Origin of the sequence: Streptomyces sp. NPDC018000 (assembly GCF_044328025.1) — a bacterium.
Classification (GTDB): Bacteria; Actinomycetota; Actinomycetes; order Streptomycetales; family Streptomycetaceae; genus Streptomyces.
On record NZ_JBIRGM010000005.1, the window covers coordinates 1 to 56137 of the forward strand.

Annotated in this window: 53 protein-coding genes and 1 riboswitch; of the genes, 28 read left to right on the forward strand and 25 right to left on the reverse strand. The window is 69.4% G+C overall.

Features of this window, described 5'->3' with window-relative positions; all coding sequences use genetic code 11:
• The 12 genes from ACH4EW_RS14440 to ACH4EW_RS14495 form a co-directional block, all read left to right on the forward strand.
• A partial coding sequence (locus ACH4EW_RS14440) for a substrate-binding domain-containing protein (RefSeq protein ID WP_398256100.1) occupies nucleotides 1-206 on the forward strand: 206 nt, incomplete at its 5' end.
• Between the two features lie 15 nt (nucleotides 207-221).
• Entirely contained in the window at nucleotides 222-1181 is a 960-nt protein-coding gene (locus ACH4EW_RS14445; RefSeq protein WP_398256103.1) for a carbohydrate ABC transporter permease, read from the forward strand.
• Nucleotides 1178-2041 carry a carbohydrate ABC transporter permease gene (locus tag ACH4EW_RS14450; protein WP_398256106.1) on the forward strand — a complete coding sequence of 288 codons (864 nt, stop codon included), beginning with the start codon at nucleotides 1178-1180 and terminating at the stop codon, nucleotides 2039-2041. The genes ACH4EW_RS14445 and ACH4EW_RS14450 overlap by 4 nt, the downstream gene beginning before the upstream one ends.
• Entirely contained in the window at nucleotides 2041-3360 is a 1320-nt protein-coding gene (locus tag ACH4EW_RS14455) for an ABC transporter substrate-binding protein (protein ID WP_398256108.1), read from the forward strand. The genes ACH4EW_RS14450 and ACH4EW_RS14455 overlap by 1 nt, the downstream gene beginning before the upstream one ends.
• Nucleotides 3361-3398: 38 nt before the next feature.
• On the forward strand, nucleotides 3399-4505 hold the full coding sequence (locus ACH4EW_RS14460) for an ADP-ribosylglycohydrolase family protein (RefSeq protein ID WP_398256111.1): 1107 nt from the start codon (nucleotides 3399-3401) through the stop codon (nucleotides 4503-4505).
• Complete coding sequence (locus ACH4EW_RS14465; protein ID WP_398256846.1) at nucleotides 4415-5743, forward strand: ADP-ribosylglycohydrolase family protein; 1329 nt, start codon at nucleotides 4415-4417, stop codon at nucleotides 5741-5743. The genes ACH4EW_RS14460 and ACH4EW_RS14465 overlap by 91 nt, the downstream gene beginning before the upstream one ends.
• Nucleotides 5740-6912, forward strand: a complete 1173-nt coding sequence (locus ACH4EW_RS14470; RefSeq protein ID WP_398256114.1) for an ADP-ribosylglycohydrolase family protein — start codon at nucleotides 5740-5742, stop codon at nucleotides 6910-6912. Before ACH4EW_RS14465 ends, ACH4EW_RS14470 begins: the two co-directional genes overlap by 4 nt.
• Nucleotides 6912-8309 carry an ADP-ribosylglycohydrolase family protein gene (locus ACH4EW_RS14475; RefSeq protein WP_398256117.1) on the forward strand — a complete coding sequence of 466 codons (1398 nt, stop codon included), beginning with the start codon at nucleotides 6912-6914 and terminating at the stop codon, nucleotides 8307-8309. Before ACH4EW_RS14470 ends, ACH4EW_RS14475 begins: the two co-directional genes overlap by 1 nt.
• Nucleotides 8306-8446, forward strand: a complete 141-nt coding sequence (locus ACH4EW_RS14480) for a hypothetical protein (protein WP_398256120.1) — start codon at nucleotides 8306-8308, stop codon at nucleotides 8444-8446. Before ACH4EW_RS14475 ends, ACH4EW_RS14480 begins: the two co-directional genes overlap by 4 nt.
• On the forward strand, nucleotides 8443-9654 hold the full coding sequence (locus tag ACH4EW_RS14485; protein ID WP_398256123.1) for a CaiB/BaiF CoA transferase family protein: 1212 nt from the start codon (nucleotides 8443-8445) through the stop codon (nucleotides 9652-9654). Before ACH4EW_RS14480 ends, ACH4EW_RS14485 begins: the two co-directional genes overlap by 4 nt.
• Nucleotides 9651-10475: an HpcH/HpaI aldolase/citrate lyase family protein gene (locus tag ACH4EW_RS14490; RefSeq protein WP_398256126.1), complete on the forward strand. Its 825-nt coding sequence runs from the start codon at nucleotides 9651-9653 to the stop codon at nucleotides 10473-10475. Before ACH4EW_RS14485 ends, ACH4EW_RS14490 begins: the two co-directional genes overlap by 4 nt.
• Nucleotides 10476-10829: 354 nt before the next feature.
• Nucleotides 10830-11750 (forward strand): peptidase, encoded by a 921-nt coding sequence (locus ACH4EW_RS14495; RefSeq protein WP_398256129.1) that lies wholly within the window; start codon nucleotides 10830-10832, stop codon nucleotides 11748-11750.
• A 303-nt stretch (nucleotides 11751-12053) separates the two neighbouring features.
• Here the strand turns inward: ACH4EW_RS14495 and ACH4EW_RS14500 are convergent, their stop codons facing one another.
• From ACH4EW_RS14500 to ACH4EW_RS14530, 7 genes are all read right to left on the reverse strand, one after another.
• Nucleotides 12054-12821, reverse strand: a complete 768-nt coding sequence (locus tag ACH4EW_RS14500) for a (2Fe-2S)-binding protein (RefSeq protein ID WP_398256131.1) — start codon at nucleotides 12819-12821, stop codon at nucleotides 12054-12056.
• The gene (locus ACH4EW_RS14505) at nucleotides 12818-13606 is read right to left on the reverse strand and encodes an ABC transporter ATP-binding protein (RefSeq protein ID WP_398256133.1); all 789 of its coding nucleotides are present in this window, start codon (nucleotides 13604-13606) and stop codon (nucleotides 12818-12820) included. Before ACH4EW_RS14505 ends, ACH4EW_RS14500 begins: the two co-directional genes overlap by 4 nt.
• Nucleotides 13603-14658, reverse strand: coding sequence for a FecCD family ABC transporter permease (locus ACH4EW_RS14510; protein WP_398256136.1), 1056 nt, complete (start codon nucleotides 14656-14658; stop codon nucleotides 13603-13605). The genes ACH4EW_RS14505 and ACH4EW_RS14510 overlap by 4 nt, the downstream gene beginning before the upstream one ends.
• On the reverse strand, nucleotides 14655-15641 hold the full coding sequence (locus ACH4EW_RS14515; RefSeq protein ID WP_398256138.1) for an ABC transporter substrate-binding protein: 987 nt from the start codon (nucleotides 15639-15641) through the stop codon (nucleotides 14655-14657). Before ACH4EW_RS14515 ends, ACH4EW_RS14510 begins: the two co-directional genes overlap by 4 nt.
• 38 nt (nucleotides 15642-15679) lie before the next feature.
• A riboswitch (cobalamin riboswitch) is annotated at nucleotides 15680-15803 on the reverse strand.
• 392 nt (nucleotides 15804-16195) lie between these two features.
• Entirely contained in the window at nucleotides 16196-16630 is a 435-nt protein-coding gene (locus ACH4EW_RS14520) for a hypothetical protein (protein ID WP_398256141.1), read from the reverse strand.
• 180 nt (nucleotides 16631-16810) lie between these two features.
• The gene (locus ACH4EW_RS14525; protein ID WP_398256144.1) at nucleotides 16811-17086 is read right to left on the reverse strand and encodes a hypothetical protein; all 276 of its coding nucleotides are present in this window, start codon (nucleotides 17084-17086) and stop codon (nucleotides 16811-16813) included.
• 692 nt (nucleotides 17087-17778) lie between these two features.
• Nucleotides 17779-18744, reverse strand: a complete 966-nt coding sequence (locus tag ACH4EW_RS14530; RefSeq protein WP_398256146.1) for a pirin family protein — start codon at nucleotides 18742-18744, stop codon at nucleotides 17779-17781.
• A gap of 173 nt (nucleotides 18745-18917) precedes the next feature.
• On the opposite strand from ACH4EW_RS14530, the gene ACH4EW_RS14535 reads away from it, so the two are divergent.
• Nucleotides 18918-19289: a tetratricopeptide repeat protein gene (locus ACH4EW_RS14535; protein ID WP_398256149.1), complete on the forward strand. Its 372-nt coding sequence runs from the start codon at nucleotides 18918-18920 to the stop codon at nucleotides 19287-19289.
• Between the two features lie 73 nt (nucleotides 19290-19362).
• Here ACH4EW_RS14535 and ACH4EW_RS14540 read toward each other — a convergent pair whose 3' ends face one another.
• Nucleotides 19363-20805 (reverse strand): dihydrolipoyl dehydrogenase family protein, encoded by a 1443-nt coding sequence (locus tag ACH4EW_RS14540; protein ID WP_398256152.1) that lies wholly within the window; start codon nucleotides 20803-20805, stop codon nucleotides 19363-19365.
• A gap of 115 nt (nucleotides 20806-20920) precedes the next feature.
• Here ACH4EW_RS14540 and trxA point away from each other — a divergent pair, with 115 nt between their 5' ends.
• Complete coding sequence (trxA, locus tag ACH4EW_RS14545) at nucleotides 20921-21292, forward strand: thioredoxin (protein ID WP_398256155.1); 372 nt, start codon at nucleotides 20921-20923, stop codon at nucleotides 21290-21292.
• 109 nt (nucleotides 21293-21401) lie between these two features.
• On the opposite strand, the gene ACH4EW_RS14550 is transcribed toward trxA, so the two are convergent.
• From ACH4EW_RS14550 to ACH4EW_RS14560, 3 genes are all read right to left on the reverse strand, one after another.
• Nucleotides 21402-21695, reverse strand: coding sequence for a hypothetical protein (locus tag ACH4EW_RS14550; protein ID WP_398256157.1), 294 nt, complete (start codon nucleotides 21693-21695; stop codon nucleotides 21402-21404).
• Nucleotides 21696-21838: 143 nt separating this feature from the next.
• On the reverse strand, nucleotides 21839-22858 hold the full coding sequence (locus ACH4EW_RS14555; protein WP_398256160.1) for a LacI family DNA-binding transcriptional regulator: 1020 nt from the start codon (nucleotides 22856-22858) through the stop codon (nucleotides 21839-21841).
• A 383-nt stretch (nucleotides 22859-23241) separates the two neighbouring features.
• Nucleotides 23242-24078, reverse strand: coding sequence for a TIGR02452 family protein (locus ACH4EW_RS14560; protein WP_398256163.1), 837 nt, complete (start codon nucleotides 24076-24078; stop codon nucleotides 23242-23244).
• Between the two features lie 150 nt (nucleotides 24079-24228).
• On the opposite strand from ACH4EW_RS14560, the gene egtA reads away from it, so the two are divergent.
• From egtA to ACH4EW_RS14595, 7 genes are all read left to right on the forward strand, one after another.
• The gene (gene egtA, locus ACH4EW_RS14565) at nucleotides 24229-25548 is read left to right on the forward strand and encodes an ergothioneine biosynthesis glutamate--cysteine ligase EgtA (RefSeq protein ID WP_398256165.1); all 1320 of its coding nucleotides are present in this window, start codon (nucleotides 24229-24231) and stop codon (nucleotides 25546-25548) included.
• A complete protein-coding gene (egtB, locus tag ACH4EW_RS14570) occupies nucleotides 25545-26906 on the forward strand; it encodes an ergothioneine biosynthesis protein EgtB (RefSeq protein ID WP_398256168.1) in 1362 nt (453 codons plus the stop codon). Before egtA ends, egtB begins: the two co-directional genes overlap by 4 nt.
• Nucleotides 26906-27661: an ergothioneine biosynthesis protein EgtC gene (egtC, locus tag ACH4EW_RS14575; RefSeq protein ID WP_398256171.1), complete on the forward strand. Its 756-nt coding sequence runs from the start codon at nucleotides 26906-26908 to the stop codon at nucleotides 27659-27661. The genes egtB and egtC overlap by 1 nt, the downstream gene beginning before the upstream one ends.
• Complete coding sequence (egtD, locus tag ACH4EW_RS14580) at nucleotides 27658-28620, forward strand: L-histidine N(alpha)-methyltransferase (protein WP_398256174.1); 963 nt, start codon at nucleotides 27658-27660, stop codon at nucleotides 28618-28620. The genes egtC and egtD overlap by 4 nt, the downstream gene beginning before the upstream one ends.
• Before the next feature lie 321 nt (nucleotides 28621-28941).
• Nucleotides 28942-29157 (forward strand): dodecin, encoded by a 216-nt coding sequence (locus ACH4EW_RS14585; RefSeq protein WP_398256177.1) that lies wholly within the window; start codon nucleotides 28942-28944, stop codon nucleotides 29155-29157.
• A gap of 125 nt (nucleotides 29158-29282) precedes the next feature.
• Nucleotides 29283-30674 (forward strand): polysaccharide pyruvyl transferase family protein, encoded by a 1392-nt coding sequence (locus ACH4EW_RS14590; RefSeq protein WP_398256180.1) that lies wholly within the window; start codon nucleotides 29283-29285, stop codon nucleotides 30672-30674.
• A 154-nt stretch (nucleotides 30675-30828) separates the two neighbouring features.
• On the forward strand, nucleotides 30829-33252 hold the full coding sequence (locus tag ACH4EW_RS14595) for an ABC transporter (RefSeq protein WP_398256182.1): 2424 nt from the start codon (nucleotides 30829-30831) through the stop codon (nucleotides 33250-33252).
• Between the two features lie 17 nt (nucleotides 33253-33269).
• Here ACH4EW_RS14595 and ACH4EW_RS14600 read toward each other — a convergent pair whose 3' ends face one another.
• The 3 genes from ACH4EW_RS14600 to ACH4EW_RS14610 are packed head-to-tail and all read right to left on the reverse strand — an operon-like array spanning nucleotide 33270 to nucleotide 36671.
• A complete protein-coding gene (locus ACH4EW_RS14600) occupies nucleotides 33270-34016 on the reverse strand; it encodes a succinate dehydrogenase/fumarate reductase iron-sulfur subunit (RefSeq protein WP_398256185.1) in 747 nt (248 codons plus the stop codon).
• Entirely contained in the window at nucleotides 34013-35962 is a 1950-nt protein-coding gene (locus ACH4EW_RS14605; RefSeq protein WP_398256187.1) for a fumarate reductase/succinate dehydrogenase flavoprotein subunit, read from the reverse strand. Before ACH4EW_RS14605 ends, ACH4EW_RS14600 begins: the two co-directional genes overlap by 4 nt.
• A gap of 1 nt (nucleotide 35963) precedes the next feature.
• The gene (locus tag ACH4EW_RS14610) at nucleotides 35964-36671 is read right to left on the reverse strand and encodes a succinate dehydrogenase (RefSeq protein WP_398256190.1); all 708 of its coding nucleotides are present in this window, start codon (nucleotides 36669-36671) and stop codon (nucleotides 35964-35966) included.
• 95 nt (nucleotides 36672-36766) lie between these two features.
• Here ACH4EW_RS14610 and ACH4EW_RS14615 point away from each other — a divergent pair, with 95 nt between their 5' ends.
• Complete coding sequence (locus ACH4EW_RS14615; RefSeq protein ID WP_398256192.1) at nucleotides 36767-37696, forward strand: LysR family transcriptional regulator; 930 nt, start codon at nucleotides 36767-36769, stop codon at nucleotides 37694-37696.
• Nucleotides 37697-37754: 58 nt separating this feature from the next.
• Here the strand turns inward: ACH4EW_RS14615 and ACH4EW_RS14620 are convergent, their stop codons facing one another.
• From ACH4EW_RS14620 to ACH4EW_RS14635, 4 genes are all read right to left on the reverse strand, one after another.
• Nucleotides 37755-39929, reverse strand: a complete 2175-nt coding sequence (locus tag ACH4EW_RS14620) for a putative bifunctional diguanylate cyclase/phosphodiesterase (protein WP_398256195.1) — start codon at nucleotides 39927-39929, stop codon at nucleotides 37755-37757.
• Nucleotides 39926-40744, reverse strand: coding sequence for an SAM-dependent methyltransferase (locus ACH4EW_RS14625; protein ID WP_398256198.1), 819 nt, complete (start codon nucleotides 40742-40744; stop codon nucleotides 39926-39928). The genes ACH4EW_RS14620 and ACH4EW_RS14625 overlap by 4 nt, the downstream gene beginning before the upstream one ends.
• 219 nt (nucleotides 40745-40963) lie before the next feature.
• Nucleotides 40964-41086 (reverse strand): hypothetical protein, encoded by a 123-nt coding sequence (locus ACH4EW_RS14630; RefSeq protein WP_398256848.1) that lies wholly within the window; start codon nucleotides 41084-41086, stop codon nucleotides 40964-40966.
• Nucleotides 41037-41261, reverse strand: a complete 225-nt coding sequence (locus ACH4EW_RS14635; protein WP_398256201.1) for a hypothetical protein — start codon at nucleotides 41259-41261, stop codon at nucleotides 41037-41039. The genes ACH4EW_RS14630 and ACH4EW_RS14635 overlap by 50 nt, the downstream gene beginning before the upstream one ends.
• A gap of 742 nt (nucleotides 41262-42003) precedes the next feature.
• Here ACH4EW_RS14635 and ACH4EW_RS14640 point away from each other — a divergent pair.
• From ACH4EW_RS14640 to ACH4EW_RS14660, 5 genes are all read left to right on the forward strand, one after another.
• Nucleotides 42004-42165, forward strand: coding sequence for a hypothetical protein (locus ACH4EW_RS14640; protein WP_398256203.1), 162 nt, complete (start codon nucleotides 42004-42006; stop codon nucleotides 42163-42165).
• Nucleotides 42166-42180: 15 nt separating this feature from the next.
• A complete protein-coding gene (locus tag ACH4EW_RS14645; RefSeq protein WP_398256206.1) occupies nucleotides 42181-42948 on the forward strand; it encodes a hypothetical protein in 768 nt (255 codons plus the stop codon).
• A 646-nt stretch (nucleotides 42949-43594) separates the two neighbouring features.
• Nucleotides 43595-43867: a hypothetical protein gene (locus ACH4EW_RS14650; protein ID WP_398256208.1), complete on the forward strand. Its 273-nt coding sequence runs from the start codon at nucleotides 43595-43597 to the stop codon at nucleotides 43865-43867.
• An 85-nt stretch (nucleotides 43868-43952) separates the two neighbouring features.
• On the forward strand, nucleotides 43953-45401 hold the full coding sequence (locus ACH4EW_RS14655; protein WP_398256211.1) for an amino acid permease: 1449 nt from the start codon (nucleotides 43953-43955) through the stop codon (nucleotides 45399-45401).
• Nucleotides 45402-45645: 244 nt separating this feature from the next.
• Nucleotides 45646-46215, forward strand: coding sequence for a sigma-70 family RNA polymerase sigma factor (locus tag ACH4EW_RS14660; protein WP_398256213.1), 570 nt, complete (start codon nucleotides 45646-45648; stop codon nucleotides 46213-46215).
• Here the strand turns inward: ACH4EW_RS14660 and ACH4EW_RS14665 are convergent.
• The 7 genes from ACH4EW_RS14665 to ACH4EW_RS14695 form a co-directional block, all read right to left on the reverse strand.
• A complete protein-coding gene (locus tag ACH4EW_RS14665; RefSeq protein WP_398256216.1) occupies nucleotides 46149-46346 on the reverse strand; it encodes a zf-HC2 domain-containing protein in 198 nt (65 codons plus the stop codon). The genes ACH4EW_RS14660 and ACH4EW_RS14665 overlap by 67 nt on opposite strands.
• Nucleotides 46347-46484: 138 nt before the next feature.
• Nucleotides 46485-47714, reverse strand: coding sequence for a sensor histidine kinase (locus tag ACH4EW_RS14670; protein ID WP_398256218.1), 1230 nt, complete (start codon nucleotides 47712-47714; stop codon nucleotides 46485-46487).
• On the reverse strand, nucleotides 47711-49186 hold the full coding sequence (locus tag ACH4EW_RS14675; protein ID WP_398256221.1) for a cation acetate symporter: 1476 nt from the start codon (nucleotides 49184-49186) through the stop codon (nucleotides 47711-47713). The genes ACH4EW_RS14670 and ACH4EW_RS14675 overlap by 4 nt, the downstream gene beginning before the upstream one ends.
• Nucleotides 49183-49545, reverse strand: coding sequence for a hypothetical protein (locus tag ACH4EW_RS14680; protein WP_398256224.1), 363 nt, complete (start codon nucleotides 49543-49545; stop codon nucleotides 49183-49185). Before ACH4EW_RS14680 ends, ACH4EW_RS14675 begins: the two co-directional genes overlap by 4 nt.
• A 63-nt stretch (nucleotides 49546-49608) precedes the next feature.
• Entirely contained in the window at nucleotides 49609-50361 is a 753-nt protein-coding gene (locus ACH4EW_RS14685; RefSeq protein WP_398256226.1) for a LytR/AlgR family response regulator transcription factor, read from the reverse strand.
• Nucleotides 50362-50659: 298 nt separating this feature from the next.
• On the reverse strand, nucleotides 50660-52051 hold the full coding sequence (locus tag ACH4EW_RS14690) for a wax ester/triacylglycerol synthase family O-acyltransferase (protein ID WP_398256229.1): 1392 nt from the start codon (nucleotides 52049-52051) through the stop codon (nucleotides 50660-50662).
• Between the two features lie 121 nt (nucleotides 52052-52172).
• Nucleotides 52173-54239 carry a SpoIIE family protein phosphatase gene (locus ACH4EW_RS14695; protein WP_398256232.1) on the reverse strand — a complete coding sequence of 689 codons (2067 nt, stop codon included), beginning with the start codon at nucleotides 54237-54239 and terminating at the stop codon, nucleotides 52173-52175.
• Between the two features lie 370 nt (nucleotides 54240-54609).
• Between ACH4EW_RS14695 and ACH4EW_RS14700 the strand changes: the two genes are divergently transcribed.
• Nucleotides 54610-55977, forward strand: coding sequence for an FAD-dependent oxidoreductase (locus ACH4EW_RS14700; RefSeq protein ID WP_398256235.1), 1368 nt, complete (start codon nucleotides 54610-54612; stop codon nucleotides 55975-55977).
• Nucleotides 55978-56137: the final 160 nt, after the last annotated feature.

Here is a 56137-nt window from a genome sequence, read left to right on the forward strand (position 1 = left end):
ACAGCGTCCTCGCACAGGCCGGCTGGCCCCCACTGACCAGCGTCGACCTGGGCTCCACCGAACGCGGCCGACACGCCGCCGAACTCCTCCTGGAACGGCTCGGCCAGGCGACAGACCACCCCGAGATCTCGCCTCCCCGCACAACTACCGCCCCTCCCCGCCTCGTCGTGCGCGCCTCCACCGCGCAAACGGCGACCGACAGCTAAGAGCACGAGGTTCGCATGAGTCTCACCGCCTCCCGGGCCGGAGCCGTCCCGGGCAGCCGCGGCACCCCACCGCCCCGCACGCCCGCCAAGCGCAAGCAGGCGCTCGGCCTGGACCGGGGCGCCTGGTTCCTGCTGCTTCCCGCGCTGATCCCGATCCTGGTCCTCAGCGTGGGCCCGCTCCTGTACGGTGTCGCGCTCGCGTTCACCGACGCGCAGGCGGGACGCACGGCAGCCACCCAGTTCGTCGGGCTGGACAACCTTCTCGACCTGCGTCACGACTCGCTGTTCTGGGAGTCCTTCCGCATCGGCCTGATCTGGGCGGTGTGCGTGACAGCGCTGCAGTTCGCGATGGCCATGGGCCTCGCTCTGCTGCTCAACCAGAACCTGCGCTTCCGCTGGCTGGCCCGCACCCTCGCCCTTGTGCCGTGGGCAATGCCGGAGGTCGTCATCGGCATCATGTGGCGCCTCGTGTACCACTCCGACGCCGGCATCCTGAACAAGACGCTCACCCAACTCGGTCTCATCCACGAGAACGTCGACTGGCTCGCCGACCTCTCCTACGCCCTGCCCGCGGTCATCCTGGTCGGCATATGGGCAGGCATGCCGCAGACCACGGTCGTACTCCTGGCCGGTCTGCAGAACGTTCCGCACGAGCTGCGCGAAGCCGCCCAGCTCGATGGCGCCGGCGTCTGGCGCCGCTTCACAACGGTGACCTGGCCCGCGCTCAAGCCCGTCGTCCTCGCCATCACGGCCCTGAATTTCATCTGGAACTTCAATTCGTTCGGCCTGGTGTATGTCCTCACCCAGGGCGGCCCGGGCGGTCAGACGCGGCTTCCGATGCTGTTCGCGTACGAAGAGGCCTTCAAGTACGGGCAGTTCGGCTACGCCGCTGCGATGGGCTTGGTCATGGTCGCCGTGATCGCGGTCCTGCTCACCCTGTTCCTGCGCAAGAAGCTGAAGGAGGACGCGGCGTGAGCGCGACTTCTGTTCTCCCCAAGGTCCGCGCCCTGCGGGTCGCAGGCCGCACCTGCCAGTATCTGGCCCTGCTGTGCTATCTGGTCTTCCTGGCCTTCCCGCTCCTGTGGCTGGTGTCCACGTCCTTCAAGTCGCCGCAGGAACTGGGCGCCATAGACCCGACGTGGCTGCCCCAGCACCCCAGCCTCGACAACTACCGCGCCGCGTTCGACGCACAGCCGCTGCTCCACTCCGCGCTCAACAGCCTTCTCGTGGCGTTCAGCGCCTCGTTGATCTCGGTGTCGATCGCTGTCCCCGCCGCGTATGTGATGGTCCGCTACAAGTCACGGGTCAGCCAGGCCGGAACCGTCTGGATCCTGGTCAGCCAGATGTTCCCGTTCGTCCTGGTGATCATCCCGCTGTTCCTGGTCCTGAAGAACCTGCACATGATCGACAGCCTCCTCGGCCTGATCATCGTGTACGTCGTCTGGAACCTGCCCTTCTCGCTGTGGATGCTCCAGGGCTACGTCAAGTCCGTGCCGAGTTCTCTGGAGGAGGCCGCGGCGATGGACGGCGCGGGCCGCCTGCGCACCCTCGTCAGCGTCGTCCTGCCGCTGCTCGCGCCCGGCCTGGTGGCGACGCTGATGTTCTCCTTCGTCACCGCCTGGAACGAATTCTTCTTCGCCCTCGTGCTCCTCAAGTCCCCGGAGAACCAGACGATGTCAGTGATCCTCACCCACTTCCTCGGCGCCGAGGGCGTAGCGGACCTGGGCCCGCTGGCGGCGGCCTCGGTCCTTGCGACCATCCCCAGCCTGGTCTTCTTCGCGCTGCTGCAGCGCCGGCTCGTGGGCGGCATGCTCAGCGGGGCGGTGAAGGGCTGATGCGTATCCGTATGAAGAGACTGAACGTCTGCGCGGCCGCCGCCCTCTGTCTGACCCTGGTCGCCGGCTGCGGCGGCTCCGGGACGGACTCCGCCGACGGCAGGATCACCCTCGAATTCCTCAGCCTGGCCTGGCAGAAGGATTCCGTCGACGCCAACAAGGCGCTCGTGAGGCAGTGGAACGCGACCCACCCCGATGTCCAGGTCAAGTACGTCCAGGGCAGCTGGGACAACATCCACGACCAGCTCCTCACCTCCTTCGAGGGCGGCGAGGCACCCGACATCATCCACGACGACGCCGCCGACCTCACCGACTTCGCGAACGGCGGCTACCTCGCCGACCTGACGAAGTACCTGCCGAAGACACTGCGCGAGGACATCCCGCAGGCTTCCTGGGACACGACCGCCCATGGCGAGGGAACGTACGGCGTCCCGTTCCTCCAGGAGCCACGCGTCCTCATCGCCAACACCGAACTCCTCGAGCAGGCGCAGGTCCGCATCCCCACGGCCGAGCACCCCTGGACCTGGGACGAATTCGAGAGCGTCACCAAGAAACTGACACACGACGAGAACAATGACGGCAAGAACGACCGGTACGGCGTGGCCTGGTCCATGAAGGAGCCGGTCACACAGTCCGTCAACCTGTCCCTTTCCACCGGCGGAAAGATCTTCCGCAAGGACGCCGAAGGAAAGAACGAGATCCGCTACGACAACGCCGAATCGGCCGTCGCACAGCTGATCAACCGGCAGGTCAACAAGGACCGGACCGCGCCCAGGAACGGCCTCGGCATGTCTGGTTCGGACACACTGCCCGGCTTCTACGCGGGCCGCTACGCGATGCTCCCGCTGAACTTCTCCTACCGCCAGCAGGTGCAGCAGCAGGCCCCGGAGGGCTTCGACTGGACGGTCCTGCCGATGCCCACCGGCAAGGGCGGCCTGACACAGGGCACCGCCCCGCAGACCCTCTCGGTCTCCCAGGACAGCAAGCACAAGCAGGCGGCGGTCGACTTCATCGCCTTCCTCAACCAGGCCGAACACCAGGTGCAACTGGCACGCGGTGACTGGCTGTTGCCCACCAGCACGACAGCGCTGAAGGATCCGTCCCTCAACACCGACAAGTACGGCTGGAAGACCGGCGTCAGCATCGCCGCCCATCTGAGTCCGTCCCCGGTGCTCGGCGTGCGCGGCTACGCGGAGTGGAAGGACAAAATCGCCACGCCCGCCTACCAGGAGTACTACAACGGCGCGTTCGGCATCGCGGAACTGCGCAAACGCCTCGCAGGCGACGGCACCCGCATCCTCGACCGCTACCAACGCTGAAACCCGAGCACGCCCCCGGAAGAGAGCACATACCCACCATGAGCGTCAGGCTCGACCCCGACCCCGCGCCGCCGGCGGACGGCGCACCGGACCTCCGCAGGCGCCGTACCGTCCCCTTCTCCCACCCCGCCGCCGCGGTTCCGCTCCGGGATCGCGCCCGCGGCGCCATGCTCGGCCTCGCGGTCGGCGATGCGCTCGGCGCCCCCGCCGAGAACATGAAGCCCTCTCAGATCCGCGAACGCTGGGGCCGCATCGACGGGTTCGTCTCCGACGACCCGGCCGGTACGGACGACACCGAGTACGCGATCTTCTCGGGTCTGCTGCTTGCCGACCACGGCACCGCTCTCACCGTGGACCATGTAGAGGCGGCCTGGCACGAGTGGATCGCCGACCGCGACGAAGGGCCTTTCAAGGGAGCCGGGTTCAGCGAGCGCGGCACCCTGGAGAACCTGCGCCGTGGCCTCGCCGCCCCCATCTCCGCCCAGCACCGGCACGCCTGGAGCGACGGCCTCGCGATGCGCGCCGCGCCCTTCGGGGTCTACGCGGCCGGACGCCCGGCCGAGGCGGCCCGCCTGGTCGCCATCGACGGCACGGTGTCGCACGACGGCGAGGGGATCCTCGGCGGCCGGGCAGTGGCGGCGGGCGTCGCTGCGGCCATGGTCAGCCACACCCCGGACGCAGTCGTCCAGGCCGCACTCTCCGTCGTACCGGACGACTCGTGGACGGCCCGCTCGCTGCACCGCGCGGTGTCGGCGGCGCGCCGCGCCCGCCGCGACCCCGACGGCACCCAGCTGTCGATGGAGCGAGCGGTGCGCAAGGCCGTCGTCATCGGGGGTTATCCGTGGACGGACCTGGCGCCCGAGGCGGTCGGCCTGGCGTTCGGCGCGTTCGCGGTGGCCCGCGGCGACTTCCGCGATTCGGTCCTGACCGCCGTCAACATGGGCCGCGACGCCGACACCACAGCCGCGGTGGCGGGCGCCCTCGCAGGCGCTCTGCGTGGCGAGGCCGCGATCCCCGCCGACTGGGCGGGTGCGATCGGCCCGGTACGCGGCAGCTGCCTCCCTTCCATGGCCGGACGCCACATCCTCGACATCGCGGACCGATTGATCCCCACCGCGCCGGACCGGGCGGGGGCGACGGCGTGACGAAACGCCGGGACATCGCCGCCGCACCACCCGGTACCACCGAAAGGCCCCTCACTCCCATGCCTCCCGACCCAGCGGACGCCGCTCACCGCGTCGAGGGCCTGCTTCTCGGCATCGCAGCGGGTGACGCCGCCGGGTGGCCCTCCGGCCGTCACCGCGCCGCCCGACTGCCCGACTGGACGCGCCGCCTCACCCGCGAACTGGACACATTCGCCGAGCAGAACGCGACGACGACGCTGCCTGTCCCGATCGCGCTGAACCAGCCCTCGGAGCCACTGCGCCTCGGCCCGTCCGACGACGCGGAATGGGCGGCCTTCACCGCGCACTCCGTCCTCGACGCCTACGCCGACGGCCTCGGGGACCTCCCCGCCGACCAGCGCGTACGCTCCGCGCTCTCACTCGCCTGGAACACCCTCGCGGACGAAATCGCGGCGGCTGCGGACCGCGCGGACGAGATCGAGTCGGCCAAGATGCCGCTGCGCGCCCGCATCTCCGTACGGGCCGGCCTCGGCAACCTCGCCGCCGGACTGCGGCCTCCCGCGACAGGCCACGACAACCCGCACTACTTCGACGACGCCGCGTGCGTACGCGCTGCGGTACTCGCGGTAGTGCACCCGGGGGAGCCCGAACTTGCCGCCCGCCTGGCCGAGTTCGACGCGCGCTACACCCAGGACGGAGACGGCGTGCACGGCGCCCGCGCCATGGCGGCGGCCGTCTCCGCGGCACTGGGCGGTGCGCCCGTCGACGCCTGCGTGGACGCGGCCCTCGCCCAACTGCCCGAGGGCACCGAGATCCATCGCAACGCGTTGCGCGCCGTCGACCTGGCCCGCACCGCGGTGACCGCGCGACCCGGCCTGCCCGGAAACGCGTTCGCCCTCGTGCCCGTTCTGGAACACGAGATCGTCGACCATGTCTACAGCTACGGCATCGCTGCCGCCGAAACGGTCCCCGTCGCCCTCGCGGTCACCACCGCAGCGGCCGGATCCGTCAGTGAAGCGGTCCCTGCCGCAGCCTGTCTTTCCCGCGTCGCCGACTCGGCACCCGCCCTGGCCGGCGCCCTCACCGGTGCGCTCGACGGCGCCGATGCGTTCCCTCAGAGCTGGCGTGAGGCCTGCCGCACGCTCGCGGGCTGCGCGCTGCCGCGCCTGGCCGGCACGGACCTGATAGGCCTGGCAGAGCGCCTGGCCGCCACGAGCAGCCCGACCAACCCCCTCTCTTCGGAAGGAACCCCGGCATGACTACCCCCACCAACCCGACGAGCCCCATCCCGTCCCTGGAGGACCGCACCACCGGCGCCCTCGTCGGAGCCGCCGTGGGCGACGCGCTCGGCGGCCCGGTCGAGGGCTGGACCCCGCAGGCCATCGCCGAACGGCACGGCGGCCGGGTGCGCGGCATCGTGGAACCGTTCTACAAGGACGACTGGAAGACCGCGCGCCCCATCGCGCCATACCACAAGGGCGACGGCCACGTCACCGACGACACCTTGATGACGCACGCCCTGATCCGCGTCTACGAGAAGGTCCGCGACCACCTCGACGCGTACGCGGTCGCCGACCACCTGGTCCCCGACCTGATCACCAACACACGCTGGATTCCGGAGCTGGAGGCGGAGGCGCTCCCGCTCCAGCGCATCTTCCTCGCGGAGAAGTGGATCGTCGCCCGTATCCACTACGGACACGTCGACCCGCGCGAGGCGGGCGTCGGCAACATCGTCAATTGCGGTGCGGCGATGTACATGGCACCCGTAGGCGCGGTCAACGCGGGCAACCCTCTCAAGGCGTACGAGGAGGCGCTGGATGTCGCGGGCGCGCACCAGTCCTCGTACGGCCGCGAGGCGGCGGGCGTCTTCGCGGCGGCAGTGGCTTCCGCGTTCAAGCCCGACGCGACCCCCGAATCCGTCGTCGAGGACGCCCTGGGGCTCGCGAAGGACGGCACCAAGTCGGCGATCAAGGCGGTGTGCGAAGTGGCGGCCCGCTACGACGACTTCGAGAACGCACTGGCCCCGCTGCGCGAGGCCGTGGCTCCCTTCGACACGGTCGGCCCCGAGTACCGCCAGCCGTCCCTCGGTGCCCGCCGCCCCTCACGCCTGCACGCCATCGAAGAACTCCCCGTCGCTCTGGGCATGTTGCTGGTGGGCCGCGGCGACTTCCGGCACACCGTGCTCGGTTCGGTCAACTACGGCCGCGACTGTGACTCCATCGCCACGATGAGCGGCGCGATCGTCGGTGCCCTGTACGGCGAGGGCGCGGTGCCCCCGGAGTGGAGCACGGAGATCGCCCGGGCCAGCAAGCTGGATCTGCATGCTCCCGCGGCGTCCCTCGCCCAGGTCACACGCGAGGTGCACGCCCGCGACCTGGAGCGACGTCGCGCCCACGAGGCCGCCTTCACGACGATCGCGGGGCTCTGATGCTGCGCCTGACCTGGGTCCAGCCCGAGGACCTGATCGGGCACGAGCTGCGCCAGGCGGCACAGGACGGCCGCGACGCGACGCGGATCGAACGCCGCTGGGTCGCGGCGGGCGGCCACCTGGCCCCGGATCGAGCCGGGGCGTCACCGGAACCGGCCTCGCTCGAACTGAGGCAACTCGCCCAACAGTTGCTGGACGAACTCGCGCAGCTCCCGTCCCCCCTCGCGGCTGCGGAGCCGCCAATGTTCCAAGCACGCCCGGTTCTTGATGACAAGCCGTTCGGACGGCTCCCGGAGCCGGACCTGCGATCGGAGACGGACCGGCAATCGGAGACGGACCGTCTGCACGCGGCCTGGCTGGGCCGGGCGATCGGCTGCGTCCTGGGCAAGCCCGTCGAGAAGCTCCCCCTCGACGGTATCCGCGCCATCGCCCGGTCCACCGGAAACTGGCCCCTGAACACCTGGTTCACGGAACGGAACCTGAACCAGCGGATCGCGGCGGCGTACCCCTGGAACCGCCGCTCCCGCCCCACCTCCCTCGCCGAGAACATCGACGGAATGCCCGAGGACGACGACCTCAACTACCCGCTCCTGGGCCTGATGCTGCTCCAGCGCCACGGCCACGACTTCACCACGGGCGACGTGGCGAAGCTGTGGCTGGACGAGCTCCCGGCGGGCCGCACGTTCACCGCGGAGCGCATCGCCTACCGCAACCTCCTGGACGGCCTGGAGCCACCGCACACGGCTACGCATCGCAACCCGTTCCGCGAGTGGATCGGTGCACAGATCCGGGCGGACATCTTCGGCTGGACGAACCCGGGCGACCCGGCGAAGGCTGCCGAACTGGCCCACCGGGACGGTGTGTTGACGCACACGGCGAACGGCGTGTACGGCGAGATGTTCGTAGCGGCGGCCATCGCGCATGCGGCCGGCCCCGCCCCCACCACGATCCACGAAACCCTCGCCACCGCTCTGGCCCACATCCCGCCGGGCTCCCGCTACGCACAGGCGATCCGCTTCGGCGTCGAAACGGCGCAGGCAGAACCAACCGGCACTCCGGCCGGCTTCGAGCAGGTCGTCGACGCCCTGCACGCCCGCTACGCCCACGACCACCACTGGGTGCACGTCCTGCCGAACGCCGCGCTGCTCGCTGCCGCCCTCACTCACTCCGACGGAGAATTCACGGGCACCATCTGCCGTGCGGTTTCCGGTGGTTGGGACACGGACTCCAACGGCGCGACCGCCGGTTCGATCGCGGGCCTGCTCGCGGGCAGCCCGGAGGCGCTCGGTGAGCGCTGGACGGCCCCGTTGAAGAACCGCCTCGCCACCACGGTCGGCGGATTCGACGGCATCGGCTTCGACGAACTGGCCCGCCTCACCTTGGAGGCGCGCGCATGAAACGCATGACACATCTGACCGTACTCGGCTCGGCCAACATGGACCTGGTCGCCTACGTGCCGAAGCCCCCGCGGCGCGGCGAAGCGTTCTGCAAGACAGTGCGAACCGATGAAGCACGGCCTCAGGAGGCACGATGAACGAGACCCCGCTCCCCCGGCCCGACGGCCCGCTCAAGGGCCTGCGCGTCCTCGACCTGGCAACGCTCTTCGCCGGCCCCCTGTGCGCCACGATGCTCGGTGACTTCGGCGCCGAGGTGATCAAGGTGGAGCACCCCCGCAAGCCGGACCCGTCCCGCGGCCACGGCCCGTCGAAGGACGGCGTCGGCCTGTGGTGGAAGCTGCTGGGACGCAACAAGAAGAACATCACGCTCGATCTCTCCACGCCCGGCGGCCGAGAGGTGCTCCTCAAGCTGGTCGCCGAGTCCGACGTCCTGATCGAGAACTTCCGTCCCGGCACCCTGGAGAAGTGGAACCTCGGCTGGGACGAGCTGTCGGCCGCCAACCCCCGCCTCGTCCTGGCCCGCGTCACCGGCTTCGGGCAGTTCGGCCCGTACTCCAGGCGCCCGGGATTCGGCACCCTCGCCGAGGCAATGAGCGGATTCGCGGCGATCACCGGGCAGCCGGACGGTCCGCCGACGCTGCCGCCGTTCGGCCTCGCCGACTCGATCGCCGCGCTCTCCACCTCGTACGCGGTGATGGCCGCCCTGCGCGGCCGCGACGTGACGGGCCGCGGCCAGGTCGTCGACATGGCGATCATCGAGCCGATGCTGACGATCCTCGGCCCGCAGCCCATCTGGTACGATCAACTCGGCTACGTACAGCCCCGCACCGGCAACCGCTCCACGAACAACGCGCCGCGCAACACCTACCGCACCAGCGACGACAAGTGGGTCGCGGTCTCTACCTCCGCGCAGTCGATCGCGGAGCGCGTCATGCGCCTCGTCGGCAGGCCCGAGTTCATCGAAAAGGACTGGTTCACCACAGGCTCGGGGCGTGCCGCGCACGCCGACGAGCTCGACGAGGCGGTCGGCTCGTGGATCGCGGCGCACACCCGCAACGAGGTCGTGAAGGCCTTCGAGGAGGCGGAGGCGGCCGTTGCCCCGATCTACGACATCTGCGACGTGATGGCCGATGAGCAGTACCGGTCGCTCGACTCGATCACCGAGCTCCCCGACCCGGACTTCGGCACGGTGAAGATGCAGAACGTCCTCTTCCGCCTCTCCGAGACACCCGGCTCCATCAAGTGGACGGGGCGCCCGCACGGCGCGGACACGGACGAGATCCTCACCGGGCTCGGCCTGCCGGACACGGAGATCACGAAGCTGCGCGAGGCAGGTGCGGTGTGACGGACCCTGCATATCTGACCTGGCTGTACGTTCCCGGGGACCGGCCCGATGTCGTCGCCAAGGCCCTCGGCTCGGGGGCCGACGTGGTGCTGGTCGACCTGGAGGACGCAGTCGCCCCCGATCGCAAGGCATACGCGCTCGACGCGACCGCCGAACTCCTCGCCGACAAGCACGGGGTGCCGGTCCACGTCCGCGTCAACTCGCTCGACGGTCCCCTCGCCGAGCAGGAGATACGCCGTCTCACCCCGCTGCCGGGCCTGAACGCACTGCGCCTGCCCAAGGTGGGCGGCCCGGACGACATAGCCCGCGTCCTGGACTGGGCGGTCGAAGTGCCGCCCCTGTACGCCCTGTTGGAGTCGGCCCTCGGTATCGAGCACGCCTACGCGATCGCGCGCCACCCGTGTGTGCACGGCATCGCGCTCGGCGAGGCAGACCTGCGGGCCGAGCTCGGCGTCACGGACGCGGCGGGCCTCGCCTGGCCGCGCGGCCGCGCGGTGATCGCGGCGCGGGCTGCCCGGCTTCCGCCTCCGCCGCAGTCGGTGTACCCGGACGTCCGCGACGCCGAGGGCCTGGCCCGCTCGTGTGCCGAGGGCCGCGCGCTGGGCTTCCTGGGCCGCACCGCGATCCATCCGAGACAACTCCCGGTGATCGAAGAGGCGTTCCTGCCGACAGAGCGGGAGGTGGCAGCGGCCCGCGAGATCGTCCGGGCGGCGACGGCGGACGCGGGCGCCCTGGCCCTCCCTGATGGCCGCTTCGTGGACGCGGCCGTCGTCGCCGACGCACGACGGGTGCTGGCACTGACGGAACGTCGACCGAGCTGACCCTTCATACACCGCGGCAACGAAGCATTCGGGCTGCCGCCTCCCGACTCCCCAGGGGTTGGCGCTCCCCTGTAGACGTGGCCGTCGGCCCGCTCGAGGATGTCGCGGTCTCGGTCAGATCGAAGTCCTGCGGTTGCGCGAAGGCCGTCTGTATGCGCGGTGAACTGCGACCGCCTCGAGTGCAACCTCCGTTCGAGGCCCGTAGACAGAGAACAAGCGCGCGGGACTTTCAGCGCCCCGAGGCAGCACCCAATTCACCAACAGACTGGGCGTTAATCGAATGTTGACCCCCTGTAGAGCTACGACTGCGACAGTGAACGCGCTTCATCAACTTACCGAACCAGAAAGGTTCCCATGCGCTTACGTCGGTTCACCCTCACCACCCTCGCCACGGCGGCGAGTCTGTGCGCGGCACTGACGCCGGTCACGGCGGTCGCGCAGGAGCGGCCGACCGGTTCCCAAAACGGGACCGCCACAGTCGTCAACACCAAGTCACGCGCTCAACTCGACGCCTACTGGACCCCGGAGCGGATCCGTACGGCCAAGCCGATGCCCGCGCCCGAGGTCTCCGCGGTGCAGCCTTCCTCCGACACAGCCGCCGAGGTCACCGACAAGCCGGTGCACGTCCCCGCGACAAAACCCGTGGCGAGCTCGGGGGTTCAGACCCGGTCCAGCGTATGGGGCACAGTGGGACGCCTCTACTTCACGATCCCGGGCAAGGGAGACTACATCTGCTCTGGCAACGTTGTCACGAGCAACAATCGCTCGGTGGTGGCCACCGCACGGCACTGTGGCTTCGGTGAAGGCGGCACCAACTACCGCTTTGCCCCCAACTACAACAAGGGCAACGCGCCGTACGGCTGGTGGGGCTGGCGCAGTGCGGGCTGGGTCACGGGCGGCGGCCAGGAGAACGACAGCGCCTTCCTCGTCCTGGACACCCCAGGCGGCCGACGCGTGCAGGACATCGTCGGCTCCACAGGGATCGGCTTCAACTGGTCCAGCAACTACGCGCACATCATCGGTCTGCCGGCCGACCAGGACTTCGCCGTGTGGTGCGAGGGACAGGGCTACGCCGGACCCGGCGGGCAGCGCCTGATGAACAACTGCAACGGACTGTCCGGCGGCGCCAGCGGCGGTGCCTGGATCGAGAACTACCAGCCTGACGGCTCCGCGACGCAGACCGGCGCCTACTCCGGCAGCTACGGATCGGCGGCCGCCGCGTCGGCGTACGGCAACTCCACGTACGACGTCTGGAACGGGGCCCAGAACAGCTGACGAGGCAGCCCTCGCACCACAACTACTGCTCCGGGGCCGGACCTGGGACTGAGGCCCCGGGGCAGTCGCCCACCTCGATCCGGGAGCAGCTCGCCGACCTGCTCGGGCGCCGACCGAACGGGGAGCGTGCCGCAGGCCTCGGCAACACGACATACGCGTGCGGGAATTACTGCTGCGGCACAGCAAGAGCCCCAGGTCATCCCGGAAATGACCTGGGGCTTCTCGGAGCCGCCTGCCGGAACCGGACAGCGCGCCCGTGCACCTCCCACCCAGGGCGGCTCAATCCGGGACTACGGGCGCCCGCTATCTCTGCTTCGGCCTCGCGTACGCCCGCAGTCGCTCCTCGCGGCCTGTCAGACAACAGCTCGCACAGCGCACCGCCTCCGCGCTCGTGTAGTACAGACAGCAGGTGTTGCGCAGATAGACCAGCCGCTCCGGGCCGTCCGGCGCTCGCCGGACCCGTGCCACCTCGCCCAGCGCCGCGAGTCCGCCGGGTGCGGTGTCCGCGAACTGCCGCCAGCGGGCGGCCAGCAGATCCACCTGAGCGCCGTACGCGCACAGCGCCGTGGCGCAGCCATGGGCGATCCCGCCGCGCAACTGCCGCACCCCGGCGCGGGTAAGCCGGTGCAGCGCATCGGCGACCGGCAGCAGATGCCCGTCGAGCACGGTGCGGTGCAGCAGCCGTACAGGGTCCTCCCCGGCCCGGGGCACCAGCAGCCGGGCCCTGCGCACCCGGACTCCGCCGATCCCGTGCGCGGCGGGGCGCACCAGCACATTGCCGGACCGCATGTCCGGGACCTCGTCGTACAGCGCCCAGTGGAGTACGGCGGCAGCGGTGACCCGGCCCGCGTACACCGCCATCAGGGTCAGCGCGGTCGCATGGCCGGTGCGGTGGCCGCTGCCGGTGCGCTCACTCTCCAGCAGCGTGGACAGCACCTCGCCCTCCGGGTCGGCCAGTCGGTCGGCTGCCAGCCACGGCTCTGCTTCGCCCGCGGACGGTTCGCCTTCGGTGACCTGCCAGCGTGGCCCGTGCGGCAGAGGCGTCCAGACGGGGGACGTGTTGTCGCTCATGGCAGCGGGAGGTAGACGACGTTGGGGGCGCCGGTGACCGGGTGGGCGCCGATCCGGGACCGCACCCCGTAGACCTCGGCCAGCAGCTCTTCCGTCAGCACCGCGTGTGGGGAGCCGGACGCCACCACCCGTCCGGCGCTGAGGACGACCAGCCGGTCGCAGTAGGAAGCGGCGAGGTTGAGGTCGTGCAGCACCAGCAGATTGGTGGTGCCCAGCGTCCTGACCAGGCTGAGGATCTCCAGCTGGTAGCGGATGTCCAGATGGTTGGTCGGCTCGTCGAGCGCCAGCAGTCCCGGGTCCTGGACCAGGGCGCGGGCGATCAGGGCCCGTTGCCGTTCCCCGCCGGACAGTTCCTCGAACCGCCGGCCGGCCAGGGCCGCTGCGCCGACGCGCCGCAGCGCCCGGTCGATGCGGTGGGCGTCGTCGGCGTCGTCCTGCTCCCAGAACCGTTTGTGCGGGCTGCGGCCCATCGCCACCACTTCACGCACGGTCAGGCCGAAGGTGCCGGGGCTGTCCTGGGGTACGACGGCGACGCGCCGGGCCCGTTCCTTCACGCCGAGGGCCGCGGCGTCCGCCCCGTCCAGCAGGACCCGCCCCGCTGCGGGACGCAGCGCACCGTACACACAGCGCAGAAAGGTGGTCTTGCCACTGCCGTTCGGCCCGACCAGGCCGACCGTCTCGCCGGGGGCGGCGTCCAGCGCGACCCCGTCGAGCAGGGTACGGCCGGCCACCTCGTAGCTGATTCCGTCGGCGGCGAGCGCCGTCGGGGACGGTGCCGGGCTCATCCGGTGATCCCTTCGGTACGGCTGGAGCGGCGCAGCAGCCAGAGAAAGAACGGGCCGCCCACCAGCGCGGTGACCACCCCGGCGGGGATTTCCTCGGGGGCCGCCACGGTCCGCGCCAGCAGATCGGCCAGCAGGAGGAAGACCGCCCCGCCGAGCGCGGTCACCGGCAGCAGTCTGCGGTGGGACGCGCCGACGATCAGCCGGGCGGCGTGCGGGATCATCAGGCCGACGAAGCCGATCGCCCCGCTGTAGGCGACCAGCACGCCGATGATCAGTGACACCAGCACGAACACCCCGGCCCGGAAGCGTCCGGGGTCCAGACCGAGGCTGCGGGCCCCTTCCTCCCCGGTCAGCAGCAGATCCAGCGGACGGGCCAGACTGATCAGGAGTACGGCCCCGACGCCCAGTACCACGGCAGGCAGCGCCAGTTGGTCCCAGCGGGCGCCGCCCAGGCCGCCCAGGGTCCAGAACATGATCGCCCGCACATGCTCGGCCCGGGAGGACAGCACCAGGATCAGGCTGGTGAACGCGGAGAGCACGTACTGGATCGCCACCCCGGCCAGAATCAGCCGGCCCGTCGTCATGGTGCCGCCGCGCCGGGCCATCGCGTAGACGGCGACCAGCGCCGTCATGGACCCGGCGAACGCGGCAACGGGCAGCGCCACATCGGTGGCCGCCCCGGCGCCGACCCCCAGCACGACGACCACGGCGGCGCCCGCCGACGCCCCGGACGAGGCGCCCAGCAGAAACGGGTCGGCCAGCGGGTTGCGCACCAGCGCCTGGAGCACCGCGCCCGACAGGGCCAGCCCGGCGCCGACGACCGCGCCGAGCAGCACTCTGGGCAGCCGTACCTCCCACACGATCGTCGGGTACGCACCGGTGCGTTCACCGCCCAGGACCGTACTCAATACCTCGCCCGGCGGAATCCGTACCGGGCCGAGCGCCAGGCCGGCCACCGCCGCCGCGAGCAGCAGCACCGTGAGGACGCCGATCACGACGGGGGTCGAGCGGAGGACGGACTTCGGGCCGGGGCGGGCGGACTCCGCGCTCACGGAGTGCCGGGGTGCAGCTGCCCGGCCAGGTCCTGCACGGCGTCGGCGACCCGCACACCGAGCACGGCCGAGGACAGCGGGAGGACCGCGAACTTCTTGTTCTTGATCGCCGGCACGTCCGCGAGCGCCGGATCATTCAGCAGCCGCTTCTTCTTGGCCGCGACCGTGGTGCCGCCGTAGTCGTAGATCACGACCACCTCGGGCTTGCGCTTGATGACCTGCTCCCAGGACACGTCGCCGAAGGTGCCGTCGAGGTCCGCGAAGACGTTCCTGCCCCCGGCGAGCCGGACGATTTCGCTGCCGATGCCGTTGCCGCCCGCTGTGAACGCGGAGCTGTCGCCGGAGTCGTAGACGAACACCGAGGGATGTGAGGAGCCCTTGAGCTCTGTCTCGACCGCCCTGATCTTCTGCCGCTCCTCGGCGATCAGCTTCCTGCCGCGCTCCGGTACGCCGAAGGTCCTGGCGACCTGGGTGATCTCGGTAGCGAGCTGATCGATACCGACCTTGCCCTTGGTGCAGTACTCGATGTTCAGCCGGGTGTTGATGCCGCTCTTCCGGAGCCCCGCCCGGTCCTGGCCCCTGGCCTTGTCGAAGGCGCTGCTGTATCCGCCGTAGACGAAGTCGGGGTTGGCGCCGAGCAGCACCTCCTTGGAGGGGTACTCCTTCGCGAGCACCTTGGTTCCGGCGTATGCGGACCGGTACTTCGGCAGGATGCTGTCGTCCAGGTAGGCGGTCCCGGCCAGCCGGTCCTGGAGCCCAAGGGCCAGCATGATTTCGGTGGCGTGCTGGTTCATGGTGACGGCCCGCTTCGGAGGGGCTTCGAAGGTCGTCTTCATACCGCAGTTGGTGACGGTGTAGGGGAAACCGTCGGCGGCCGGTGCGGCCTCTGTCTTGTCCTCGCCGCCCGTGCCGGAGCCGCAGCCAGTGAGCGGCAGCAGAAGCAGCGGTATGAGCGCGAGTGGTACACGGCGGATCCGGGGCATGACCGAGCCTTTCCGGGGGATGTCCTCGTCCCCTGGTTGTACGGAGAAGGCGGCGCGGCCAGTGTCTGGCTTCCGGGCTGCTGCAGCCCGGTCACAGTGGCGGGACCGTACCGGATTCACACCGGTTTCCTGACGCGCGTCGCCTGAGTTTCGGGGCCCAGTCTGTCAGACCGCATACTGCGGTTGCCTTCCGGGCCGCAACAGACAATCGGGATAGCAGTGGCGAAATGTGATCCCCTCTCCTGTTGGCCGGGTTGCACAAATGCCTTTTGTACCTATGCGTCATTGTTCGATGCGAGGGTGTTGCTGTTCTTGTCCAGCCCCGGCCCTTCACTCCCGAGCACCCCGGCGGCGGCTGGCCCGCCACCCCGAGGAACGCGGCTTTGCCATGTCCCACCCGGCCGACGAACACCGTGCTGCGGACTGAGCGGAGCACAGGTCAGAGGGCCACTGTCCGGCTGGTGTTGGCGCGGCCGGGGGCGCATCGATGATGCCGTGGGTGGGGTCCGGCAAATTCCTGGGGCGGTGGATGGGACCTGGCCCTGCGCTCAGGCTCAGACCTTCACGGTGCCGGAATCATCCCGAATTCCGAGCACGCATGCCACGACAACCATCAGCGAGAGCAGGATCATTACCGCGTTGATCAGCACATCTGGTCCTGCATCCTGCTTCATGGCATTGGATGACGCCATCCATGCGATCGCGCACTGTGCAATCACGCAGCAGCACAGGAAAGCTGCGCGGCCCCCTCGGGGGATCCTGCCGCTGATTCGCGGAAGCGTCAGGACGGCTGCAGCACCCAGCAGAATGATGGCTGCTCCGATCTCGGTTGCGAGGAAGATGGCCGCACCCAATCTGTCGGGAGCGCTGTGGTCGATCTCAGAAGTGTCGATGACCAGAACCATGAACGCGATCTCGAAGAGCAGAATGTAGACGATCTGCAGCGTCAAAATTGCTGCACCTGCCCGCCTGAAGAATGCAGTGGTCAAGTGTTGCTCCTCACGAGAAAACCTTTCTTGATGATTCAGAACTTGCGAAATCGCTGCCACCACCCAAAGTCTCAACCGGACGAACCGGCGCGCCGCTCTCGGGGCATACGGGTGCGGCGGACCGCCCGCGAGGTTTACGGGGCGGTCCGCCTTGTCCGTGCCCTTTGGCGCGCTTGCCGGCTACCGCGGTGTGTCGGCGCTGAGGGTGGTGTCCGGGATGCAGATGATTCCGTCAAACGCCTCCAGGGCGGGTACCTCGATGAACGCGGTGTCCACCCGGGTGCGGACCGGCTCCGGCAATCCGTGACGTCGCGCGTACTCACGCAGCGCCCGCGTGTTCACCAGGGCCGGTTGCCCGGATACGCCCGCGAACAGAGCCTCGACGCTGTCGGGCAGCGCTTCAGGGGTGGCGGCCCGTCCCCAGCGCATCCCGAGCGGGTGGCCCTGGTCAGGCACGTTTTCCACCGTCTCACCGCCGACGAGGTCACGCAGCGGCTCCAAGTCGTAGAAAGGGGCCCCAGGTCTGCTCCCGGGCCCAGGCCGGCCAGCCGGGAGGAGTGAGAGGAGACCCACTGCGTCAGTTCGACGGGGGCGGCCGTGAGGGTTGGCTCGGCCGCAGGATGGAGATCGCGCAGATCGCTGATGTGTGCGTGGACGTGGTGGTTCTGGTCGTTCATGAAATGTGCTCCGCGGTGTGAGTCATCGTCGGAGCCGGGCAGCGCTGAGCACCGCACCGGCGTGATACCGGAGTGCGGCGAAGCTGTCGGAATGCTGGTCGCAGCTTGCCGCTAGGCGGCGCTGCGGGGCTTGATGAACCAGCTCTGGCCAGTGCACAGGAACATGTCGGGACCCTATCAAGGGCAGTCACGGTACGCCTGACAATTTTCCGGCGCGCAGCCGTGCTTTCCCAGTGCGGCCCCATTCATCGCCGCAACCCTCGCCAGGGGTCGCCTCCCTGAATACCCAGGGTCGGCAAGCGTCTGATCAGACCTGGTCACAGGTGCCAACACCCGCGGGCACCGACCACACGAGAAGCCGCACCACGTCGAACACACCTGAGTCCTCTCACCGTTTCGGGCGAAGGGACTCAGTGAAGGGACTCGGTGAAGGTGCACTGCGAAGATCCCTGGCATACACATAGCGCCAGGTCAGCGCACTCGCCCCCGCGGTTTCAGCGCCACCGGCGGCAGTTCGGGAGCGGGCAGCGGATCGCCGTCGTAGCCCTTCACCTCGCCGAATCGGGAACTCTCCATCCAGCCCTTCCTGGCCTCCTCGATTTCCTCGTGGGAACGCCCGATGAAGTTCCACCACATGACGATCTCCTCCTCGAAGGGTTCACCGCCGAGGAGCATGAGGCCCGCGTCGGTGTCCGCACGCAAGGGGAGTTCGGTGCGGCCGCAGCCGAGGTAGAGCATGGAACCGGGCAGCACGGGTACGCCGTCCACCTCGGCCTGGCCGGACATCGAGAGCACCGCGTACTCGAAGTCCGGGTCGAGCGGCAGACGGGCCTCGGCACCGCCGGACAGGGCCAGGTCCGCGCCGACGATCGGGGTGTATGCGGTGCCGGGCGAGGTGGCGCCGTCGAGTTCGCCCAGGATCAGTGTGGCCGTGAGGCCGGGTGCGGTGACGGTCGGCAGTTCGGTGTGGTGCTGGAAATGCGGCTCGACGTGGCGGTGCGCGTTGGGCAGGGCGACCCAGAGTTGGGCGCCGTGCAGAAACCTCGCATGCGACTTCGGACTTTCCTCGGAATGACTGATGGCCCGACCGGAGGTCATCAGTCCCAGCTCGCGCGGGCGGATCGTGCGGAGACTGCCGACGCTGTCCCGGTGCAGGACCTCGCCGTCGTGCAGCCAGCTGACCGTCTGCAGGCCCATGTGGGGGTGGGGCGGTACTTGCATCCCAGGTTCGCCGGCGATGTCGTCCGGGCCGTAATGATCGACAAAGGCCCATGCGCCGACCATCCGGCGACCCAGATTGGGCAGCAGCCTGCGGACCTCGGTGGACTCGCCCAGCCGGACATGGCGCGGGGTGAGGAGTTCACGGACAGGCTCGGCGACGACGAAGCCCCGCCCTCCGCAGACGGAGAGTGTGGCCTGGCGATCGAGATTGCTCATGGCGCTCAACCTATTCCCGTGCGGGGCCGGGGTGCCGGTACCCACGCCGATAATTTAGTGGAATATTCAATCAGTGTGCCATGTTCGGGTGTGTGAGGCACGCCTGAGCGTGCAGCCGGGTCAGTGGCTGGACAGGGCCGGGAGCAATCCCGGTCCGTCAACGAGGAGATCAAGTGAGCGACACCTATTTCGAGTTCGGTACGGCCGCCGACCGCTGGGACCGTGCGCAGATGTTCTTCGAAGCGAAGGAGTACATGACTGCGGCCCGGATTCTGGAAGGCCTGGTCGAGGAGGTGCCGGAGCAGGTATCCCCGCGGCTGCTGCTGGCCCGGGCCTACTACCACTCGGCTCGGCTCGGCAGGGCCGAGACGGAGCTGCGGGCGATTCTGGAGCGCGACCCGGTGGAGCCCTACGCGCGCCTGATGCTCGGTCGCACGCTTGAGCGCCAGGGGCGGAGCGCGGAGGCCACCGGTCACCTGCGGATGGCGGCGGCGTTCTCCGGCGACTTCGACGCGGACCGGTCGCGGCACCAGCGGTCGCGCTGACACTCCGGTCGTCGGCCCCTTACGACCTCGCCCACGATTGGCAGTGGGAGAAGGAGCGGCGTCCGGGCGGGCCCTACGCGTCCCGGTACGCCTCAAGCAGACGCAGCCAAACCTCGCTGATCGTCGGAAACGCGGGGACGGCGTGCCACAGCCGGTCGATGGGGACCTCGCCCGCGACCGCGACCGTCGCCGAGTGCAGCAGTTCACCGATGCCGGGTCCGACCAAGGTGACACCGAGCAGGATCTCCCGGTCGAGGTCCACGACCATGCGGGCACGGCCGCGGTAACCGTCCGCGTACAGGCCGGAGCCTGCCACCGCGGCGAGGTCGTGGTCGACGGCACGTACGCGGTGGCCGGCCTGCTCGGCCTCGGCGAGGGTGAGACCCACCGATGCGGCCTCGGGGTCGGTGAAGACGACCTGCGGGACGGCCGCGTGGTCGGCGGTGGCCGCGTGGGCGCCCCAACGGTCGGTCTCCAGCAACGGCGCGCCCGCGGCGCGGGCGGCGATCGCCGCGCCCGCGATGCGCGCCTGGTACTTGCCCTGGTGGGTGAGGAGTGCCCGGTGGTTGACGTCGCCGACCGCGTAGAGCCAGGTGGTGCCGTCGACGCGGCAGCTGTCGTCGACGCTGAGCCAGGAACCGGGCTTCAGGCCCACCGTTTCCAGGCCGAGGTCGTCGGTTCGTGGAGCGCGGCCGGTGGCGAAAAGGATTTCGTCGGCCTCGACATGTTCTCCGTTCTCCAGCTCCACGGTGACCGGGCCGTCCGGGGCCGTGCGCCGTACGGAGGCCGCCGAGGTTCCGGTACGGATGTCGGCGCCCGCCTCCGTCAGCGCCCGGGCGACCAGCTCGCCCGCGAAGGGTTCCATCTTCGGCAGGAGCCCCTTGCCGCGGATCAGCATGGTCACCCGGGCGCCGAGGGCCTGCCACACGGTGGCCATCTCCGTCGCGACGACGCCGCCACCGATGATCACGAGACGGCCGGGTACCTTCTTCGCGCTCGTCGCCTCCCGGCTGGTCCAGGGACGGGCCCCGTCGACGCCGGGGAGGGCTGGGACGACGGCGCGGCTGCCGGTGCAGACGGCGACGGCCTGCCGGGCGGTGAGCCGGTGTTCCGTGCCGTCGGGGGCGGTGACGGAGACCGTTTTCTCACCGGTGAGCCGGCCCCGGCCCCGGTAGATGTCCGCTCCGATCCCCTCCAGCCAGGCGACTTGGCCGTCGTCCTTCCAGTGCGAGGTGTATTCATCACGACGGGCAAGGACCGCTGCGGAGTCCAGCGGTCCTCGCACGGCGTCGCTGAGTCCTGGGAGGCGGCGGGCATCGGCGCGCGCGACGACCGGGCGCAGCAGGGCCTTACTGGGCATGCAGGCCCAGTACGAGCACTCGCCGCCGATGAGTTCCGCCTCGACGACCGCCGTGCTCAGACCGGCGGCACGGGCCCGGTCGGCGACGTTCTCACCCACGGGACCTGCTCCGATCACCACGACGTCGTACTCGGTGTTCAGGGAAGCATCTGTCATGGGGACAGTCTGGTCGCGGGTGTGCGCGACGGCCACATGGGCAGGCGGAATAGCGCACGTACAGGCACGGTTGTGCCGGACAGTTCCGAACGGGCACAGGAAGAGGTAACAGAGCATGAGCACCGTTGAGCTCACCAAGGAAAACTTCGATCAGGTCGTCAGTGACAACGACTTCGTCCTGATCGACTTCTGGGCTTCCTGGTGCGGCCCGTGCCGGCAGTTCGCGCCGGTCTACGACGCGGTGTCGGAGCGCCACGGCGACCTGGTCTTCGCCAAGGTCGACACCGAGGCGCAGCAGGAGCTGGCAGCGGCCTTCGAGATCCGTTCCATTCCCACGCTGATGATCGTCCGGGACAATGTGGCGGTGTTCGCGCAGGCCGGGGCGCTGCCGGAGGCGGCGCTGGAGGACGTCATCGGGCAGGCCAGGAAGCTGGACATGGACGAAGTCCGCAAGTCCATCGAGGACCAGCAGAAGGAACAGAAGTAGGCTCCGTGCGCGCATGAGCGTGGTGAGGGGCCCGACCGGGCCAACAAGTGTCCGGGCCGGTCGGGCCCCTTTCCGAGCCCTTCCGCGACCGGAAATGGGCGGCCCGGCCTCAGCTGTCCGCTTTGCTGTCGGCCTTGCCTTCGGCGCTCTTCTCCTTGATCCGCACCGAGAGGCCGTAGTCCAGCTCGGCGCCGTCGACCAGCAGGGCCTCGACCGTGTGTGTCGCCGGATCGATGTCCGCCACGATGCCTTCGCCCGAATACCGGGGGTATCCCGATGCCCCCGTCTCGCCGGTCGCCGCCACGACCGCCGAGCGGATGGCGCCACCGGGCTCGGTGGCGTCGGTGGTGTCCTCGGCGAATCCGGGGACCAGCAGGATCTCGTAACTCTGCGGATGGCTCATGGTCATGACGCTAAGCAAGCGGCGCGCGGTGCGCATGTTGCCGCACTGCTGCACCGTGCGGAGTCGGCGGCTCGGACCGATGGCACATGGGGGCGGCGTCGCGGGGCTGGGCACGCGACGCCGCCCCCATGTGCCGGCCGGTCTCAGCTGGACTCGCGGTGGACCGCCCCGGCCCGCAGCAGGTCGTGGTGCTCGGGGGCGCCGCCGGGGTGCTGCACCAGCCGGTCGACGAGGTCCGCCAGCGGCTGTGGCGTGGCCAGCTCCAGCCGCACGCTGCTGAGCCGGGGCCGCAGCAGTCTGCCGAGCATCAGGTCGTCGGCGCCGACCACGGCCGTCTCGCGGGGCACTTCGATGCCCGCGTCCTGAAGGGCCCGCATCAGGAGCATCGCGTATTCGTCGTTGTACGCGAACACGGCATCGAGGCCCATGGTGCGCCAGCGGGCGGCCAATCGGGCAGCCGACTCCTCCTCGTACCGCAGCGGCAGCGGTTCGATACGGGCCCCGTGGCTCAGTGCGACCTGCCGGGCTCCGGCCAGCCGCCGTTCGGCCAACAGACCCGGGCCTCGCTCCTCGGGCATGACGACGCCGATGCGACGCCGACCGCGCTCCAGCAGATGTCCGATCGCGCAGCTGCCGACCTCCCGCTGGTCCATGACCAGCGCATGAGCACCTGCCACCGGCCGGGACCCGAGGGTGATCACGGCCTTGGCTCCGGATCGCCTGAGTACGGATATGCCCTGCGGGGTGAGGGCCGTACCGGGTGCGATGACGGCGACCGGTCGGAGTTCGGCCCAGGCGCGGGGCGCGTCGTCGGCGTCCAGACCGGTGCTGCCGTACTGGACGACGGTGTAGTCGAGGCGGCGCAGCCCGGATTCCAGTTGGTGGAAGAAGCGGTGGTGGAGCGGGCCGGCCGGGAAGTTCACGGTGGCCAGCAGCACCATGCGGGTGTGTCCGGCACGCAGGCTGCGGGCCGCCGCGTGCGGCACGTAGCCCAGTTCGGTGGCCGCTTCCCTGACCCGGCGGCGAGTGGGTTCGCTGATCCGCACAGCCGCGTTGTTGTTGAGTACGTACGACACGGTGGCCCGGGAGACTCCGGCGAGCCGTGCCACATCGGCACTGGTCGGAACGGGGCCTTCGGTGGGCTGTTTCGGTAACTGGCTCATGGCGTCGGGCAGTCTTCCAGACCCGTGCGGCGTGGGTGCGCTCCGGGTCATGGATGACTCCTCGAGGTGGGACTGATCGGCCGGGTGACCGGGATGGTGGGGCCGGGGCCGGTCGGCGAGGTGATCATACGGATCCGGCTCGGCGCAGAGCGCCTCCTCGCGCATCCGGCTCGGCCGAGGAACGCATCGAACTCGGCACGGTGGTAACGGTGATCGAGTATCTGCCACCGGGGACGTGTAGGTGGCTCCCGTGTACGGCAGTTGAGGCTCCTGCGGGGGTGTCACACCTTTCGGGGCGCTCGCGGAGGCCGAGGCGGCGAAGGCGCGCGGCACCGCCGCGACGGCGACCAGGCGAGGTGCGTCGTCGGCCGGCTGCGGGAGCGCTACGACTGGAACTGACCGCTGAACGTCCGGGCGAAGGCGGACCTGGTGGCGGATTCGGGGCTGCGGTCGAGGATGCCGAAGACGATCTGCTCGAAGTGCCCGGCGAACCTGCCGTCGTCCAGAAGCAGCGCCCGGAACGCACCGGCCACGTCCGCCGGATCGTTGCGGAACACACCGCAGCCCCAGGCGCCCAGCACCAGCCTGCGGTACCCGCCCACCGCCGCGACCTCCAGCACCCGCTCGGCCCGGGACGCAAGCGTGGCGGGGATACGGTGCGCGTCCTCGGGGGTGCGGCTGCGGATGACTCCGGCGTTGGGTGCCGGGGAGGTGAGGAAGCCCACGGTGTACGGGGTGTCGAGCAGCCGCCCCCGGTCGTCGCGGAACACCGGTACACCCGGTGAGTGAATCACCCGGTCGGTGTAGAAGGCGCTGCGTTCAACGCGGTGGTGGGCGTAGTAGTCGGGGGCTCGCAGCAGTGTGGCGTACAGGGCCGAGCCACGGCACAGGGCTTCCTCCTGGGCCTGTGCGCCGTTGAGATAGCCGCCTCCGGGATTGCGGGCGGAGGCGTAGCTCAGGACGGCGATCTTGCCGGGCCGTTCGCCGGTCAGCCGGCGCGCCGCCTGCAGACTGCTCTCGTCGGTGACCTCGATGAGGGGTGTGCGGCCGGAGTCGAGTGCCGCGACCGGTACCGGCTCGGGGCCGTACAGCCTGGTGCCCGAGAGTGCGGTGGTCAGCGCGCTCTCGATGCTCACCTCACGCCCGTCCCGCGTGCGGTAGCGGCCGGCCTCGACAATGGCCTCGGTCTCTCGCGCGATGCCGCGCAGCCGTGCGCTCATCGGTACTCCTCCGTGTGGTGCATACGGGGCATGCTCGGCGCTTCGACGGCATGGATGCAACCGAATTTCCGACGCAAAGGGGCACTCTTGTGCGATCCCCCCGTGGGGGTTTGGGCGGTACGGACGAACCGAGAAGAAGGAGGCCCCGGCATGTCTTCCGACACACCCGGAGACCATGGTCCGCCCGGCCAGGCCCCGCCCCTCGGCGAGGGCGAGGCGGAGGATTTACTGCGCTGCATCTGCTTCAAGACCGGGCCGCCCCGCACGGTCGGCGTCGAACTCGAATGGCTCATTCACCACCGGGATCAGCCCCGCGTCCCTGTCCCCCACCGCCGTCTCGACGCGGCCGCCGACATCCTCCGGGCCCTGCCCCTGAGTGCGGCGCTCACCTTCGAACCCGGCGGCCAGCTGGAGCTCAGCTCGCGCCCCGCCGACTCCCTGATGACGTGCATCGACGCCACCACCGCCGATCTCACGGCGGTGCGTGACGCCCTGGACCGGATGGATCTCGCACCGGTGGGTATCGGCCTCGATCCGTGGCATCCACCGCGCCGGCTGCTGCACGAGCCCCGCTACGACGCCATGGAGGTCTCGTTCGACCGGTCGGGACCGGCCGGCCGCGCCATGATGTGCACCACCGCATCCGTCCAGGTATGTCTGGACGCAGGAGAGGAGGAACCGGGCCCGCTCGGCTACGGGCGGCGCTGGCAGCTGTCCCACCTGCTGGGCGCGGTACTGGTGGCGGTCTTCGCGAACTCGCCGTTCCAGTCCGGCTGCCCGACACCGTGGCGATCCACCCGGCAGTCGCTCTGGGCCGGCCTCGATCCATGGCGGCCCCTGGCACCACCCGGCCATCTGCCGCCGCGCGAGGCCTGGACCATGCATGTCCTGGACACCCCGGTGATGTGCATCCGGGCCGACGAGGGGCCGTGGGCCGTGCCCGACGGTCTGACGTTCCGCGACTGGATCCGCACCGGCACGCCGAGACCACCGGTGCGCGCCGACCTCGACTACCACATCAGCACCCTCTTTCCGCCCGTGCGCCCGCGCGGACATCTTGAGCTGCGCATGATCGACGCGCAGTACGGCGCGGACGGTTGGCTGGTGCCGCTTGCCGTCACCACTGCCCTGTTCGACGATCCGGAGGCTGCCGAGACCGTGTACCGCACCGTCAAACCACTGGCCGAGGCGGCCGGGCCACGGCCCGCGCCGCGCAATCCGCTCTGGGTGGCCGCCGCCCGCGACGGCCTGACCGATCCCGAACTGCGGTCGGCGGCCACCACCTGCTTCGCACTCGCGCTGGAGGCGCTGCCGCGGATGGGAGCGACCACGGCCGTGCAGGAGGCTGTGGCGGACTTCAACGACCGCTTCGTCGCCCGGGGCCGATGTCCGGCCGACGATCTTCCCGAACTGCTCGCGCCGGGTTCAACGGGTGATTCGGGCCGCCACTTCGAGGGGCCCCGCTCATGACCGACTCCCCCACGCCCGCCGCACCCGGTCCGCACAGTCCGGCCGGACCGGATGCGGCGGACACCGAGGCGCTCCGGCAGCGCGCCCTCGCCGCGCTGCTCACCGCCCGTGAACGCACAACGCTTCTCACCGACAGCGTGGACGACAATGAACTGACCGCCCAGCACTCCCCGTTGATGTCCCCCCTGGTCTGGGACCTCGCACACATCGGCAATCAGGAGGAGCTGTGGCTGCTGCGCGGGGTGGCCGGACAGAAGGCGATGCGCCCGGAGATCGACGGGCTGTACGACGCCTTCGAACACCCCCGGGCGAGCCGCCCCTCGCTGCCACTGCTGGCGCCCGCCGAGGCCCGTAGCTACGCCGCGGAGGTACGTGGTCGCGCGCTGGACGTACTCGACAGCACGGCACTGCACGGTGACCGCCCGCTGATGCAGGCCGGATTCGCCTTCGGCATGATCGCCCAGCATGAACAGCAGCACGATGAAACGATGCTGATCACCCATCAGCTCAGGTCCGGCCCTGCCGTTCTGACCGCGCCTGTGCCACCTGCACCCACCGACTCGGCGGGACTCCCTGCCGAAGTGCTGGTCCCGGGCGGCCCGTTCACGATGGGTACGTCCACCGAGCCGTGGGCCCTCGACAATGAACGTCCCGCCCATGTGCGCGACGTACCGGACTTCTTCATCGACACGACCCCGGTCACCTGCGGCGCGTACCAGCGGTTCATCGAGGACGGCGGCTACACCGAGCGGTACTGGTGGGCCCCCGAGGGGTGGGCGATGGTCCGTGAGCACGAACTGACCGCTCCGCTGTTCTGGCACCGGGACGCCGGCCAGTGGCTGCGGCGCCGCTTCGGAGTGACCGAGACGGTCCCTGAGACCGAACCCGTACTCCATGTCAGCTGGTACGAGGCGGACGCATACGCCCGCTGGGCCGGGCGCCGACTGCCCTCGGAGGCGGAATGGGAGAAGGCGGCGCGCCACGACCCGGCGTCGGGCCGTTCCCTGCGTTATCCGTGGGGCGACGAGGACCCGACTCCCGAGCGGGCCAACCTGGGTCAACGCCATCTGCGACCGGCGCGGGCCGGGGCCTACGCCGCAGGCCGGTCGCCGTTCGGTGTACGGCAGTTGATCGGTGACGTATGGGAGTGGACGTCGAGCGACTTCCTGCCCTATCCCGGCTTCTCGGCGTTCCCGTACCGCGAGTACTCCGAGGTGTTCTTCGGGCCGGCACACAAGGTGCTGCGCGGCGGTTCGTTCGCCGTGGATCCGGTGGCGTGCCGGGGGACGTTCCGCAACTGGGACCTGCCGGTGAGACGCCAGATCTTCTCCGGGTTCCGCACCGCGAGGGACCTCTGATGTGTCGTCATATCGCCTATGTCGGACCACCGGTGGCCCTCGGCGAACTGCTGACACGACCGCCCCACAGCCTTGTGCGCCAGTCGTGGGCACCGAGACACCAGCGGCATGGGACCGTCAACGCCGACGGTTTCGGCGTCGGCTGGTACGCGGACGGGGATCCGGTGCCCGGACGTTACCGGCGCCAGGGCGCGGTCTGGGGCGACCAGACGTTCGCCGATCTGGCCAGAGTGGTGCGCAGTGGGGCGCTGCTCGCGGCGGTACGTGACGCCACCGAGGCGGGTGCCGACGGCGAGGCGGCGGCCGCGCCGTTCGCCGCCGGGCGGCTGCTGTTCAGCCATAACGGCGCGGTGAAGGGCTGGCCGGAGTCACTGGTGCCGCTCGCCGCCGCGCTGCCGCCTGCCGAACTGCTGACGCTCACCGCCCGCTGCGACTCGGCCCTGGTCTGGGCCCTCGTACGACACCGCCTGGCCGACGGCGACGCACTGCCGCAGGCCGTCGCCGACACCGTGCTCGAGGTGGCTGACGCGGCGCCGGAATCACGGCTGAATCTGCTGCTCACCGATGGCAGCACGATCGTGGCGACGGCCTGGGGCGAGACCCTGTGGTACCTCGCCGAGTCCGGCCTGCGCTCGGTCGTTGCCTCGGAGCCGTACGACGACGATCCGCACTGGCGCACGGTCCCCGACCGGACGCTGCTGACGGCGAGCCGTGCCGAAGTTCTGCTGACCCCGCTCAAGGAGCCCACCGAGTGAGTCCCTTTCTGCTGACCCGCACCCTGCCGGTGGACGCGACGGACGCGGCGCTGCGCGCCGATGTGCTGCACGGCCTCACCCGGCACCCGAAGACACTGCCGCCCAAGTGGTTCTACGACGCTCGCGGCAGCGAACTGTTCGAGGAGATCACCCGGCTTCCCGAGTACTACCCGACCCGCGCCGAGCGCGAGATCCTGATCGACCGCGTCGAGGAGATCGCTTCGGCGTCCGGGGCGCAGACCCTGATCGAGCTGGGATCGGGGTCGTCGGAGAAGACCCGGCACCTGCTGGACGCACTGCCCGCGCTGCACAGTTATGTACCGGTCGATGTGAGCGAGAGCGCGCTGCGCGGCGCCGCCGAGGCCCTGCTCGCACAACGGCCCGGTCTCTCCGTGCACGCTCTGATCGCCGACTTCACGGGCGGTCTCGCACTGCCGGGCACCCCGAGGCCACGGCTGATCGCGTTCCTGGGTGGCACGGTCGGCAATCTGCTGCCCGACGAGCGGTCGGTGTTCCTGAAGTCGGTACGGTCGCTGCTCTCCCCGGGCGACGCGCTGCTGCTCGGCACGGATCTGGTGAAGGACGAGAAGGTTCTGGTCGCCGCATATGACGATGCGGCCGGGGTGACGGCGGAGTTCAACAAGAACGTACTGAGAGTCGTGAACCGGGAGCTGGGCGCGGACTTCGACCCGGCCGACTTCGATCACGTGGCGCTGTGGGACCCGGAGCGGGAGTGGATCGAGATGCGGCTGAGGGCCCGCGAGGCGCTCACAGTGAAGATTCCGGACCTGGATCTGATGGTGGGCTTCGAGGCCGGCGAGGAGTTGCGTACGGAGGTGTCGGCCAAATTCCGCAAGGAGGGCATCCGGGCCGAACTCGCCGCGGCCGGTCTGAGGATGGATCAGTGGTGGACGGATTCTGGGGACCGGTTCGCACTGTCGTTGGCGACGGCGGTCTGAGCGAGGCGGGCCGGTGTGCGGCGGTCCGGGCAGTCACCTGCCGGGATCTGCGGCAGAACGCGGATCTCGGCGGTCAGCCCGGCCGCGGCCACCACCCGCCGCAGTGAGGCGATGAGCGGATCGTCGCCGACGAACGCGCGGGAGAAGCGCGGGATATGCGACGGCTGAATCCCGGGTGTGCCGAGCGCTCGCACGGCGTGGCCGGATTTTGGTATAGACCATTGCTCTGGTCAAGTTCCGTTCATCACGCATGACGCACACCGATATCTCGCGGACCCGGACCCGTTAGGGCACCGTGGTAGTCACGAGAGGAGACATAAGATGTCAAATTACACCTATCGGGTCACGGAAATCGTGGGAACCTCCCATGAAGGCGTCGACGACGCCATCCGCAGAGGCATCGCGAGAGCTTCGGAAACGTTGCACAATCTCGACTGGTTCGAGATCACGGAGGTTCGCGGAGAGATCACGGATGGCCGGATCGAGCACTATCAGGTGGGCCTGAAAGTGGGCTTCCGGCTCGACGAGACGAGTTGAACACATCCCCACGCACCCAGGCACGCGTGGATGTGTGATCATGTCCTTGCGCTCCACGCGGATCGCAAAAAGTTGCACAGGATGCGCATGGAATCGAAAGCGTCTCTAAAGATATATTCAGATTCGTGGCATCCAACGTTAACCATGTGAAGCGAATACTCCTGCGTTCAGGAAAGAGTCCCTACGACGTCGTCCCTGTCGAGCGTGCTCTCCATGAGGACGTGTTCGCCACCAACTCGGGCAACCTGATCTTCAGCGACGCCGCTCACAAGATCCTGGAGACGCCACGTTCCGAGGTGGTCTCGAACGGCATCACCACCAAGGTCGCCGCCGCCGACCGGATCAACAGCGAGTACGACGTCTTCGTCATCCCGCTCGCCAACGCCTTCCGGCCGTCCTTCGAGCCCCAACTGGAGCGTCTGACCCAGCTCATATCGAAGCTGAAGATCCCGGTCGTGGTCCCGGGTGTGGGCGCCCAGACCGGCGTCGACTACTCTGCGGACCGGTTGAAGCCCATGCAGTCCACGGTCTACGCGTTCGTCTCGGCCGTGCTCGACCACAGCGCCTCCATCGGTGTACGCGGCGAGTTCACCGAGCGGTACCTGCGGGACATGGGCTTCCGGGACGTGGACGTCATCGGCTGTCCCTCGATGTTCCTCAACGGCAGCAGGCTCGACATCAGGAAGAGCGGCCGGAAACTCGGACCCGAGTCGCGGATCGCCATCAACGGATCGCACGACGCCGTGCGGAAGCACAACCTCGGGCGGATCATCAACCGTACCCATGCGCGCTATCCGCACCTCCGGTTCATCGGCCAGAACATCTCCGAAGCACGTCAGCTGCACTGGCGTGACATGTCCCATCAGAACGCCGCAGTCACCGACATCCCCACCCATCCCGACCACCCCATGTACGGGCAGGACAAGGTCCGCGTCTACATCGACCCGGTCACCTGGACGGAGGACCTGCGGGGCTTCGACTTCTCCTTCGGCTCCAGGATCCACGGCAACATCGCGGCACTGCTGGCCGGCACGCCCGCCACCGTGCTCTGCAGCGACTCCCGGACGCTGGAGCTGTGCCGCTATTTCGAGATCCCGCACCGGATGCTCGCCAAGGTCCCCTCCGACCTCGACCCCGCCGATCTCTACGCCGAGGCGGACTTCGGGCCGCTGATGCGCGGTCACCAGGAGCGGTTCGACCGGTTCGTGAACTTTTTCGACAAGAACGGCCTCGAGAACACCTTCACCCACGGCGACGGCGGTGAGGCCTTCGAGGCACGGATGAGCGGGCTGGCCTTCCCTCCGGGCATCCGTCCCTGGGTCGGAGCCGACGCCTCCACGATGGGTGCGCGACTCAACTGGCTCCAGTCCCAGCTGACGGACCTCACCACCCAGAACACCCAGCTCAAGCGGAAACTCGCGAAGAACTCCGCGCCGCCCGTCCAGCGCTCGACGTACCAGCGGGCCCGCACCCTCGTGGGCCGGCCCATCAAGCGTGCCCTGCGCCCGTCGCGCTGATTCCTGTCCGAACCTGATCCGAGGCCGGCCCCGCAGGGCCGGCCTCCGGTCGTTCCGGGCCCGTACCCACCGGCCTCGCTGCACCTGGCGCCTAGAATCGGAGTGTTTGTCCCCGGGCTTTCGGCCTGCCCCGATCTACGGAGTCCCCGCTCACATGTCCACCCCCCACGATCCGTACGTCCGGGTGCGCGGCGCCCGTGAGCACAATCTCCAGGACGTCCAGGTCGACATCCCCCGCGACACCCTCACCGTCTTCACCGGGGTCTCGGGCTCCGGAAAGTCCTCCCTAGCGTTCGGGACGCTCTACGCGGAGGCGCAGCGCCGCTACTTCGAGTCCGTCGCGCCGTACGCCCGTCGGCTGATCCATCAGGTGGGTGCGCCCAGCGTCGGTGAGATCACCGGGCTGCCGCCGGCCGTCTCCCTGGAGCAGCGCCGCTCGGCGCCCGGTTCCCGTTCGTCGGTCGGAACGGTCACCACGCTCTCCAATTCCCTGCGCATGCTGTTCTCGCGCGCGGGGGACTATCCGGCCGGTGCCGAGCGACTGGACTCCGACTCCTTCTCGCCGAACACCGCCGCCGGGGCGTGCCCCCAGTGCCACGGTCTCGGCCTTGTCCACCGCACCACGGAGGAACTACTGGTCCCCGATCCGTCGCTGTCGATCCGGGAGGGTGCGATCGCCGCCTGGCCAGGGGCCTGGCAGGGCAAGAACCTGCGCGATGTGCTGGACGCGCTGGGCCACGACATCGACCGTCCGTGGCGTGAGATCGGCGCCGGGGACCGGGAGTGGATCCTGTTCACCGATGAGCAACCGGTGGTGACGGTCCATCCGGTGCGTGATGCCGGGCGCATCCAACGCCCTTACCAGGGTACGTACATGAGTGCCCGCCGCTATGTGATGCACACCTTCGCGGACTCCAAGAGCCGTACTCTGCGGGCGAAGGCCGAGCGCTTCTTGACCAGTGCTCCCTGCCCGGTCTGCGGAGGCAGCCGACTGCGTCCGGAGGCGATGGCCGTCACTTTCGCCGGCCGTTCGATCGCCGAACTCGCCGGGCTTGCGCTCACCTCGCTCGCCGAAGTGCTGCGCGCGGCGGGCGGCGATGACACGGCGCGGGTGCTGACGGCGGATCTGCTCGCCCGGATCGAGACGGTCATCGAGCTCGGCCTCGGCTACCTCAGCCTCGACCGTACGGCTCCGACACTGTCCTCCGGCGAGTTGCAACGGCTGCGGCTCGCCACCCAGTTGCGCTCCGGTCTGTTCGGTGTCGTCTATGTGCTGGACGAGCCGTCGGCCGGTCTGCACCCGGCGGACACCGAGTCGCTGCTGGGGGTGCTCGGCCGGCTGAAGGGGGCCGGGAACTCCGTCTTCGTCGTGGAGCATCAGATGGATGTGGTGCGCCGGGCGGACTGGCTGGTCGATGTGGGGCCACTGGCCGGTGAGCACGGGGGCCGGGTGCTGTACAGCGGTCCCCCGGCCGGACTTGCGGAGGTGACGGAGTCGGCGACCCGGCGCTTCCTGTTCGTCGACGGGCCCGCCCCGGTGCGGGAGGTCCGTACGCCGACCGGGTGGCTGAAGCTGAACGGGGTCGACCGCCACAATGTGCGTGGTGTGGACGCGGAGTTCCCGCTCGGGGTGTTCACGGCCGTCACCGGCGTCTCGGGGTCGGGGAAGTCGACCCTGGTCGGTCAGGTGCTGGCCGGTGTCCTCGCCGACCGACAGGCTTCCGCCACCGCTGACCTTCCCGCGGAGCGTTCCACGCCCTGGTGTGCTTCGGCTCAGGGGCTGGAGGCGGTGGACCGCCTGGTACAGGTAGACCAGAAGCCGATCGGCCGTACCCCTCGGTCCAACCTGGCCACGTACACCGGGCTCTTCGATGTCGTGCGGAAGCTGTTCACCGAGACGGACACGGCGCGCGAGCGCGGCTACAAGGCCGGGCGGTTCTCCTTCAATGTGGCGGGCGGGCGGTGCGAGACCTGCCAGGGCGAGGGGTTCGTCTCCGTTGAACTGCTCTTTCTGCCCAGTACGTACACGCCCTGCCCCGACTGTCACGGTGCGCGGTACAACCCGGAGACGCTGGAGGTCACTCTGCGCGGTCTCGACATCGCCCAGGTGCTGGATCTGACGGTGGAGTCGGCGGCCGGTTTCTTCGCCGGTAGGCCCGCTGCCGAGCGCAGTCTGCGGACGCTGCTCGACGTCGGGCTCGGCTATCTGCGGCTCGGGCAGCCCGCCACGGAGCTGTCGGGCGGTGAGGCCCAGCGGATCAAGCTCGCCGCCGAGCTCCAGCGCACCCGCCGAGGCCACACCGTGTACCTGCTCGACGAGCCGACGACCGGGCTGCACCCGGCCGATGTCGAGGTGCTGATGCGGCAGTTGCACGGTCTGGTCGACGCGGGCAACACGGTTGTGGTCGTGGAGCACGACATGGCGGTGGTGGCCGCCGCCGACCAGGTGATCGACCTCGGTCCCGGCGGCGGCGACCGGGGCGGCCGGATCGTGGCGGCGGGACCACCCGCCGAGGTCGCACGCGCGGAGGGCAGCCGTACGGCGGCGTACCTCAGGGCGTCCCTCCGTATCGCCTGACGACCTCGGCCGCCCGCTCAGCGGCGCACCTTCCGGGTCGCCCGCAGCCACTCCTTGTTCATGGCCGAGATCGACGGCAGCGGAATGCCCTTCGGGCAGGCCGTGGCGCACTCCCCGGTGAGTGTGCAGCCGCCGAAGCCCTCGCTGTCCATCTGTCCGACCATGTCGAGGACCCGGGTCTCGCGCTCGGGGGCGCCCTGCGGCAGGACATTGAGGTGGTTGATCTTCGCCGAGGTGAAGAGCATCGCCGAGCCGTTGGGGCAGGCCGCGACGCAGGCGCCGCAACCGATGCACTCGGCGTGTTCGAAGGCGAAGTCGGCGTCCGGCTTGGGCACCGGTGTGGCATGCGCCTCGGGGGCGGTGCCGGTCGGGGCGGAGATGTAGCCGCCCGCCTGAATGATCCGGTCGAAGGCCGAGCGGTCCACTACCAGGTCCTTGACGACCGGGAAGGCAGAGGCGCGCCACGGTTCGATGTCGATCGTGTCGCCGTCCTCGAAGGACCGCATGTGGAGCTGGCAGGTGGTGGTGCGCTCGGGGCCGTGGGCGTCGCCGTTGATGACGAGGCTGCAGGCGCCGCAGATGCCTTCGCGGCAGTCGTGGTCGAAGGCGACGGGGTCGTCGCCGGCCAGGATGAGTTCCTCGTTGAGGGTGTCGAGCATTTCCAGGAACGACATGTCCTGCGAGATGCCGTCCACCTCGTAGGTGGCCATGGCGCCGGAGGCGTCGGCGTTCTTCTGGCGCCAGACGCGCAGGGTGAGCTTCATGCGTAGCTCCGCTGAGTGGGGTGGACGTACTCGAAGACGAGGTCTTCCTTGTGCAGGACGGGGGCCTCGCCGGTGCCGGAGAACTCCCAGGCGGCGGCGTAGGAGAACTCCTCGTCCCGGCGGGCGGCTTCGCCGTCCGGGGTCTGTGACTCCTCGCGGAAGTGGCCTCCGCAGGACTCGGCGCGGTGCAGGGCGTCGAGGCACATGAGCTCGGCGAGCTCCAGATAGTCGACGATGCGATTGGCCTTCTCCAGCGACTGGTTGAACTCGTCGCCGGTACCGGGCACCTTGATGCGGCGCCAGAACTCCTCGCGGATCCGCGGGATCCGGTCGAGCGCCTTGCGCAGCCCGCCCTCGGTGCGGGCCATGCCGCAGTACTCCCACATGAGTTCGCCGATCTCTCGGTGGAAGGAGTCGGGGGTGCGGTCGCCATCGACGGAGAGCAGCAGGTTCAGCCGGTCCTCGGTGTCCGCGACGACCTCTTCGACGGCCGGGTGCGAGGCGTCGACCTCGTCGCGGTGCGGGTTGCGGGCCAGGTAGTCGTTGATGGTCGACGGCAGGACGAAGTAGCCGTCGGCGAGGCCCTGCATCAGCGCGGAGGCGCCGAGCCGGTTGGCGCCGTGGTCGGAGAAGTTGGCCTCGCCGATCGCGAACAGGCCGGGGATCGTGGTCTGGAGGTCGTAGTCGACCCAGAGTCCGCCCATCGTGTAGTGCACGGCCGGGTAGATGCGCATCGGGGTCTCGTACGGATTCTCCGCGGTGATCCGCGCGTACATGTCGAAGAGGTTGCCGTACTTCTCCTCGACCTTCGCCCTGCCCATGCGCTGGATGGCCTCCGCGAAGTCGAGGTAGACGCCCTGTCCGCCGGGGCCGACGCCGCGGCCCTCGTCGCAGACGTTCTTCGCGGCGCGGGAGGCGATGTCGCGGGGCACGAGGTTGCCGAAGGCCGGGTAGATGCGCTCCAGGTAGTAGTCGCGCTCGCCCTCGGGGATCTCGTTGGCGGGGCGGGCGTCCCCCTTGGCCTTCGGGACCCAGATCCGGCCGTCGTTGCGCAGCGACTCGCTCATCAGCGTCAGCTTGGACTGGTGGTCGCCGGTGCGCGGGATGCAGGTGGGGTGGATCTGGGTGAAGCACGGGTTGGCGAAGTAGGCGCCGCGGCGGTGGGCGCGCCAGATCGCGGTGGCGTTGGAGTTCATGGCGTTCGTCGAGAGATGGAAGACGTTGCCGTAGCCGCCGCTGGCCAGCACGACCGCGTCGGCGAAGTACGTGTCGATCTTCCCGGTGACGAGGTCGCGGGCGACGATGCCACGGGCCTTGCCGTCGACGATGATCAGGTCGAGCATTTCGGTACGGGCGTGCATCTCGACGTTGCCCGCGGCGATCTGCCGGGACAGTGCCTGGTAGGCGCCGAGGAGAAGCTGCTGTCCGGTCTGGCCGCGGGCGTAGAAGGTGCGGGAGACCTGGACGCCGCCGAAGGAGCGGTTGTCGAGGAGGCCGCCGTACTCGCGGGCGAACGGGACGCCCTGGGCGACGCACTGGTCGATGATCTCCACGGAGATCTGGGCGAGCCGGTGGACGTTGGACTCACGGGCGCGGAAGTCGCCGCCCTTGACCGTGTCGTAGAAGAGCCGGTGGATCGAGTCGCCGTCGTTGCGGTAGTTCTTCGCGGCGTTGATACCGCCCTGGGCGGCGACGGAGTGGGCGCGACGGGGCGAGTCCTGGAAGCAGAACTGGACGACGTGGTAACCCTGTTCGGCGAGGGTCGCACCGGCCGAACCGCCGGCGAGGCCGGTGCCGACGACGATGACGGTGTGCTTGCGGCGGTTGGCCGGGTTGACCAGCTTGGCCTGGAAGCGGCGGGTGTCCCAGCGTTCGGCGACGGGGCCTTCGGGGGCCTTGGTGTCGACGACGGGCGTGCCCGTCTCGTAGTGCGAGTAGTCGGTCATGTCAGCTCACGACTCCGGTCATGACGGCGACGGGTACGGAGATGAAGCCCACCGTCAGCACGAGTGCGAGGACGTTGGCGATGGTCTTGAGGGCACGGTCACGGGTCGCGTTACCCGCGCCGAGGGTCTGGGCGGCGCTCCAGAAGCCGTGCTGGACGTGGAGTCCGAGGGCGCACATGGCGACGATGTAGATCGTGTTGCCGTACCAGGTGGAGAAGGTGTCGATGACGTTCTGGTACGGGTGTCCGGACTGGAATCCGCCGGAGTGCACGGTGCCCGTCGTCAGGTCGAGGATGTGCCAGACGATGAACAGGGCGAGGATGATCCCGCCCCAGCGCATGGTCCGGGTGGCATAGCTGGCACGAGGCTTCTTGTGCACGTACTTGGCGGGGCGTGCCCTGATGTCGCGGCGGCTCAGCTGGTATGCGGAGATGGCGTGCAGCACCACGGCGGCGATGAGCACGACGCGGACGATCCACAGGGCCCACTCGTAGTGAAGGAAGGGTTCCCCCATGGTCCGCAGCCAGTGCGCGTAATGGTTGAACTCGCCGGGTCCGAAGAAGATCTTCAGGTTGCCGACCATATGGACAACCAAGTAGAGGAGCATGATCAGGCCACTCACGGCCATGATCGTCTTCTTGCCGACGGACGAGTCCCAGAGCGTACGCGTCATGGACGGCCGTCGGTCCGTCCGTGTTGCCGATGCCATGGACACGACGCTAGGGCCGGAAGACCCCATCAGTCCAAGACATGGATCAGCTCATCTTCATAGGCCTGAGCTATCGTGTCCGCTATTGTGAATGTATGCAGTTCCAGCAGCTGACGTATTTCGTGGCCGTGGCCGAGACCCGTCACTTCACCCGTGCCGCCGAGGAGGTGCACGTCTCGCAGCCATCGCTCTCCCAGCAGATCAGGGCGCTGGAGAACGAGCTGGGTGCGGAGCTGTTCAGCCGGGCCCGCGGCAACATCACTCTCACCGACGCGGGCGAGGCCCTGCTGCCGCTCGCACGGCGCATCCTCGCGGACGCCGACACCGCGCGCCACGAGGTGCAGGAGCTGGCCCAGCTGCGCAGGGGCCGGGTCCGGCTCGGCGCCACGCCCAGCCTCTGCACGGGCCTGCTCCCCGACGTACTGCGCGCCTTCCACGACCGGCACCCGGCGATCCAGCTGCTGCTGGAGGAGGGCGGCTCGCTCGATCTCGTACGGGAGCTGGCGCGCGGCGCACTCGATCTGGCCCTGGTCGTGCTGCCGCTGCCCACGGCGTCCCCCGCGCTCACCACGGTCGAGCTGCTCCAGGAGGATCTGGTCGTGGTGTCGTCGGCACAGGCGCAGCGGCCCGGCCGGGGCGGGAACGTAAGGATCGCCGACCTGCAGCGGGAATCTCTCGTGATGTTCCGGCACGGATACGACCTGCGCGAACTGACGGTCGCCGCCTGCCGGGCGGAGGGCTTCGAGCCTGCGTTCACGGTGGAGGGCGGGGAGATGGACGCGGTGCTCGGGTTCGTCCGGGCAGGGCTCGGGATCGCGGTGGTGCCCAGCATGGTCGCCGTCCGGGCGGGCCACGACCTGCGCACCACACCGCTGGCCCGCCCTGGCCTGCGGCGCACTATCGCACTCGCGCACCGCAGCGATGTGGCACCACCGCGCGCGGCGCGCGAGCTGCAGAAGGTGCTGCTCGCCAGCCGGACGGGACTGTCGAGCCCGTCCGGCGATCAGGGCGTGTTTCGAAGGTAGTGCTGTCCGCCCCCGGCCGGACGGGACTTCGAAACACGCCCCAAGGCCGGCCGCCCCCTCACACCGCGTCGGCCATCAGCAGTGAATGGATCCGGTCGGGCGCACCGGGCCGGGCGTAGTACCACCCCTGGGCCGTGTCGCACCCCAGCTCCCGCAACTGCTCCGCCTGGGCCCCGGTCTCCACACCCTCCACCGTGACCGCGAGGTCCAGGCTGTGCGCCAGCGAGACGATTCCCTCGACGATCTTCAGATCGACCGGGTCCGCCGGATGCTGCTGCATGCCTTGCGTGAAGGAACGGTCCAGCTTGAGCACGCTCACCGGAAGCCGGCGCAGGTTCGCCAGGTTCGAGTACCCGGTGCCGAAGTCGTCGAGCGCAATGTCGACCCCCATTTCCGACAGTTGCCGCAGCGGCTTGAGCAGATCGTCGTCCGCGCCGATGAGCGCGGACTCGGTGACCTCCAGGCACAGGGCCCCGGGTTCGAGCCCCGACCGCTCCAGCACGTCGACCGTCTCGGCGACCAGCCCCGGATGGTGCAACTGAGTCGGCGAGAGGTTGACATTTATCCGGAGCGGACCGCCGTCGCTGTGCCGCTCCTGCCAGAAGTTGGCCTGGCGCACGGATTCCTCCAGCACCCAGCGGCCGAGCGGCACGATCAGCCCGGTGTGCTCGGCGAGCGGGATGAACCGGTCGGGGCCGAGCACCCCGTGCTGCGGGTGGCACCAGCGCACCAGCGCCTCCGCACCGTGCACCGTGCCGTCGCCGAGGTGCACGAGGGGCTGATACTCGATGAAGAACTCACCGCGCTCCAGGGCGGCGGGCAGCGCGGTGGTCAGCCCGTGCCGGGTGATGGCACGGGCATCCGCCTCGGCGTCGGCGAGCTCGAAGCGGTTGCCGCCCGCCGACTTGGCCCGGTACATCGTGATGTCGGCGCTGCGCAGCACCTCGGCGGCGCTGCGTTCGCCGGCGGGTCCTTCGACGACTCCGATGGATCCGCGTACGGTCAGCTCACGGCCCTCCAGGCGGATCGGGGTTCCGAGGACGCCGAGCATGCGGCAGGCCAGCTCGTCGACCCCCGTCCGGGTGTCGGGGCCGGTGGTCAGGGCCACGAACTCGTCGCCGCCGAGACGCGCCACCATCTCGCCGGGCGCGGTCGCACAGCTCTGCAGTCGGTCCGCCACCTCGACCAGCAGCCGGTCCCCCGACGCGTGGCCCAGGCTGTCGTTGATCGCCTTGAAGCCGTCGAGGTCGAGGTAACACAGGCCGAAGCGGCTGCCGTCGTCGGCGGAGAGCGCTTTCTCCAGCCGCTCGAAGAACAGCGTCCGGTTGGGCAGGCCGGTGAGCGCGTCATGGGTGGCCTCGTACCGCAGCCGCAGGTTGAGCAGCCGGCGCTCCGTGGTGTCCTCCATGAGCGCCAGCTGGTACTCCGGCCTGCCCTCGGAATCACGCAGCAGTGAAACCGTCAGATTGGTCCACAGCACGGTGCCGTCGTTGCGGTAGTAGGCCTTCTCCACCCGGTAGTGCTCGCGTTCGCCGCGTACCAGCTCGTGGTAGTACTTCCAGACCTGCGGCGAGTCCTCTGGATGGACCCACTCGTTGATCCTGTGGCTGCGCACATGGTGTTCGAGCCCGCCGAACATCTGGGTGAGCGTGTCGTTGACCTCCAGCACATTGCCGTCCAGGTCGGCGATCCCGATGCCGATGGCCGCGCCCTTGAAGACGGCACGAAAACGTGCCTCGGTGGCGTGCAGAGCCTGCTCGGCGTCCGAGCGGGCGGTGAGCGCCGAGCGTGCGATGGCCTCCTGCTCGGAAAGGGTCCGCTCACGCAGCGCCTGGGTGAAGCCGCCCGCGAGGGCGTGCTGTATCCGGGCGCAGCGGGCCCTGCTGTCATCGGTCGACAGCGCCGTCACACCGTTGCTGCCGCAGTAGAGCACGAGGTACGAGTCGATGACGCCGAGCGTGCTGCTGAGCGCGTCCGGGGCCGTGCAGTGCGCGGCGACAAGAGCAACGCCCACCTCGCTCGCGGGCGTCACGTCGAAGGGCCGCGCGTGCAGGATGTCGCTGAGGGCGCGGGCCAGCGGCAGCAGATGCTGTTCGAACTCCGTGCGCGTCATGGAGGTGGCCGTCGAAGGGAAGATGGCCCTGCTCCAGATCGTGGCGAATCTCCGGAGCCGGTCCTCGGGGCCGTCGGGCTCCGCGCCGGGCGCTCCGGACGATTGGGCGGGAATGCTCACGCCTTGCGTCCCACTCCTGCGAAGCCCGAGAAGGCAAATGGGTCCTCGTACTCCATCGCATGCGGGGCGTCGGGCCTCCAGTTCGGCATCGACACGAGTCCGGGCTCGACCATCTCGTACCCCTCGAAGAAGCGGGCGACCTCTTCGCGTGCCCGCATGACCAGGGGGTTGCGGATGTTCTTGTAGACGCCGACCGCGCCGCCCGCCTTCTCCTGGGTGAGCGGAATCCCCTCGTACGAGGCGTGAGTGACGACGATGAGGCTGCCGGGGGCGAGTGCCTCGCGCAGCTCGGCGACCGCGGCGTGCGGGTCGTCGGAGTCCTCGATGAAGTGAAGTACGGCGACGAGCAGCAGGGCCACCGGTCTGTCCAGGTCGAGCAGTTCGGTGACGTCCGGGCTTTTCACGATCTCCTGCGGGCGGCGCAGATCCGCGGCGGCGATCACCGCCCGGTCGTTGCCCTCGAGTACGGCCCGGCTGTGCGCGACCGCAACGGGGTCGTGATCGACATACGCCACCCGGGCCTCGGGGTCGGCCGTCTGTGCGATCTCGTGCACATTGCCGAAAGTCGGTATTCCGGAACCGATGTCCAGAAACTGAGTAATGCCCTCGCTCACCGCATAACACACAGCCCTGCGCATAAAGGCGCGATTCGCCTGCATGATCTTGGGGAGTCCCGGCATGAACTCCATGGCCTTGCGAGCCGCTTCCCGGTCCACCTCGAAATTGTGCGATCCGCCAAGATAGAAGTCGTACATGCGAGACACGCTCGGCACCGAAATGTCTATGCCTTGCGGTGCCCAGGCGGGACGCTCCATCGATGTCTCCAACAAGTCGCCACGGCGATCCGGCCATGTTCATGGTCAGTGTTGACCAGAGGCTACTGATCGACCGCCAGGAGAGCGAGCGGAAACGGAAATTAGTCGTCCGTTATTGGTCACACGCCAGTGGCATGTGCAACCAGCACGTCGCTGCATGTGACATTTGGTGACGGACCGGCTTCGGAGAGCCGCTGTCCGGCTACTTGGGCGTTCCGATCAGTTTGGCGGCGGGGGTACCGCGTACCATGTGCCCCCGACGCCCTGGCCGTTGGTGTCTCCGGGCTTCACATCACCGGATAAGGTATGGACCGGTCGGCAGTCGAGGGCTTGTTGTTTGATTCCGTCGGGCCGATTGAGGGCGCCAAAGCCCTTGGTCGTGACGCCTTTGGCGTTTTTCTTCGCCAATGGCGGCAACGACCGGCCACTTCGAGAGGCAGACGCCTGTGCAGGCCGGCTTCATCGGCCATGCGACGTCCTTCTTGAACCGGTAGACCGTCGTGCCATGCTTGTCCACGCCGATGTCCCCGATTTTCGGATCCTTGCGGACTCAAAGCCCCGTGGGTTCGGCCGGTTCGGCGCCGACGGGCCGCCGGTGCTCACCACTGCCTTCTTGGCGTCCGGTGCGACGGACTCGCGGAGTCCTCGCCGAAGCGGTGCGGGGCCGCCGCCCTCACTGCGAGCGAGGCGTTCCGCCAGGTGCTCATGTCAACTCCTGTTCGCATAAGGATCGTTGTGACACGTCTTGGCGTCACCCATGGCCCTGGGTACGGGCGGCGGCCCCCTCTTTGTTCAACGCGTGCACGGAATTTCCCTGAACCGCAAACCCTCGGCGCCCCATGTCCCCACCATCGGGCGAATCCGGTCCGCCCCCGGCGTGCCCTGCAGCCGGCCGGAACATGCTCCCCGTCGTGTACGGATCACTCATAGGCCGGCTCACCGCAGCCGTCGCACTTCTCTGGCTGCTGACCGCCCCGGCACCCGCGGTGGCGGACAGCTGCGCGTACGCCTCCATCGGTGAGGGCGGCGGGAGTTCGGCGATCGTTGTGTCGGGCGACGGTCGCTGTCACGCGGGCCCGGTGCCCAAGCCGACTTCTCCGCCCGCATCTCCACCCCCGCCTCCACCACCCCCGCCCGCACCTCCACCACCCCTGCCTCCTCCACCCCCATCTCCACCGCCCCCACCTCCCTCTCCACCCCCGGCACCGCCCCGACCGGAACCGGAGCCCGTGCCGCCGCCTCCTTCGCCCTCGCCCTCCGTGCGCCCTGCACCTCCCGCGCCCCGGCCCGTGGCGCTCCCCGCCTACCGCAAGCCGCCGCACATGGTCCGGCGGCGGGGCACCTCCCTGGTCACCCTCACCCTGCTGATCACGGCCCCCGCGGTGTTCGCCGTCGCCGTGCTGCGTCCCCGCTCCCGATGACCTCCGGAGGAAACCATGTCTGAATGGCTTGTTCTCACCCTCGCCATGGTCGCGGCGAGCGCCGTCGTCCTGACCATCGCCGTACTCAACAACCGCCGGATCAAAGACGATGACGACCCGTCCGAGACCCCTGACGTCATCGAGTACATGACGATGATGATCGGTGTGGTCTACGCGATCGTGCTCGGCCTGGCCATCGCGGGCGTCTGGGAGGGCCGCAGCGCCGCCCAGGAGTACGTACGCCAGGAGGCGCAGGCACTGCACGAGGTGAAAGTCCGCTCCGCCGTCTACCCGGCAGAGGTGCGCGCGCGCATCCGCGCCGACGTCGACGCCTACGTCCGCCATGTCGTCCACGACGAGTGGCGGTCGATGAGCGAGCACGGTTCTCTCACCGACGAGGGCGCCCGGCTCCTCGGTAAAGTACGCACCGACGTCACCGGCTACCGGCCTGGGAACGATCACGAGGGGCAGGCATATCAGCCATTGGTCGACCAGGTCGCCGCAGCCGACGACGCACGCAGCGCACGCGGGCAGAGTGCCGGTGCGACCATGCCGGGCGTGGTCTGGTTCGGCCTGATCATCGGGGCGCTGGTGACCGTCGGGCTGATCTTCACGCTGCAGATCCGCAGAACCTTCCGCGAACTGCTGCTGGCCGGCCTCTTCAGCGTCCTGATCGCCTTTCTGCTCTTCCTGATCTGGGACTTCGACTCCCCCTTCGGCCGGGGCATCTCGGCCACCGCGGCACCGCTTCTCGACCTGATCCCCGGCGCGGCGGGCGGATAGCGGTCCGCGGAAATGCCGGTGGTGCGCCGCTCGGGGGAAACCGGTGCCCCGGGCGGCGCACTCCGATCGCGAGCGAAAAGCGAAACTTCTAGCGTTTGGCGCGTCGAGGTGCACATCTGACGCTATGTGGAAGTCCGATCCGCAATTGCTCCTCGGGGACCCGGAGGATTCACCCATGGACGCAATAGGTGTCGCACCCGTCGCCCTGCTCGGCGTTGCCGCTCTCGCCCTGACCGCTCCGGCTGCACCGCGTACGCCGCGACGTCGGGAGGCGCGTCCTCCGCGACCGGATACACCGTCACTCCGTCGGTGATCGCGCCGGGGAGCCAGGTCGTCCTGGCCGCCCGGGGGTGCTCCACAACCGCCACAGCCGGCTCCGGAGTGTTCGACACGGTCACCGTTCCCAGGGGCGGGGCCGTCGCGGCCGACTCGGTGGCAGCGTCGACAGAATGAACGCCGCGGAGACAGCCGCCGGAACGACGGTGGTCACGGCCACCGCCACCATCCATGTCGTACGTGAGCGCAAAGAGAGCCGCCCGCACTGAGAGCAGCGCAGTGCGGGACGGCGCCACCCGTTCGCCCTTCCCTGATCGCCTCCCGGCTGTCTGGCGCCTAGCGTTCCAAGCGTCGCGACGAAGGGAGAGTCATGGGCCGGGACAACTGGCGCGTCGAACGGACCAGGCACTCGCCGTGGGGCGCCCTCGCCCTGGTGCTGCTCACCGGCCTGGCATTGATGCAGAACGGCGCGGACTTCTCCCTGGCCCCTCCCCGGCTGATCGCCGTCACCTCCGCCGGCCTCCATCAGGCAGCCCCCGCAGCCCCGGCAGCACCTGTGGGGGCTGTCGCCGGGAAGCCACACCTGGCGGGACCGCGGCCTCTCCATGACAGCCGCGCACTCAACGGGGCCGCAGCGCCGTGATCCGGTAGCAGTCGTCTTTCGTGCCGGTCCCGCCCGGGTCGTCATGAGCGCCCGTCAGAGAAGGCCGTCAGCGGAGAGGTGACTCATGGCAAAGCTCCGAGCGGGCGAGGGTGTACTGCGCCGGAAGCCGATCGAGCAGATCGCCGAGGCAGGACCGGCGGGAGACGTCACCACTCGGCTCACCAGATCGCTCGGGCTGTGGCAGCTCACCGCGATCGGCGTGGGCGGCATCATCGGCGCCGGTATCTTCACCCTTGCCGGCACGGTGGCGAACGGCACCGCAGGGCCCGCGGTCCTGCTCTCCTTCTTGATCGCGGGCGTGGCGAGCGCGGCGGCCGCCTTCAGCTACGCGGAGTTCGCGGGTCTGATCCCGAAGGCCGGCTCCGCCTACACCTATGGATACGCGGTACTCGGCGAGTTGGTCGGCTGGTTCATCGGCTGGGACCTGCTGCTGGAGTACACGGCGATCGTGGCCGTGGTCGCGATCGGCATCTCCGGCTACTTCAGCTTTCTGCTCGGCGAGATGGGGCTCGAACTGCCGAAGTGGATGCTGGGCGCGCCCGGCACCGGGCCGGGCCATCGGGTGGACCTGTCCGCCGCGCTGCTCTGCCTGCTCGTGGCGTACCTCCTGACCCTCGGCATCAAGAACGCGGCCCGCTTCGAAACGGTCGTGGTCGTCCTGAAGGTCCTGGTCGTCCTGCTGGTCATCGGCGTCGGGATGTTCCACATCAACACCGCCAACTACAACCCCTTCTTCCCGTTCGGAGTGAGCGGCGCCTTCACCGGTGCGGCCACCGTGTTCTTCGCGGTGTTCGGGTACGACGCCATGTCGACGGCGGCCGAGGAGTCGAAGGATGCCCAGCAGCACATGCCGAAGGCGATCCTGTACTCCCTCGGGATCTCCATGGTGCTCTATGTGGCGGCTTGTCTGGTGCTGACGGGGATGCAGAGCTACAAGGACATCGACCCGGAGTCCGGATTCTCCACGGCCTTCAAATCGGTGGGGCTCAGCGGACTCGCCGATGTGATCGCGGTGGGCGCGATCATCGGCATCCTCACGGTGATGTTCACCTTCATGCTCGGAGTGACCCGGGTGTGGTTCTCGATGAGCCGCGACGGGCTGCTGCCGAAGTGGTTCGCCAAGACCCACCCGACCCGGCACGTACCGACCCGGGTGACCTGGATCGTCGGCGCGGCATCGGCCGTGATCGCCGGGTTCCTGCCCATCGGCGAGGCCGCCGAGCTGACGAACATCGGCATTCTGCTGGCGTTCGTGGTGGTGTGCATCGCGGTGATCGTGCTGCGTTACAAGCAGCCCGGTCTGCCGCGTACCTTCCGTACCCCCGGCATGCCGTACGTGCCGGCCCTGGGTGTGGTGTTCTCGATCTGGCTGGTCACCTTCCTGCACTGGCAGACGTGGGCACGGTTCGCAGTGTGGTTCCTGATCGGTCTCGTCATCTATTTCGGCTACTCGTACCGGAAGTCGGAGATGGCGAAGGCACCGGAAGCGAGTGCGGGGCAGGGTACGGGGTGATCCGACACCCGGTGCTCCTCGGTCCCGTCCGCTGAGGCGGCGGCCGGGGGCGGCGCACCGGCCGCCCGAGCCCGTACGAACACCCCGTCGACCGCCGCCCGACCGCTCACCGCACCATTCGCCGCACTGTGCGACCGCTCGTCGCACGGAGCCGCCCGTCGACTGTTCCTCGGCGCCCCGATGGGTTCGTATACGCCAGTCGGCAGCGAAGCGGCAGGCTCCGCACGGGGAAGGGACGTTCACGATGACCACCACGACGACCGATGAGCGGGCCCTGGCGGATCTCCAGCGGGAGCACGGCCCCGCCCTGTTCCACTTCCTGCTCGGGCTGACCTTCGGCGACCGGCAGCGGGCCGAGGATCTGCTTCAGGAGACGCTGGTACGGGCCTGGCAGCATCCGGAGGCCTTCGACGCCCCGTACGACTCGATGCGGCCCTGGCTCTTCACCGTCGCACGGCGCCTCGCGATCGATGCGCGCCGCTCCAGGCAGGCCCGGCCGACCGAGGTCGGTGAAGTGGTGCTGGAATCAGCCGCGGGCGAGGAGGACACCGCCGAGTCCACGGTCTCGGCCCTCGATGTACGTGATGCGGTACGCGCCCTCAGCCCGGAACACCGCGCGGTCCTCGTCCAGATATATTTCCGCGGGCTGAGCGTGGCCGAGACGGCCCGGGCTCTCGGTATTCCGGCGGGCACGGTCAAGTCCCGGTGCTACTACGCGCTGCGTCAGCTCTCCCGTAACCTGCCGGGCTACTCCAGCAGGTCCTCCTCGCTGAGCAGGGCGAGCAGCGACACGGCCTCCGCGACCTCCACATAGTCGGCGGCGCAGCGGTCGCAGGACCGCAGATGGCCGGCGACGCTGCGGGTCTCACCGGCCACGAGCGCATCAAGGACATAGGCGCCGAGCAACTGCCGCACGTGCGGGCCCTCCCCGGGATCGGCGGTCATCGCATCCTCGTGTCGTGAACGGATCCGGTCGTGACGAATCCTGCTCTTCTGGCCACGCGGGGCGCACCCCCCGGGTTCAATGCTCCGTGAAACCCGGTGCCGAGAAGAGAGAGGCGAGACGGGGATACGCCCGGAACGTCAGGTACCGTGCACCCCCGCACGGTACTTGGGCAGCCTTACCGTGATCTTCATCCCGGCGCCGATTCCCGTCTCGATGACAAGTCCGTAGTCGTCCCCGTACACCTGGCGCAGCCGCTCGTCGACGTTCAGCAGTCCGATTCCGGTGGAGTGGCCGCCCTGGCCGCGCAGGATGCGGCGCAGGCGTTCCGGGTCCATTCCGGTGCCGTCGTCCTCGATGACGACCTCGGCCTCGGAGCCTGCATCGAGTGCGCGGATGGTGATGCGGGTCGGGGTCTCCCCTGCTCCAGCGGAGTCGAGAGCTCGGGGAAGGGTGACGGCTCCTTCGAGGCCGTGTTTGACGGCGTTCTCGACCAGGGGCTGGAGGCAGAGGAACGGCAGGGTGACGGGCAGCACTTCGGGGGCGACCTGGAGTGTGACCACGAGCCGTTCGCCGAATCGGGCCCGTACGAGTGCCAGGTACTGGTCGATGGAGTGGAGTTCATCGGCGAGGGTGGTGAAGTCGCCGTGGCTGCGGAACGAGTAGCGGGTGAAGTCGGCGAATTCCAGCAGAAGTTCGCGAGCCTGCTCCGGGTCGGTGCGGACGAACGAGGCGATGGCGGCAAGTGAGTTGAAGATGAAGTGCGGGGAGATCTGGGCCCGCAGCGCCCTGATCTCGGCCTCGATGAGCTGGGTGCGGGAGCGGTCGAGTTCGGCGAGTTCCAGCTGTACGCAAACCCAGCGGGCCACTTCTCCGGCCGCTCTGGCCAGTACCGCGGATTCACGCGGGGCGTAGGCGATGAGGGCGCCGAGGACCCGGTGGTCGACGGTGAGCGGCACGGCGACGGCCCAGCGCAGCGGGCAGTCGAGGTCGTCGCAGTCGCTGTGGAAGGCGGTGTCGCGGCCGCTGGCGAGGAGGTCCTGCACCTGGTCCATGACGTGCCGGCCGTGGTGTTCGCCCTCGCCGTCCCAGACGAGGACCCGGTCGCGGTCGGTGAGGCAGAGGGCGTCGGTGCCGAGCAGGGAGCGGAGCCTGCGGGCCGACTTGCGGGCGCTCTCCTCCGTGAGTCCGGCGCGCAGCGGGGGCGCGGCGAGCGAGGCGGTGTGCAGGGTCTCGAAGGTGGCGTACTCGACGGGGGTTCCGACGTCGCTGGTACGGACCGGGCGGGCGATGCGACGGCCGAGCAGGAAGCCCGCGCCGAGCAGCAGGAGGACGAGCATGACGAGTACGGCGTATCCGGCCCCGGTCATCGGTTTCTCCCCAGCGCTTCCGGCAGGTGGAAGCGGGTCATGGCGGCGTTCGTACCGGGAGGTATCCGGCAGGGCGTGGCGAGGGACACCAGGACCATGGCAAGGAAGCCGACCGGCACCGACCAGACGGCGGGCCAGGCGAGCAGTGCGTGCGGCCAGCCGGGCGGGCGTACCGCGCCGCTGACGGTGATGGCGACGGACAGGAACGCGGAGCCACCGCCGAGCAGCAGCCCGGCGACCGCGCCGGGTGGGGTGAGCCGCCGCCACCAGATGCCGAGGACCAGCAGCGGGCAGAAGGAGGACGCGGAGACGGCGAATGCCATGCCGACCGAGTCGGCCACCGGCACCCGGCTGACCATCAGCGAACCGGCCAGCGGTACACACATGGCGAGGACGGTGGCCAGCCGGAAGTGCCGTACCCCGCGCGACGGAAGCACGTCCTGGGTGATGACTCCGGCGACCGCCATCGTGAGGCCGGAGGCGGTCGACAGGAACGCGGCGAAGGCACCGCCCGCGATGAGCGCTCCGAGCAGTTCCCCGCCGAGCCCGCCGATGACCCGTTCGGGCAGCAGCAGCACGGCGGCATCCGCGTCCCCGCCGTGGATCAGCTCGGGGGCGTACAGCCTGCCCAGTGCGCCGTAGACCGGTGGCAGCAGGTAGAACACGCCGATGAGCGCGAGGACGGCGACTGTCGTGCGGCGGGCGTCGCGGCCGTTGGGGCTGGTGTAGAAGCGGACGACGACATGCGGGAGACCCATGGTGCCGAGGAATGTCGCGATGATCAGCCCGTAGGTGGCGTACAGCGGATGGTCGGCGCGGAAGACGGAGAGCTGCTCGTCGAAGGTGACGCGGGGCTGCCCGTCGCCCTGCCAGGCGAGCACCAGGAAGATCGCGGGGACGAGGAGTGCGGTCAGTTTCAGCCAGTACTGGAAGACCTGTACGAAGGTGATGGACCGCATGCCGCCCGCGGCGACGGCGATGACGACCACGGACGCCACGAGCACATCGCCGAGCCGGCCGGGCGCCCCGGTAAGGATCTTGAGCGTAAGCCCCGCGCCCTGGAGCTGCGGTACAAGATAGAGCCAGCCCGCCGCGACGACGAAGACGCTCACCAGCCTGCGCACCTGTCGCGATTCCAGCCGCCCCTCGGCGAAGTCGGGCAGGGTGTACGCCCCCGAGCGGCGCAGCGGTGCGGCGACGAAGACCAGCAGCACGAGATAGCCCGCGGTGTATCCGACCGGGTACCAGAGCATGTCCGGGCCGTGCACGAGCACCAGGCCGGCGATGCCGAGGAAGGAGGCGGCGGAAAGGTATTCGCCGCTGATCGCGGCGGCGTTGAGCCGGGGTCGTACGGTGCGTGAAGCCACGTAGAAGTCGGAGGTGGTACGGGAGATGCGCAGCCCGAAACCGCCGACGAGGACGGTCGCGACGACGACGACGGCGACAGCCGCCACCGCGTACGTACGGCTCACTGTGCGGTGCGGCCTTCCACGAGCCGGACGAAGTCGCGTTCGTTGCGCTCGGCCCGTCGCACGTACCACCAGGCAGTCAGGGTCAGTGGCGGATAGGCGGCGAACCCGAGGACGGCCCAGACGAGCGCGGCGCTGTGCAGGGCTTCGAAGACCAGCGGCAGCGTGCCGACGACCACGGCGAGAACGGTGAACGCGGTAAGTGCGGCGCGCAGTTGGCTGCGCATCAGCGAACGGACGTAGGCGCCGCCGAGTGCGGTCTGCTCGTCGATCTCCGACTGGGTGCGGTAGCGCGGCAGCGGGCGCACCCGCCGGGGTTCCCCCGTCACCACTTCACGCCGGGGTGTTGGCTCTGCGGACATGGGCCCGGAGTGTACGCAGCACCGGTCCGCCGTGGGAAGAGTTCGAGTCCAAGAAGGGCCTGGTCAGCGGCCGGTCCGGCGCATCAGCAGATCGCGCAGCGCGCGGGTGTGGCGACGGCTCACGGCGAGCTCCGCAGTGCCGATGCGCACGCTCATGCTGCCCGCGTCGAGGCGGAGTTCGTCGATCCGACCCAGCGCGACGAGATGGCGGCGGTGAATGCGTACGAAGCCGCGCGAGCGCCAGCGTTCCTCCAGGGTGGTGAGGGGGACGCGGACGAGGTGGCTGCCGTTGTCGGTGTGCAGCCGGGCGTAGTCGCCATGGGCCTCTGCGTAGGCGATGGCGTCGATCGGGACGAACCGGGTCACTCCGCCGAGCTCCACCGGTATCTGGTCGTTCGCGGTGTCGAGTACGGGTGCGGAGCGGGACCCGACCTGTTCGGCCACACGCCGTACCGCTTCGGCGAGGCGTTCGCGGCGGACCGGCTTGAGGACGTAGTCGACGGCCTTGAGGTCGAAGGCGTGGACGGCGAAGCCCTCGTGTGCGGTGACGAAGACGACGAGCGGAGGTGCGGCGAATCCGGCCAGCAGCTGGGCGACGTCGAGACCGGTGAGGCCCGCCATGTGGATGTCGAGGAAGACGACGTCGATGGCGGACGGGTCGTCGGGGCCCGCATCGACGGCGCCGCCGATGCGGCGCAGCGCCTCGGCGGCCCCAGTGGCGCCCTCGGCGCTGCGGACGCGTGGATCGGCGCGCAGGAGGTAGAGGAGTTCCTCCAGGGCGGGTTCTTCGTCGTCGACGGCGAGTACGCGCAGCATGGGCCGGGATTTTAACGACCTGGGGGGGGCGACGGGGAGTGGATCAGGGAGCGTCGTCGTGCGGCTTCGATTGCAAGGCGGAGGAGAGAGTCGGATGGCGTCTCCCCTGGTCGAGCGAAGCCGAGAGCTCGGGGAAGGCGCATCGATGACCGACGACAACGCGGCAAGCGGAGTCGCAGGGCGGCGCGAGCCCGCTCCCTACCGGCCCCCAGGTCGTAAGGACTGCCCCGTAGGGCGTGCACGGGTTCCGCGCTCCGAGAAACCTGTCCGATCCGTGGCCGATCGGGGCGCAGACCGTTCAGCGAGCGGGCAGCAGTGCCAGCAGCTGCGCCACCTCGTCCTCGACGCAGCCCGCCAGCCGCTCCAGATCGGGCAGCGCCTTGCCGTCGGCCACCAGCCCGACCTGCACCCGGCCGCCGTATGTGGACAGGGCGATGGCCAGGGACTGGCCGCGGGCCAGCGGCGCCATCGGGTAGACGGCGCGCAGCGGGCAGCCGCCGAGCGAGAGTGCCGAGCGCGGCAGGGGCACGCTGGTGACCAGGACGTCGAAGAGCATCCTGGCCGCGTTCCCGGCGATCGGTGCCCCGAAGCGGTGGGCCAGCGAGGGCAGTTGATCGGCGAGCACGGCCACCGCGCCGGCGCCGCGGAAGGGCCCTGCGGACTTGTTGCGGTCCATGGCGGTGCGGACGTTGCGTAGCCGCTTCCAGGGGTCGGGCTCGGAGACGGGGAGCGCGAGCAGATAGGCGGAGAGCTTGTTCCCGGTCGCGGCGGCCTGGCCCGGTCTGCGGCGGGAGACCGGCACGAGGGCGCGCGGGTCCTCGGCGGGCAGCTGTTCGCCGCGCTCCAGCATCCAGCGGCGCAGCGCCCCGACGACGACCGCGAGCAGGACGTCGTTGGTCGTGCCTCCGGCCGCCCGCCGGATCCGCTGCACGGCATCGAGGTCCAGATCCGCGGTGGCCAGCCGCCGGGTACCACTGGAGCTCGCGGTGAGTGCGGGCGCGCCGCGCAGATCGAGGCGACTGGCCCGCACCATGGAGGCGCCGACCCCGAACGCCCGTCCGAGATCCTCGATCCGGCCCAGCGCGAGACCGGCCACCTGGCGCGGGCCCGGCATCCAGGAGCGGGGCGGGGCCGTGCGCGCCCGGCGGGCCGGCATACCGCTGCGGGCGCGTCCGGCGACGGAAGCGATCTCGTCGAAGATCCCGGCTCCGATGGCGACCGCACGCATTCCGTCGGCGAGCGCATGGTGAAGCTTGACGAGCACGGCGAAGGAGCCGCCGTCGACGCAGCCGATCACATACATCTGCCAGGGCGGCAGGCCCCGTTCGAGCGGCCGCTCCATCAGTTCACCGGCGAGCCGGGTGGCGCCCGCCATGAATCCGCCGTCCTCGCCCGGTGACTCCGCCTCGGTCAACTGCACCCGCTCGATGTGCCGGTGCACATCGAAGTCCTTGTCCACGAACCAGGCCGCACCGCCGACCGGCAGCAGTACGTCCCTGACCCGCATCCGCAGCCGGGGAATCGAGGCGGCGCGGGTGCCCAGCAGTTCCAGCACGGTCTCCGGCCCGACGCCGTGCGCCGGGTCGGCAGGAGGGGAGAAGACGGCGAGCGCGCCGAGGTGCATGGGATGGGCATCGGATTCGAGGTGCCAGAAGGCCAGGTCGAGAGGTGCCAGTAGCTCAGTGCCCAACGGATCCTCATGTCATCGAAGACAAAGACTGACGGAGTCGCAGTCAATCGTTTGCGGTCGGTTACGGTCAAGCACATACATGTCACTTTCTGTTACTGTCGGGTAGTGCTCAACATTGCCGTCATTCGCGTTCCGGAATGGCGAATTCACACCACACGCACTTGCCGCTGCCCCGTGACTCCACACCCCACAGGTCCGCCAGCCGGTCCACCAGCATCAGTCCTCGCCCGGACACGGCAGCCTCCCCCGCGTCCCGGCGCCGGGGCAGCGCGCTGGAACGGTCCTCGACGTCGACCCGCAGCCGCCGCTCGGGCCCGGTGAGCACCCGGATGGTGACGATCGCCCCGCCGTCGGTGTGTATCAGCGCGTTGGTGACCAGCTCGTCGGCGGCCAGCTCGACCTCGTCGGCCCGCGTCTCGGCGCCCCAGGCCCGTACCGCCGCACGGATCATGTGCCGCGCGGAGCTCAGCGCCTCCGGGTCGCCCTGTGCCACATACTGCTGGAGCCTGCCGCCCGGCCGGGGTGCGTGAGCGGCCCTTCGCCGCAACAGCAGGACCGCCACATCGTCCTCGCCGCCGCTCTCGTCGACCTTCTCGCAGAGCTGGTCGGCCAGCCGCTGGAGGTCCTGTGGACCGTTGCGCACCATGGACGTCAGCAGTTGCATGCCCTCGTCGAAATCGGCGCCGGGCAGTTCCACCAGACCGTCGGTGAAGAGCACCAGCGTCTGACCGGGGTCCAGCTCGACCGTACCGACCGGGTATTCGAGCCGCCCGAACTCGGCCGAGAGCCCCAGCGGCAGCCCGCCCTCCACGGGCAGCCTCCGGCAGCTGCCGTCGGTGTCACGCACCAGCGGATCCACATGGCCGGCCCTGACCAGCTGCACCACTCCGGTGGTCAGGTCGACCTCGGCGTAGGAGCAGGTCGCGAAGCGGTCGGTGTCCAGCTCATGGAGGAACACGGAGGCCCGGGCCATCACCGTGGCGGGGCTGTGCCCCTCCGCCGCGTAGGCGCGCAGCACGATGCGCAACTGTCCCATGACCGCCGCAGCATGCGTGTCATGGCCCTGTACGTCCCCGATGACGGCCCCGACCCGGCCACCGGGCAGCGGGATGACGTCGTACCAGTCACCCCCGATGTCCCGGCCCAGCCGGGCCGACCGGTATCGCACAGCCACCTGTGCGCCCGGCACGTCCGGGATCCGGCGCGGCAGCATGGCCTGCTGGAGACCCTCGGCGAGATCGTGCTCCTGCTCGTACAGCATGGCCCGCTGCAGACTCTGGGCGATGGAGCTGCCGAGCGCGACGAGCAGATTGCGTTCATCGCCGGTGAAGCCGTCCTTGTCGCTGTAGAGCAGTCCGAGTGCGCCGATGGGCCGGGCCTGGGCGATCAGCGGAAGATAGGCGGCGGAGGTGATGCCGAGGTGGCTGATGTGAGGCCACAGAACCGGGTACGAGGTGGCGAAATCCGAGGCGGACTCGATGAAGCGGGGCGAGAGCGTACTCACCACCTCGCTCATCGGGTACGGCTCGTCCGTCCGGGTGTAGCGGGCGCCGGGCACGAGCGAGTCCTCCGGGCCGCCCGCCACCAGATGGATGCGTCCGGCCTCGATCAGGCCCACGACCAGGCTGGTCGCACCGAGATGTGCCAGGCCCTGCGAGTTCTTCAGCACGTCGATGACGTCCCGGACCGTCCGGGCGTGGGCCAGCGCGGCCGCGGTGCCCTCCACCAGACTGGTGCGGCGCTGCCGCTCCATGTCCAGTTCACGGCGGGCGGTGAAGTGGGCCAGCTCCTGGGTGGCGTCGCGGACGATGCCGATGATGCGACGGGGGCGGCCGGTCTCGTCGCGCTGGATGGAGCCCTGGGTATGGGTCCAGCGCAGTGTGCCGTCGCGTCTCAGGATCCTGAAATACGCGCCGTAATTTCTCTGACCGCTCTTGAGGGCCTGCGCGACCATGGCTTCGAGCCGGACGCCCTCTTCCGGCGGCACCCGCGGCGCGAGCGACTCCGGCCGGTCGCCGTATTCCTCGGCCCGCAGGTCGAAAACATCGAGTGCGGGTCGGTCCATGTGCATGAGGCCACTGTCGAGGTCCCAGTCGAAGCTGCCCATGCGGTTCAGGGCGAGGCTGAGATCCGGGTGGGCGGGCCAGTCGTCCGGGAGTGACAGGGCACCCGCTACCCGATCATCCATGTGGGTCACTCTGCCATCATTTGTCCGATTCTTCGAGCGGGCCCCGCACCGGCGGGGAGATCCGGTGTCGCGCAGTCGGAGCACCTCCCGGCACGTGCCGGGAACGGGCGAAAGCACCCCGGACCGCCCCGAAGGCCGCCCGCCCGGAGATCGCAGGTCCGCTACGGATACCGTGTCCCGTGGAGCACGGTAAGCCCATCCTTACGACCTCGCCCACGATGGGCAGCGGGAGAAGGAGCGGCGCCGGGGGCCTTCGAATCCAAGGCGGAGGTCCCAGGCACCGCGACGCCGCTGACAATCGTGGGCGAGGTCGTTGCTTCTACCCTGCGCCGCACTGCCCGCGTCAGCCCGTTCTAAGGACCTGCACCCCATGACCCGCCCCGTCCGCGTCGCCATAGTCGGAGCCGGCCCCGCCGGAATCTACGCAGCGGACGCACTGCTGAAATCCGAGGCCGCACAGGACCCGGGTGTTTCGATCGACCTGTTCGAGCGGATGCCCGCCCCCTTCGGCCTGATCCGCTACGGAGTGGCCCCCGACCACCCGCGGATCAAGGGCATCGTCCAGGCACTGCACCAGGTGCTCGACAAGCCGCAGTTGCGACTGTTCGGCAACGTCGACTACCCCACCGACATCGGCCTGGACGATCTGCGGTCCTTCTACGACGCGGTGATCTTCTCCACCGGCGCCGACGCGGACCGCGCACTCGACATCCCCGGCAACTCCCTGGACGGCTCCCACGGCGCGGCCGACTTCGTCTCCTGGTACGACGGACACCCGGATGTGGCGCGCACCTGGCCCCTGGAAGCGGAGAAGGTCGCCGTGCTCGGGGTGGGCAATGTGGCCCTGGACGTGGCACGCATGCTCGCCAAGACGGCGGACGAACTGCTGCCGACCGAGATACCCGCGAACGTCTACGAGGGCCTCAAGGCCAACAAGGCCCTGGAAGTGCATGTCTTCGGACGTCGCGGTCCCGCGCAGGCCAAGTTCAGCCCGATGGAACTGCGGGAGCTGGACCACTCACCGAACATCGAGGTCATCGTCAACCCCGAGGACATCGAGTACGACGCGGGCTCCATCGAGACCCGGCGCGGCAACAAGCAGGCCAACATGGTCGCCTCCACGCTGGAGAACTGGGCCATCCGCGACGTGGGCGACCGGCCGCACAAGCTGTTCCTGCACTTCTTCGAGTCCCCGGTGGAGATCCTCGGCGAGGACGGCCGGGTCGTCGGTCTGCGCACCGAGCGGACCGAGCTGGACGGCACCGGGAACGTCAAGGGCACCGGCCGCTTCACCGACTGGGACGTACAGAGCGTCTACCGCGCGGTCGGCTACTACTCGCAGGAGCTCCCGAAGCTCCCGTTCGACGTGGCCTCCGGCACCGTCCCGCACGCCGCGGGGCGTGTCATCGACGGCGAGGGGCCCATGCCGTCGGTGTACGTCACGGGGTGGATCAAGCGCGGCCCGATCGGTCTGATCGGCCACACCAAGGGCGACGCCAATGAGACGGTCGCCTGCCTCCTGGACGACCACGCCACGGGTCGGCTTCCCGCCCCGGAACAGCCCGAGCCGGAGGCCGTCACCGCCTTCCTGGAAGAGCGCGGCGTCCGCTACACCACCCGCGACGGCTGGTACCGCCTGGACGCGCACGAGCAGGCTCTGGGCGCGGAGCAGGGACGCGAGAGGATCAAGGTCGTGGAGCGCGACGCCATGCTGGACGCTTCCGAGCCCCGCTCCTGACAGTACGCACCGATGTCCGGTCGGCCGCCACCGGCGGCCGACCCGACGGGCGGCACCGTCCGTCCCGGCAAGGCCGCCCGGCTTGTGACCCGCTCAACGGCCCTGCAGCGCCTTGAGGTTCACGTTTGTCATGATCTCGACAATCCACTGCACCCAACGC

Bases quoted from the DNA above. Each gene is read 5' to 3' on its own strand.
- ACH4EW_RS14540 (WP_398256152.1), bottom strand. From the start codon at position 20,805: ATGACAGATGCTTCCCTGAACACCGAGTACGACGTCGTGGTGATCGGA.
- ACH4EW_RS14650 (WP_398256208.1), top strand. From the start codon at position 43,595: ATGGGCCGGGACAACTGGCGCGTCGAACGGACCAGGCACTCGCCGTGG.
- ACH4EW_RS14475 (WP_398256117.1), top strand. From the start codon at position 6,912: ATGCTGCGCCTGACCTGGGTCCAGCCCGAGGACCTGATCGGGCACGAG.
- ACH4EW_RS14645 (WP_398256206.1), top strand. From the start codon at position 42,181: ATGTCTGAATGGCTTGTTCTCACCCTCGCCATGGTCGCGGCGAGCGCC.
- ACH4EW_RS14470 (WP_398256114.1), top strand. From the start codon at position 5,740: ATGACTACCCCCACCAACCCGACGAGCCCCATCCCGTCCCTGGAGGAC.
- ACH4EW_RS14605 (WP_398256187.1), bottom strand. From the start codon at position 35,962: ATGACCGACTACTCGCACTACGAGACGGGCACGCCCGTCGTCGACACC.
- ACH4EW_RS14530 (WP_398256146.1), bottom strand. From the start codon at position 18,744: ATGAGCAATCTCGATCGCCAGGCCACACTCTCCGTCTGCGGAGGGCGG.
- egtA (WP_398256165.1), top strand. From the start codon at position 24,229: ATGTCTTCCGACACACCCGGAGACCATGGTCCGCCCGGCCAGGCCCCG.
- ACH4EW_RS14655 (WP_398256211.1), top strand. From the start codon at position 43,953: ATGGCAAAGCTCCGAGCGGGCGAGGGTGTACTGCGCCGGAAGCCGATC.
- ACH4EW_RS14625 (WP_398256198.1), bottom strand. From the start codon at position 40,744: ATGGAGCGTCCCGCCTGGGCACCGCAAGGCATAGACATTTCGGTGCCG.
- ACH4EW_RS14560 (WP_398256163.1), bottom strand. From the start codon at position 24,078: ATGAGCGCACGGCTGCGCGGCATCGCGCGAGAGACCGAGGCCATTGTC.
- ACH4EW_RS14550 (WP_398256157.1), bottom strand. From the start codon at position 21,695: ATGAGCCATCCGCAGAGTTACGAGATCCTGCTGGTCCCCGGATTCGCC.
- ACH4EW_RS14680 (WP_398256224.1), bottom strand. From the start codon at position 49,545: ATGTCCGCAGAGCCAACACCCCGGCGTGAAGTGGTGACGGGGGAACCC.
- ACH4EW_RS14595 (WP_398256182.1), top strand. From the start codon at position 30,829: ATGTCCACCCCCCACGATCCGTACGTCCGGGTGCGCGGCGCCCGTGAG.
- ACH4EW_RS14670 (WP_398256218.1), bottom strand. From the start codon at position 47,714: ATGACCGGGGCCGGATACGCCGTACTCGTCATGCTCGTCCTCCTGCTG.
- ACH4EW_RS14455 (WP_398256108.1), top strand. From the start codon at position 2,041: ATGCGTATCCGTATGAAGAGACTGAACGTCTGCGCGGCCGCCGCCCTC.
- ACH4EW_RS14665 (WP_398256216.1), bottom strand. From the start codon at position 46,346: ATGACCGCCGATCCCGGGGAGGGCCCGCACGTGCGGCAGTTGCTCGGC.
- trxA (WP_398256155.1), top strand. From the start codon at position 20,921: ATGAGCACCGTTGAGCTCACCAAGGAAAACTTCGATCAGGTCGTCAGT.
- ACH4EW_RS14585 (WP_398256177.1), top strand. From the start codon at position 28,942: ATGTCAAATTACACCTATCGGGTCACGGAAATCGTGGGAACCTCCCAT.
- ACH4EW_RS14445 (WP_398256103.1), top strand. From the start codon at position 222: ATGAGTCTCACCGCCTCCCGGGCCGGAGCCGTCCCGGGCAGCCGCGGC.
- ACH4EW_RS14700 (WP_398256235.1), top strand. From the start codon at position 54,610: ATGACCCGCCCCGTCCGCGTCGCCATAGTCGGAGCCGGCCCCGCCGGA.
- ACH4EW_RS14460 (WP_398256111.1), top strand. From the start codon at position 3,399: ATGAGCGTCAGGCTCGACCCCGACCCCGCGCCGCCGGCGGACGGCGCA.
- ACH4EW_RS14505 (WP_398256133.1), bottom strand. From the start codon at position 13,606: ATGAGCCCGGCACCGTCCCCGACGGCGCTCGCCGCCGACGGAATCAGC.
- ACH4EW_RS14610 (WP_398256190.1), bottom strand. From the start codon at position 36,671: ATGGCATCGGCAACACGGACGGACCGACGGCCGTCCATGACGCGTACG.
- ACH4EW_RS14695 (WP_398256232.1), bottom strand. From the start codon at position 54,239: ATGGATGATCGGGTAGCGGGTGCCCTGTCACTCCCGGACGACTGGCCC.
- ACH4EW_RS14685 (WP_398256226.1), bottom strand. From the start codon at position 50,361: ATGCTGCGCGTACTCGCCGTCGACGACGAAGAACCCGCCCTGGAGGAA.
- ACH4EW_RS14500 (WP_398256131.1), bottom strand. From the start codon at position 12,821: ATGAGCGACAACACGTCCCCCGTCTGGACGCCTCTGCCGCACGGGCCA.
- egtB (WP_398256168.1), top strand. From the start codon at position 25,545: ATGACCGACTCCCCCACGCCCGCCGCACCCGGTCCGCACAGTCCGGCC.
- ACH4EW_RS14660 (WP_398256213.1), top strand. From the start codon at position 45,646: ATGACCACCACGACGACCGATGAGCGGGCCCTGGCGGATCTCCAGCGG.
- ACH4EW_RS14480 (WP_398256120.1), top strand. From the start codon at position 8,306: ATGAAACGCATGACACATCTGACCGTACTCGGCTCGGCCAACATGGAC.
- ACH4EW_RS14555 (WP_398256160.1), bottom strand. From the start codon at position 22,858: ATGAGCCAGTTACCGAAACAGCCCACCGAAGGCCCCGTTCCGACCAGT.
- ACH4EW_RS14485 (WP_398256123.1), top strand. From the start codon at position 8,443: ATGAACGAGACCCCGCTCCCCCGGCCCGACGGCCCGCTCAAGGGCCTG.
- ACH4EW_RS14615 (WP_398256192.1), top strand. From the start codon at position 36,767: ATGCAGTTCCAGCAGCTGACGTATTTCGTGGCCGTGGCCGAGACCCGT.
- ACH4EW_RS14515 (WP_398256138.1), bottom strand. From the start codon at position 15,641: ATGCCCCGGATCCGCCGTGTACCACTCGCGCTCATACCGCTGCTTCTG.
- ACH4EW_RS14495 (WP_398256129.1), top strand. From the start codon at position 10,830: ATGCGCTTACGTCGGTTCACCCTCACCACCCTCGCCACGGCGGCGAGT.
- ACH4EW_RS14600 (WP_398256185.1), bottom strand. From the start codon at position 34,016: ATGAAGCTCACCCTGCGCGTCTGGCGCCAGAAGAACGCCGACGCCTCC.
- egtC (WP_398256171.1), top strand. From the start codon at position 26,906: ATGTGTCGTCATATCGCCTATGTCGGACCACCGGTGGCCCTCGGCGAA.